The following is a 57,386-nucleotide window of genomic DNA, read 5'->3' on the forward strand; positions in this document are numbered from 1 at the left end:
TCCTCCCGGCGAAGGAGAAAACTGTCACCCATGCAATCAGTCCATTCTGTTACCTATCTATCCGGTTCGGACACCGGGCACTTCTCCCCGTATAGTGACGGGGAGAAGGGGCTGGCCGCACGCTCGGCGCTTTTTTTGCAGCGCTGGATATTGGCGAAATCCTTTGCGAAGGCGTCCTTCTCCCCGTCACTATACGGGGAGAAGATGGCGGCAGCCAGATGAGGGGCGGCGCCAACCTGCGCGATTGCCTCGACCCTATTCGGCCGCCAGGGGCAGTTGCGGCTGGTCATCGTTTTCCGCCAGTTTCGGCTCGACGGCCGGCGCCGCGTCCTCGACCTTCTTGCGCTCCCGGCCGAAGAACAAGGCATAGCCTGCCGGAAGGACGAGGATGGTCAGCACCGTGGCAACGAGGATGCCGCCCATCATGGCATAGGCGAGCGGACCCCAGAAGACGCCGCGCGAGATCGGGATCAGTGCCAGGACCGCCGTCAGCGCCGTCAGCATGATCGGCCGGAAACGGCGGACTGCCGAGCCGATGATGGCCTCCGAGCGTTCCATGCCGGCTGCGATGTCCTGGTCGATCTGATCGACCAGGATGATCGAGTTGCGCATGATGATGCCAAGCAGCGCGATGACGCCGAGAATGGCGACGAAACCGAACGGCGCGCCACTGATCAAAAGTGCCGCCGCAGCACCGATGATGCCGAGCGGACCGGTCGCCAGCACCAGCATCGCCTTGCCGAAATGCTGCAGCTGGATCATCAGCAGCACGACGATGACGGCCAGCATGATTGGAGCTTTCGCAGCAATCGAGGCCTGGCTTTCGGCCGAATCCTCGGCGCCGCCCTGGATCTCGATGTTGTAGCCAGGCGCCAGGCCGTCGCGCAGGCCCTGCATCTCGCTGTACATCTTCATGACGACATCGTTCGACTGCACGCCGTCCGGCAGCGTGGCGCGCACGCTGATGGTCGGCAGGCGGTCGCGCCGCCATTCGACACCTTGCTCCAGCACCGGGACGACCTTGGCGACCTGCGACAGCGGCACGAAGCCACCGAAATCCGTCGGGACAGAGATCGAGTCGACCGCCGACAGCAGGTGGCGGCTTGCCTCCGGCTCGCGAGCGACGATCGAAACCGTCTCCTCGCCATCACGGAAATCATCGAGCGGCGCTCCCGACATGGTCGCCTGCAGCATCTGGCGGATGCGCTGCGAGGTGACGCCGAGCGCACGGGCGCGATCCTGGTCGATCACCAGCTTCATCTCCGGCACCGGCTCCAGCCAGTCGTCGTGGACGGCGCCGAGCAGCGGATTTGCCTGAAACTTCGCCTTCACCTCGTCGGCGATGCGGCGCACCTCCTGGCGATCCGGGCCCATGACGCGCATCTGCACCGGCCAGCCGGTGGGCGGCCCAAGGAACAGGCGGTCGACCTTGGCGCGGACCGACGGGAAATCCTCGGCCAGAATGGTGCGCAGCTTGACGATCAGCCGCTCGCGGGCCGGTTCGTCATTGGCCATCACCAGAAGCTGGGCAAAGTTCGGATTGCGAAGCTGCTGGTCGAGCGGCAGGAAGAAGCGCGGCGCGCCCTCGCCGATATAGGTGGCGATGAAGCGCTTGTCCTTGTCGTCCATCATCCTGGTTTCGAGCGCCTTGGCCTGCGTCTCGACTTCCTTGATGCTGGTGCCTTCCGGCAGCCAGAGGTCGACAAGGATTTCCGGACGCGACGACTGCGGGAAGAAATTCTGCGGGATGAACTGGAACGCCCACAGGCTGGTGACGAAGGTCACCAGCGTCATGACCAGCACGATGATGCGGTGGCGCACGGACCAGCTGACGGTGGCGCGAAGCCGGCGATAAAAGCGCGTGTCGAAGACATCGTGATGGCTGCCGGCGTGTTTTCGCTGCTTGAGGATCATGTGACCAAGCGACGGCGTGAAATAGACCGCCACGAACCAGGAGACGACCAGCGCGATGCCGACAACGTAGAACAGCGTGCGCACATATTCGCCGGCCGTCGAAGCCGCGAAGCCGACCGGGATGAAGCCGGCGGTGGTGATCAGCGTGCCGGTCAGCATCGGGAAGGCCGTCGAGGTGTAAGCGAAGCTCGCCGCCTCGATCTTGACCATCCCTTCCTCGAGCTTGCGTTCCATCATTTCGACGACGATCATCGCATCGTCGACAAGCAGGCCGAGCGCGATGATCAGCGCGCCAAGCGAAATGCGCTGCAGATCGATGCCGATCTCGTACATGATGGCGAAGGTCGCGGCCAGAACGAGCGGAATGGTGATCGCGATCACCAGGCCCGAACGCCAGCCGATCGTCAGGAACGAAACGACAAGCACGATCAGCAGCGCCTCGCCGAGCGCCGTCATGAACTCGCCCACCGCGTCCCGCACGACTTCCGGCTGGTCGGCGATCTGATCGACCGAAACCCCGTAAGGCAAGGCCTCTTCGAAGCGGTGATAGGTCGCCTCGACCTCCTTGCCGACATCGGTGACGTTGAAGCCCTTGGCCATGACGACGCCGACCTGGACGCTGTCTTGGCCGTTGAATCGGTATTTGCGCTGATAGGGATCTTCGAGACCTGTGGTCACGGTTGCGATGTCGCCGAGGCGGGTCACCTGATTGCCGGCGCGCAGGCGAAGTTCGCGGATGTCGGCCGCCTCCGTCACGCTGCCCTCGACCGAGATGCGCACAGAGCGCTGGCCGGTGTCGACCGAGCCTGCCGGATCGACATTGTTCTGGCCCTTGATCGCGTTCTGCAGATCGGTGAGTGTCAGGCCGCGCTCGGCAAGCACCTTGGACGAAACGTCGATATAGAGTTTTTCCGGCTGGTCGCCGATGATCACGGCCTTCTCGACGCCGGGCGTGGTCAGCAGCATGTCACGCGCCTGGATGGCCAATTTCTTCAGCTCGGGATAGCTGTAGCCATCGCCGCTGATCGAATGCAGGGTGATGAAAGTGTCGCCGAATTCGTCGTTGAAGTAGGGCCCAAGCAGCCCCTGGGGCAGCTCATTGGCGATATCGCCGACCTTCTTGCGCACCTGGTAAAAGGCATCCGCGACCTCAGTCGGATTGGTGTCGCCTTCCACCTGCAAGGTGATGATGGCGCTGCCGGCGCGCGTGTAGGAACGGACGAAATCGAGATGCGGCGTTTCCTGCAGCTTGCGCTCGATCTTGTTGACGACCTGGTCCTCCATCTCCTGGATCGAGGCACCGGGCCAGACCGCCTGGACGACCATGATGCGGAAGGTGAAATCCGGATCTTCCTTCTGGCCCATGCGCATCAAGCCGAGCGCACCGGCAACGATGATCAGGCCGAACAGGAACCGCGCAATGCTCGGGTGCCCGATCGCCCAGCGCGAAAGATTGAAGGGCCGTTTTTCATTGGTGTCGGTGGTGTCGGTGGTCATAGCGCCAGTCCATCTGTCTGATCGTCAGCGCACGCACATGGCATGCCCACGGAGCTTCTAATGCTGGAGCCTGTTCCATCCTGATAGGATCGGGATGGGGCTCCATCTTTCCTGTTCGAGCATGATCTTTTCCGAAAACCGGCTTCCACTTTTCGGGATCATGCTCCAGGCTTCCGGGCGGCGAGGCTTTCCGAGCGGAGAGACACTCATCGCGGTGGGGCGCCAGGATCGATGTCGGGGGGGGAAACATCGACCTGACGTCTCGACAATCGGGCACCTGCCGCCCGGAAACCGTGAACCGCTTGACCTCGCGGCTTGCGCCGATGCGAGGAGAAGCCGTTTTGTGCCTGGCCGTCAGCGCACGTGCTTGACGGCATCGCCATCATCGTCCGCCGATGCGGACTGTTGCACCGCATCGCCGGTCAGCTTGACTTTTAGATTTTCGGCCATGAATTGCGTGCCCGCCGCAACGACGACATCGCCGGGCTTCAATCCTTCGGCAACATGCACGCCGTCGGCGGTGAACTCGGCGACCTTGATCGGACGCGCATGGACGGTCTCGCCGCCGCGGTCCACGGTCCAGACGATCTGCTGGCCGTCTTTTTGCGCCAGCGCGCTCAACGGGATCGATACGCTTTGCAGGCTGTTGTTGGCGGCCGAAGCCTCGATATTCGCGGTCATGCCGAGAAGCACGCGCGGATCGTTGGGCAGGCTGACGCGAACGGCAAAGGTACGCGACTGCTGATCGGCGCTGCCGGCGACTTCACGGACCTTGCCGTCGAGCGTCAGCGCTTCGTCGGACCAGAAGCTTGCTTTGACCTCCTTGCCCGGCTTGAACTGGGCGATATCGGTTTCCGGCACGGCGATCAGCACTTCCTTTTCGCCATCGACGGCAACGGTCACAACCGGCGTGCCGGAGCCGACCACCTGACCGACATCGGCGGTGACTGACGTGACGATGCCGTTCCTGTCCGCCTTGAGGTCGGTGTAGAGGACCTGGTTCTTCGCCTGGTCAAGCGCTGAGCGGGCGGAGTTCCGGGTGGCGACCGCCTGATCATAGCTGAGCGTCGCCTGTTCGAGCTGCGATTTCGAGGCGAACTTCTTGGCAAACAGCTGTTCGGCACGACGGCGGGCAAGGCCCGTCGTCTCGACCTGCCGCTCGGCGGCCTCGAGGCTGGCCTCGGCACTCTTGACCGAAAGGTCGTAGTCGGCGGGATCGATGCGGGCCAGAACGTCGCCCGGCTTGACGCGCTGGCCGATGTCGACCAAGCGCTCGGTGATCTTGCCGTTGATGCGGAACCCGAGATTCATCTCGGTGCGGGCGCGCACCGATCCGGAGTAGGAGAGCTCACGGGTATCGTTCGCCTTGGCGATCTCGACGACCTTGACCGGCCGGACGATGTCCTTGACTTCCACTTTTTCTTGCGAGCAACCGGCGAGCCCAAGCGCCGCGACGACGACCAGAGCCGGACCAATGGCCGGCAGCCTGTTCATGATGGATTTGGACAAAGACACTTGCGTACTCCCGAAATGGAGATGGATTGTCGACGCCCGGCGGACGCCGGCGGTCATTTCTTCAAAGCCCTGAGGGCAAACTCGATAAGCTCGTCCGGCATCGCCCGGTTGTTCTTGGCAAGGCACTGGGCGACCATCTGCGGGTGACAAAGGGTGATGATAGCGGCGCCGAAACACCGCGAAGCGACTTCCGGGTCCTGGTCGGCAAACTCGCCAGCCGCGATTCCCTCGCGGATCACCTCCTCGACCAAGCCGCGGATCCTGTCGATATGCTTCTCGATGACATGCCAATCGCGCTCGATGGCGACGACGACCATTTCGTGCACCTTCTCCTGGTCGAGCATGGTGTCGCGGGTCCACTGATAATGCGTTTGCACGTAGCGGCGAAGACGTTCGCTGGCCGTTCCGGAACTATGGCAGGCGTCGTAGGTCAGTTGGTAGCAAGTAGCGAGCATGCGGCCGCAAACGGCCTGGTGGATTTCGACCTTGGAGGCGAAGAAACGGTAGATGTTCGCCGTCGACATGCCGAGTTCACGGGCTATGTCGGCGACATTGGTCTTGCCGTAGCCGTAGTGGCGGAACAGTCGCTCTGCGCAATCGAGGATGCGCGCAACATTCTCCTGCCGGACCAGGTCAGCCGTCGTGTCGAGGGTGTCATGCATCATTTATCACTAGCTCATTACGAGTGACGAATTTTGAATTTCGTCACTCGTAATTCGAAATCGCCCGCCTGTCAACAGGTGGATGTTACCTGTCTGGGCGACCGGTGACACCTGTCGACACAACCTAGGCGTGAACAGCGTTAACGAAGCCTGCTGCGGGCCGTGCATGGGCATCCCGCCGGTCCTTCAAGACCATCGGCGGCACTCTGCGGCTCAGGTGATCGGCGCCTTATTTTGTTCGAGACGTGCTCCGCAGCGCGCAGCTATGCGTTACCATCCAAGCTGTGGAGATATGGCAAGCTGTGGAGGAGATATGGAATGACCGTGCTGCGCATCGTCTCGAATATCGCAACAGACAGCATTCCGGATGTTCGGAAGTTCTATACCGACTTGTTTGGGCTCGATGCCGTGATGGATCACGGGTGGCTCGTCACGCTGGCGTCCAGCGAAACCACCGTCCCCCAGATCAGCATCGCCAGCGAGGGCGGCTCAGGCACCCCGGTGCCAGATCTGTCGATCGAGGTCGACAATGTCGACGAGGTTTATCTTCGTGCAAACGAGATCGGTTGCAGCGTGGTCTATGATTTGACCGACGAACCGTGGGGCGTAAGACGCTTCTTCATTGCCGACCCGACCGGCAAGCTGCTCAACGTGCTCTCGCATCTTCGGTAGAAGGTGTCTGCAATAATGAACGGGCCCAATTGCGCGGAGGAAAACAATGAGCAGAACAATCCCATTTCATTTCGTCGATGTCTTCGCGGTAGAGCCGCTGACCGGCAATTCCCTTGCGGTGGTCGATTGCGGTGGCGAGTTGGCGCTCGAGCTGATGCAGAACATTGCCCGTGAGTTCAATCAGTCCGAGACCACTTTTGTCCTACCGGCGACCCGGGCGGACGCCGATTGGAAATTGCGCTCTTTCACGCCGAAAGGCGTGGAGGTTTTCGGCGCAGGCGGCCACAACACGCTAGGGGCCTGGTGGTGGCTCGCTGCCGCGGGGCGGCTCGAGTTGGGCGATGGCCCGACATGGTTTCACCAACAGATCGGCGACTTGGTATATCCATTGGCCATCTGGCAAAGCCAGGGAAAACTTGAAAAGATCATTATGCGGCAAGAAGCCCCAGTGGCCGGCCGGCAGATCTCAAATCCTGGCGCCCTTGCCGCGGCACTTGGCCTAAATACTGAAGAAATAACGGACGTCGTGCCTTGCCAGGTGGTCTCGACCGGTGCTGCCCATCTCCTGGTGCCAATCCGCGATCGCCAAGCCGTCGACCGGATTTCGCCTGACGCCAAACAGCTTTTCGACCTGCTCAACGAGGTCGGCGGGGAAGGCTGCTACGTCTTCTCACTTGATCCGCCACTGCGGGGAAGCACAGCGTATGCACGGTTTTTCAACCCGACTGTCGGCATTGCCGAGGATCCGGCAACCGGTACGGCGGCTGGTCCGCTCGCCGCACATCTGGTTGCACACGGTGTTGCGCAGCCCGGCGTAGTCAAGGTCGAGCAAGGCACGGCGCTCGGACGTACCAGCATCATCGAGGTGGATGTCGACGCCGGCTCGGTGAGCGTGTCTGGACGCGGCATCGTGGTGGCGAGCGGGGCGTTTTCGATCTAGTCGAAGGTGACTCAGATGGCGCGCAGGCACCGAACTTATGCCCGTCTCACAAGTTCGCAGCAGGTGGAGCCCCGCCTTTGGCGCGGGTAGGCGGGATGACGTGGTTCTGCCACTCGCTTCGACTTGGATCCGCTTAGGTGGCCGATTAGTTTAATCTGTTCAGGCTTTCGCCCAGTATGACAAGCGCGATGCCGAGCAGCGCAATGTCCTTGATCAGGAACTGGCCGGCGGGACCGAGCGCGGGAAAGCCCAGAGTTGGCTCCCAGATCGGCAGGGCAACCATGATCGAACAGGTGACCAGGAAAATCAGGGCGGCCAATGCCCCGCCGGCGACACCGGCGCGCGCCTACCAAGGGCAGGCAATCAGGAGAAGCCCGGTCGCGATCTCCACGACGCCAAGCAGATAAGAGGCACCGGCTTCACCAAATACCGGATACATCCAGGCGAGCCAAGGCGTGCCGCCGATCAGCGGCCTCAACGCCTCGATCTCAACGGCCGTGAATTTCATCCCGCCGATCATGAGAAGCGGCAATATGACCCCAGTCAGGGCGACGATCGACCCGGCTTTGCTGACCGCGGCGGCCTTTCGCGCCCATGGCCGAGAAAGGGTCTCGTCTTGACCTTCAGACTCTGATGGTCTGAGAATCGGCATGGGGTTCCCTCCTCATGTTCCGTGTCGTGCTTAAGCCTCAGGCGTCGGTTGGTGTCGCAGCTTTTGCTGGCTGCTGCCCAGCCTCAGACTGCCCCCGCACTTTTTGCAACAGGACCCCCGCAAGGATGGCCGCAGCCAGCGCCACCAACGCGCAGATGCCGGCAGTCATCTGGAATGCCTGAGTGAACGCCTCCCGCGCTTTGCCGAGCAGATCGGAACCGAGCGTCTCCGGTAAGGCAATTGCAACTGCGACGGCGCCTCCAAGCGTGTCCTTGGCAACGCTGATTTCCTGTTCGGACACCCCGTCCGCGACCAGCCCGGTCACTCCGCTGCGATAGATGGCGGTGACGATGCTGCCAAGGATCGCGATGCCGAGCGCGCCGCCCAACTCACTGCTGGTTTCCGCGAGGCCGGAGGCCGCACCGGCTTGCCCGGGTTCAACGGTTCCCACGATGAGGTCGGTGGCCAAAGTGAACACCGGTGCAAGGCCCAGGGAAAAGACGCTGTAGCCTGTGACGATGACCGCGAGATCGGCTCGACCGCCACTGCGGGTGAGAATAAGGAATCCCACTGCCGCGAGCGCAAGGCCGACAGCCATCACATAGCCCGGGCGAGCCTTACCGGCCGCGATTGGCGTCAGCATCGAACCGGCGATGAAAGCGACGGCGGAAGGCACCGTCCACAGGCCCGCTACAAAGGGTCCCATCCCGAGCACCAGTTGCAGATATTGCGCGATGAAGAGAAACGAGCCGAACGCCACGAAGAAGCCGAGAACGTTGACCGCCAATGAAGCGCTGAAGGCGCGCGAGCGAAAGAGCCGCAGATCGACCAGAGGATTTTTCAGCCGTGGTTGACGCAAGACGAAAACCGCGCCGACAGCCACGCCGAAGACAATGGCGAAGGCCGCCTCCAAGCCGAATCCATGTTCGGCGATTTCCTTGATGCCGTAGATCACCGAAAGCACCGCGACAAGTGACAGCGCGGCGCTCAAGATGTCGAGCCGACCCGCTTCTGGATCGCGATACTCGGACAGGACCATCGGACCGAACACCAGCAGCGCGACCATGACCGGTACGGCCACGAGGAACACGGAACCCCACCAGAAATAGCTCAGCAGGATGCCCCCGACCAGCGGGCCGATGGCAGCGCCCGCGGAGAAGCTGGCGATCCAGACGCCGATCGCAACCGTGCGCTCCCTCGGATCGAGGAACATGTTGCGGATCAACGAGAGGGTGGACGGCGCAAGCGTGGCCGCGGCAATCCCGAGCAGCGCACGCGAGACGATCAACATTTCGGCGCTTGTGGAGAACGCCGCGAAGACCGAAGCAATTGCAAATGTCACCGCGCCGATCAAAAGCAGTCTGCGGCGGCCGATGCGGTCGCCCAGCGTGCCCATCGTGATCAGGCATCCGGCAAGCAGAAAGCCATAAATGTCCACGATCCACAGAAGTTGCGAACTCGAAGGCCTCAAGTCTGCGCTCAACCGCGGCACAGCCAAATTCAAGACCGTCAGGTCCATGGAATAGAGCAGGCAAGGCAGCGCGATAACCGCGAGCCCCATCCATTCGCGCCGTGTAGCCCTGGGGCTCCGCTCCGCGTTTTCCATTAGAACGCTCCTCCTGCTAGATCTTCTTTCGTCGAGTCGGTTCTTTATCGAGGACGATCGCGAGGCGCTCGATCCGACACAGAGCGATCTTTTTGCTCCGTTCAGCCGATCCAGCTGCTGCAAGGCACGTTGTTGAGTGCGGCTCAGGCACCCCGGTGGCTGATCTGTCGATCGAGGTCGACAATGTCGACGCGGTTTATCTGCGCGCGAACGAGATCGGTTGCAGAGTGGTCTATGATTTGACCGACGAACCGTGGGGGTAAGACGCTTCTTCATTGCCGACCCGACCGGCAAGCTGCTCAACGTGCTCTCGCATCTTCGGTAAAAAAAATTGTTCGCAATACTGAACGGGCCCAATTGCCGGTTCCCGGCATGAGCGGCGGCTCAGGCTAAATTCTGATCTGTCGTGATCCTTCGCGCCCCCCTCTGTCCTGCCGGACATCTCCCCCCCACGAGGGGGGAGATTGGCGGTTTTAGCGCCCAGCTAGTCCTGCAATGTTGAAAGTTGGCGAAAGCGGCGATGACAGCCAATCTCCCCCCAAGTGGGGGAGATGTCCGGCAGGACAGAGGGGGGCGCTGTCCCGCTGCCATCAAACGCTCTGCACCGTCGTGACGCTAACGGCACCTACCCCTTGGCCATCTCCCTCAGCCGGAACTTCTGGATCTTGCCGGTCGAGGTCTTCGGGATTTCGGCGAAGATCACCGCTTTCGGCATTTTGAAGCGGGCGAGCAGCGCGCGGCAGTGATCGATGATCTCGGCCTCGGTCGCCGTCCTGCCCGGCTTCAGCTCGACATAGGCGATCGGCACCTCGCCCCATTTGTCGTCGGGCCTCGCGACGACGCCGCAGGAGGCGACGGCGGTATGCTTGTAGAGCGCCTCCTCGACTTCGATCGAGGAGATGTTCTCGCCGCCGGAAATGATGATGTCCTTGGAGCGGTCCTTGAGCTGGATGTAGCCGTCGGGATGCATGACGCCGAGGTCGCCCGAGTGGAACCAGCCGCCGGCGAAGGCCTCGTCGCTCGCCTTGCGGTTCTTCAGATAGCCCTTCATGACGATGTTGCCGCGGAACATGACCTCGCCGATCGTCTCGCCGTCGGCCGGCGTCTCCTCCATCGTCTCGGGGTCCATCACCGTCAGATCCTCGAGCGCGGCATAGCGCACACCTTGCCTGGCCTTCCTCGCCGCCTTCTGTCCCTTCTCCAGCCCATCCCACTCGCCCTGCCATTCGTTGACGACCGCCGGGCCATAGGTCTCGGTCAGGCCATAGAGGTGGGTGACGGCAAAACCCGCATCGGCCATGCCCGACAGCACCGCTTCCGGCGGCGGTGCCGCGGCGGTGTTGAAGGTGACCGTCTGCGGAAATTGCCGCTTGTCCTCGTCGCTGGCGTTGATCAGCACTGACATCACCACCGGCGCACCGCACAGATGGGTGACGCCGTGGTCGGCGATGGCGTCGTAGATCGGCTTCGGCCGCACCCAGCGCAGGCAGACATGGGTGCCGGCCTGCACGGCCAGCGTCCACGGAAAGCACCAGCCGTTGCAGTGGAACATCGGCAGCGTCCACAGATAGACAGCATGCTTGCCCATGCCGGCATGGATGGTGTTGGCATAGGCCATCAGCGCTGCACCGCGATGGTGATAGACGACGCCCTTGGGATTGCCTGTCGTGCCGGAGGTGTAGTTGAGCGAGATCGCGTCCCATTCGTCGTCCGGCATCGACCAGGCGAAATCCTCGTCGCCGCCCGCGACGAAGGTCTCGTAATCGAGCGAGCCGATCCGCTCGCCCTTGGGATAGGGGGCGTCAGTGGCGTATTCGGGATCGTCATAGTCGATGACCAGCGGTTTTACCCTGGCCAGCGCCAGCGCCTCGCTGACGACATTTGCAAATTCGCGATCGACGACCAGCACCTTGGTTTCGGCATGGTCGAGTTGGAAAGCGATGACGGCGGCATCGAGGCGGGTGTTGAGCGAATGCAGCACCGCCTTGGTCATCGGCACGCCGAAATGCGCTTCCAGCATCGGCGGCGTGTTGGACAACATGACGGTGACGGTGTCGCCCTTGCCGATGCCGCGCCTCTGCAGCGCCGAGGCAAGTTTCAGCGACCGCCGCCAGAAATCGCGATAGGTCGTGCGCTGGCGACCATGGATGATGGCGACATGGTCGGGAAAGGTCCTTGCCGCCCGCTCCAGATAGCTGAGCGGCGTCAGCGGCTGGTGGTTGGCTGGATTCCTGCCGAGATCCTGTTCGTAGGGATTGCCCATCCCGTCCTCCGCTAATGTCTGATCGAAACCTTCTACCCACAGGCTTCCGGCCCGTCACCATGCCACGATAGAGCGCATTTGGCACAAGGTATGATGTAGATTCAGCGGGCGAAAGGCATCGTTTGCGTTTGCCCAGTTTGACTTTTGTCGACAGCCGTGAATAATGTCAGCAAGGAGATGGCATGGCGATCCGACCGGCAGAACAGCTTATCCATAAGGCCGCCTGGCTCTACTATGCCCACGGCTTGCGCCAGGACCAGGTCGCCAGCCAGCTCAAGATTTCCCGAGCCTCGGTCGCCATGTATCTGCGCAAAGCGCGCGAGACCGGCATCGTCAACATCTCGACCTCGACCCAGCTTTTCACCGACGACGTCATGGCGCGCAAACTCGAAGACGCATTGAAGCTCGATGCCGTCTGGATAGCGCCGGAAAACGGCCATGTCGCCGATCCGTCGACCGACATCGCGGTGCTGGCGGCCAGCGTCTTTCTCGAGCTGATCAAGAAGGGCGATCGCATCGGCGTCGCCTGGGGAAGGACCATCTATACGATCGCCGACATCATGTCCTATGCCGATCTGCAGGATGTCACGGTGGTGCAGCTCTGCGGCAATCTGGGAGCCCCCTATTCCTACCGCCCCGACCAATGCACCATGGAAATCGCCCGCCGGCTCAATGCCAAGGGACTCAATTTCTATGCGCCGCTGGTGCTGACGACAGAGGAACTGGCGCGCGGCCTGCGCGACGAGCCGGTGATCCGCGAGCAGTTGTCGGGCATCAGTGCGTGCAATCTGGCGCTTTACTCAGTCGGCACCGTCGACGCCGACAGCCATGTCGTCAAATGCGGCGCGCTGACTGCCAGCGAAATGGAGGTGCTGCGTCGTGCCGGGGCTGCCGGCGTCATCGCCGGTCAGATCATCGACGCGCAAGGCAAGGCGCTCGACTGCAGCTACAACAGGCGGATCATTTCGGCGGAGCTGTCATCGCTGCGCAAGATTGAAAAGCGCCTCGTGGTGGTGCAGGAGGACAGCAAGTTCGGACCGCTGGTGGCGGCGATCGCGGGTGGGCTATGCACGCATCTGGTGGTCGCCGCCCGGATGGCGCGACGGCTGCTCGACCATGCCGGACCGGCAGCAGAAAAGGTCGCCTAGAGAACACAAGCCGCGGACGCATTGTCATCAAGGCGTCGCGGCATTCCTGTTTCACAACAAAACAACCGGACGAAGCGAACATGAAGAACCTGTGGAATGACGGCGACGCGGAGAAGCTGGTTGCCTACTATGCAACAAAGGGTGTGGCCCGCGACCTGGCGCTGCGCGTCTACACGACCAGGCTTCTGGGCGGCGAACCGCGGCTTGTCCTGCATGGCGGCGGCAACACATCGTGCAAGACAAAGGCCATCGATCTCGTCGGCGACGAATGGGACGTGCTCTGCGTCAAGGGCAGCGGCTGGGACATGGGCATCATCGAGCCGCAGGGCCTGCCGGCGGTCAAGCTCGGCGCGCTGCTCAAGGCGCGGTCGCTCAAAAAACTCTCCGACGAAGACATGGTGGCGCTGCAGCGGGTGAACCTGATCGATCCGTCTTCGCCCAACCCTTCAGTCGAGACACTGCTGCACGCCTTCCTGCCGCATAAATTCGTCGACCATACGCACTCGACCGCCATCCTCGCCATTGTCGACCAGGACGATAGCGAGGCGCTGAGCAAGAAGGTCTTCGGCAACAAGATGGGGTTCGTGCCCTACATCATGCCGGGCTTCGACCTGGCGAAGGCGGCTGCCGATGTCTTTGACGCCGACCCGACGGTCGAAGGCCTGATCCTCGACAAGCATGGCATTTTCACCTTCGGCGACGATGCCAAGCAGGCTTACGACCGGATGATCCATTATGTGAACCTCGCCGAGGATTTCATCGCCAGTCACGGCAAGCCGCGCAGCGAAAAAACCGCCTTGCCGGCCAGGCTGGCGAAGCCTGCGGAGATTGCGCCGATGCTGCGCGGCGCGGTGGCGGTGGCGCGCGGCGAAGGCCGCTTCGACCGTATGATCAGCGATTTCCGCACCTCGGACGCGATCGTCGATTTCATCAATTCGGCTGACATTGCCGACTATGCCGGGCGCGGTGTGTCGACGCCCGACCTGTCGATTCGCATCAAGACCGGACCGATGGCGTTGCCGGCGCCCGACGCGGACAAGATCGGCGACTACAAATCCGTCATTCGCCAGCATGTCGAAAAATTCGCCAGGGACTATCGCGCCTACTTCGAGACCAACGACGCGCTCGACGATGTGAAGCGCACTATGCTCGACCAGATGCCGCGCCTGACGCTGGTGCCGGGGCTCGGCATGTTCGGCCATGGCCGCACGCTGAAGGATGCGAAGATTGCATCCGACGTCGGTGAAATGTGGATCGAGGCGGTGCGCGGCGCCGAAGCAATCGGCGATTTCCATCCACTGTCCAAGGCCGACCTTTTTCCGCTCGAATACTGGTCGCTGGAACAGGCCAAGCTCGCCGCCAACAAGTCGAAGCCGCTGACCGGCCAAATTGTGCTGGTCACCGGCGGTGCCGGCGCGATCGGTGCCGCCACGGCAAAGCTGTTCGCCGACAATGGCGCTCATGCGGTCGTCGTCGATCTCGACGCGGCGAGGGCGACGGAGGCCGCAAAAAAAGCTGGCAACGGTTCGATCGGCGTCGGCGCCGACATCACCGACCCGGCGCAGATGCGCGCTGCCTTCGACAAGGCCATTGCCGTCTACGGTGGCCTCGACATCCTCGTCTCGAATGCCGGTGCGGCTTGGGAAGGCAGGATCGGCGAACTCGACGACGCCACTTTGCGCAAGAGCTTCGAACTCAATTTCTTCGCCCACCAGTCGGCGGCGCAGAACGCAGTGCGCATCATGCTCGAGCAGGGCACCGGCGGCGTGCTTTTGTTCAACACCTCCAAGCAGGCGATCAATCCGGGTCCGAAGTTCGGCGCCTATGGCATGCCAAAGGCGGCGACGCTTTTCCTGTCCAGGCAATATGCTGTCGACTACGGCGCCCACGGCATCCGCTCCAATGCCGTCAACGCCGACCGCATCCGTTCCGGGCTGTTGACCGACGCGATGATCGCCAGCCGTTCGAGCGCCCGCGGGGTCTCGGAAAAGGAATATATGGCGGGCAATCTGCTCGGGCAGGAAGTGACGGCCGAAGACGTCGCCCAGGCCTTCCTGCATCAGGCGCTGGCAGAGCGCACCACCGCCAATGTGACGACGGTGGACGGCGGCAACATCGCGGCGGCGCTGCGGTAATGCATGTCGCTCAAACGCCGCACATTTTCGAACGGTACGAACTGGACCGGACGGCTTGCGAATTCGGTCTTTCGTAGCTACATTGTAGCTCTCTTCAAGGAGCAGTAATATGGCAACGGAAACTGTGGTCCGCGCTCGGATCGATGCGGCGACAAAGGCACAGGCGACGGAAGCCTTGGCGGCAATGGGATTGTCCGTTTCCGACGCCATTCGCCTGCTGCTGGTCCGCGTCGCCGCCGACAAGGAGTTCCCCTTTCCGGTGAAGGTGCCGAACGCAACCACTCGAAAGGCCATGTTCGAATTGGAGCAGGGCAAGGGCAAGCGTTTCGCCTCGGCCGACGAGTTGTTCAAGGACTTGGAAATCTGATGTGCTGGCGCCTGTTCGATCCGGACAATTCCGCCGTGATGTGAAACGTGCCGAGAAGCGTGGCAAAGATCTTGGCAAGCTGCGCGAGCTGTTGGGCCTCCTGCTCGCCGGCGATGAACTCCCAGCGAGTTATAAGGATCATCCACTGAAGGGCGACTGGAAAGGCTATCGTGACGCTCACATCGAACCGGACTGGCTCTTGATCTATCGTGTCGCCGGCGATGAGCTACAGCTTGCTCGCACCGGGTCCCATTCCGATCTGTTCAATGAGTAGCCGAGGCGGGCACGCAACTTAGGATTTTTTGCGCTGCGGGCTGGAAACTTGCCATCCTCACCGCGGGACTATTGGACTGCAGGCTAAGCATGAAAACCCAACCCATGCGCACCCTTACCATATCCCTCACCCCGCAGCAGGCTGCCCGCCTGCAAAGCGCTGTCGAAGGCGGGGGATATGCCTCTAACAGCGAGATTGTCCGCGACGCCCTGCGCCTGTGAGAACAGCGCGAGGAATTGCGCGCATTGGAGTTGGAACATTTGAAACGAGCCTATGCCGACGGCATGACCAGCGGCAAGCCGGTGAACGTCGAACCCGCCGAGTTCATACGCGGTTTGAAGGCAGAATGCCGCGCCCGTGGCTAGATATCGGCTCACGCCGACGAAGCAGGCATTCAGACCTGGAAAAGAGCGGCCCGAAAGCCGCTCGTCCCTTACGCCTGCGGAACGCTATTTCGCGTTGGGGTTCGGCATCCAGGCCGGCATCGCGACATCGGCATGGGCGAACTGCGGCAGCTTGGCCGAGAGGTCTTCCATGTTCTTGATGTCCTTGTCGATCAGGTCCTTCTGGGTGATCAGCGTCGGCGGCACGATGACGTTTTGGGCGGGGTCTTCGCCGGCCAAAAGCTGAGCCAGCGCGCGCACCGAAACCTGGCCGACGACGGCCGGGTTGGTGGCAGCGGTTGCCGCCCAGGCGCTGTCGGGCTCGCGCATCGCGGCGATGTCGGAGGTCGAGATGTCGGCCGAATAGATCTTGATGTCCTGCGACAGGCCGGCCTCGTCGACGGCGATCTTCACGCCCTTGGCGAATTCGTCATAGGGCGCGAACATCACCTTGATGTCGGGATTGGCCGACAGCACCGAACGGGCCTGGTTGGCGACGGAATTGGCGATCGGATTGTCGAGCGTGCCGAACATCGCCGCCTCGTTGATGCCCGGATATTTCTTCTTGAACTCGACCCAGGTCTCGTTGCGGCGGTCGAGCGGCGCAATGCCGGCGACATAGACGTAGCCGGCCTTCCAGCTCTCGCCATTGTCCTTGATTGCCTGCTCGAGCGCGAGGCGTGCAAGGTCGCGGTCGGACTGCTCGATCTGCGGTATCTTGGGGTTTTCGACATTGACGTCGAAGGCGACGACCTTGATGCCGGCGTCGACCGCGCGCTGGGCGGCGTCCTTCATCGATTCCGTCAAGCCATGCTGGATGATGATGCCCTGGACGCCAAGCGCGATGGCCTGGTCGACCATGTCCGCCTGAAGGGCGGCGTCCTGGCGGCTGTCGAGGACGCGCAGATCAACGCCAAGCGCCTTGGCCTGCGCTTCGACGCCGGACAGATAGGCCTGGAAGAAGTCGCCGGTCGAGAGATAGCGGACCAGCGCGATCTTGACCGCGCCGGGCTTGTCGAACGGCGCCGGCCTGTCCTGCGCCATTGCCGGGACCTGCATCAGCAGCGCAGCACCGGCAAGCCCGAGTGCTGCCTTCGCCAAAAGTCTTCTTGTGATCTTCATGGTGTCTCCTCCTCTTGTTGAATTCAAATTTCAGCCGGTCGAAAATCCTATCCGTCGAAATCCTACCTGTTGCCCCTGCCGGAAAGGGCGAAGGTGAAGACCAGGGCAACCACGAGAACCACGCCCTTGATGAAATCCTGCGTGTAATAGGGCGCGTTCATCATCGTCAGGCCCTGCAGCAGCACGCCGACAAACACCGCGCCGACAGCCGTGCCGAAGGCGTTCGGCTTGGCGGCGCCAAGAACCGCGTAGCCGATGAGCGCCGCAGCCACTGCGTCGAGCAGGAGATTATTACCCGAGGCGATATCGCCACGTCCAAGCCGGGCAGCGAGCAAAATGCCGCCGATCGAGGCAAAAACCCCCGAAATAACGTAGGCCCAGATCTTGTATGCCTTGACAGGCGCGCCGGCGAGCTCGGCAGCCCGTTGGTTGCTGCCGACCGCATACATCATGCGGCCGAAACGGGTGTATTCGAGAAAGAACCAGATCAGCACCGCAAGCACGAGCAGGACGACGACCGAAACCGGGATGAGGTTGGGGATGAAGAAATCGAAGCGGTGGCGGCCGAGCGCCAGGAAGGCGCGGCCGAACGTGCCGTTGGCGACCGAGCCGTCGGGCATCGTCATGCCGGTGGCGATCGAGCGGCCCTCGGTCGGGATGCGCTGCAAGCCGACGAGCAGGAACATCATGCCGAGCGTCGCCAGCAGATCCGGCACGCGCATATAGACGATCAGCCAGCCATTGATGAGGCCGACGACGACGCCGATCAGGAGACAGGCGACGACCGCAACGATGGCGTTCTGCTCCAGCACCACCATGACATAGGCGGCTGCCATCATGGCGCTGGTAGCGACCGAGCCGATCGACAGGTCGAAGCCGCCGACGACCAGGGTGGCGGTGACGCCGAGCGCCAGCACGCCGGTGATGGCGACCGACTGGAAGATGAAGACGGCGCTCTGCGGCGAGACGAAGCCATCGGCGGCGATGGCGAAATAGGCGATCAACCCGAACAGCAGAACGATGAAGCCATAGCGGATGGCATGGTCGCGCGCGGCTGCCATCCTTACCCAACCCGAACTCATGCCCTCTCCATTCCACGTCCCATTACTGCCCGCCTCACGCTGCACTGTGCAGCGGCCCGCCCGCCACTTCGGCCAGCAGCCGCTCGAGGTCGATGTCGGCATTGCGATGTTCGCCGACGATTGTCTGCTCCGACATCACCAGGATGCGGTCGGCGGTCTCCAGCGCCTCATCGAGCTCGGTGACGAACAGCAGCGTCGCACGGCCGTTGGCGCTCGCCCGCAGCTTGGCCGCGATATCGCGCCTGGCTGAAATGTCGACGCCCTGAAACGGCTCGTCCAGGATGAACAGTCTTGCCGCCTGCGACATCCAGCGGGCGACCATCACCTTCTGCTGGTTGCCGCCCGAAAGCGCCGACATTTCGTCCTTCTCCGAGCGGCAGACGATGCCCAATTCCTGGATTTGCCGGCGGGCGATGGCGCGCTCGACGCGGCGCTTGAGGACGCCCAAACGCGACATCCGCCTGTGGAACGGCAGGCTGATATTTTCCTGGATGTTGAAGTCGCCGACGATCCCGTTTTCGCTCCGGTCCTTGGCGACGAGAAAGACGCCGGCGGCGATCGCCTCGCCTGTCGACCCCGGTGCATAGGCTTTGCCGTTCAGCACCATGGTGCCGGACAGCGGTTTGCGGACGCCAAACAGCGTCTCGGCGAGCGCTGTCTTGCCGACGCCGACGAGGCCGGTGATGGCAACGACCTCGCCGTCGCCGAGCGTCAGCGAGATCGGCCTGGAACCTTCGGCAATCCGCAACCCGTCGATCGTCAGGACAGGCCTGGCCGAATTCCTAGCGACGATCCGGTCGAGCTGGATCTTGCGGCCGAGCATGGCGTTGACCGCGCCTTCATAATCGAGCGGCTTGCGGTCGAAGACGCCTGAGACGACGCCGTCGCGCATCGAGACGATCCGGTCGGCAAGCCGCCTGATGTCGGACATGCGGTGCGAGATGTAGAGGATGGCGACGCCGTGCTCGCGCAGCCTGTCGAGCAGCGCGAAAAGCCGATCTGCCTCGGCGCTGGACAAGGACGAGGTCGGCTCGTCGAGGATCAGCACCTTCGGCTGATGCGCCATGGCGCGGGCAATCGCCACCATCTGGCGATCGGCCAGCGACAGATCGCTGATCCGGGCTTTCAGGTCGATCGCCAGCCCCATGCGGTCGGCAACCGCCTTTGCCTCGCGGCGCACCCGGCCCGGATTGAACAGGGTCGGCGCGCCGCTGCCGCTCAGCCTGTCGAGCGTCAAATTGGTGGCGACGTCGAGGTCGGCGACAACACCGTCATTGATGTTCTGATGAACGGTGACGACGCCGGCGCGGATCGCCTCCGCCGGCGTTTTCGGCGCGAAGTTTTGGTCGGCGAGGCTCATCGTGCCGCTGCCGCGCTCATAAACGCCGCTGATGATCTTGACCAGGGTGGATTTGCCGGCGCCGTTGGCGCCCATCAGCACGGTCACTTCACCGGCATGCAAATCGAGCGAGACGCCGCCAAGCACCTCGATAGGGCCGAAGGATTTCCTCAGGCCGTCGACGCGGAACACGGCATCATTGCCCATTCGTTCCTCCCTGGCGACGACGCTATGGGCTGTTCCGGCAATTGTCAACACGATTGACAATTGCCAGAGGGCTTCCTAGCTTGGACCAACCGTGATGGCTCCACTAAGATGAGAGCACGTAAACGGGAGGTGAGGATGACTGGGAAATTGCCGTTCGAAGCACTGTCGGTCGAAACACTGGCGGCACGCCTCGGCGCCAACGCGGCGCTGTGCTCGCATATCGGCAAGGACACGAGCCGCTGGAAGGTTCGCGAGGTCGGCGACGGCAATCTGAACCTGGTGTTCATCGTCGAGGGTGCGCAGGGTGCGGCCGTCGTCAAGCAGGCCCTGCCCTATGTCCGCCTGGTCGGCGACAGCTGGCCGCTGCCGCTAAAACGTTCCTTCTTCGAATATCACGCGCTGACACGGCAGCATTCGAGAGCGCCCGGTTCGGTGCCGGCGATCCATCACTTCGACGAAGGCCAGGCGCTGATCATCATGGAGTATCTGTCGCCGCACATCATCCTGCGGCGCGCGCTGATCGAGGGCCGGCAACTGCCCAACATCGCCAGAGACATCGGCCTGTTCATGGCCCGCACCCTGTTTCGCGGCTCCGACCTGCATATGGCGACCAGGGATCGCAAGGCCGATCTGGCGCTGTTCGCGGACAATGTCGCGCTTTGCGACATCACCGAGAACCTGGTGTTCTCGGACCCGTATTTCGATGCCAAGATGAACCGGCATACGAGCCCGCAGCTCGACAGCATCGTTGCAGAATTGCGCGCCGACCGCGACCTCAAGGTCGAGGCGCAGCGGCTGAAGCACATTTTTGCGGCCAATGCAGAGACGCTGCTGCACGGCGACCTGCATTCCGGCTCGATCATGGTCACCGAGACAGAAACGCGGATGATCGATCCCGAATTCGCCTTCTACGGCCCGATCGCCTTCGACGTCGGCATGCTGCTCGCCAATTTCTGGATGGCGTTCTTCTCGCAGCGTGGCCACGAGCAGAACGGGAAGCGCGACACCATGCGCGCCTATCTGCTCGACGTCACGGTCGAGACATGGTCGGTGTTCCGCAGCGAGTTCTCGCATCTGTGGCGAACCGAGCGCACCGGCATGCTCTACCAGAAGAGCCTGTTCGAGGATCAGGGCGACAGGCTTGGCGCCGAACAGGCGCTCGACCACATGCTGCACCAGGTGTGGACCGACATGCTGGGCTTTGCCGGCGTCGAGGTGCACAGGCGCATTCTGGGCCTCGCGCACAACGCCGATTTCGAGACCATTGCCGACGCCGATCTGCGCGCCACATGTGAGGCAAAGGCGCTGAAATTCGGCCGTCACATCGCCGTCAACCGGCGCCAGATCCACAGCATCGACGAGGTCAACAAATTGGCCGCACTGATCGAACGGGAGAACAGGATTTGAACGTCGGCGACCGCCACTACCGCACCATCTGGCTGAGCGACGACGGGCGTTCGGTGGAGATTATCGACCAGCGCTGGCTGCCGCATGATTTCCGCGTCGAAAAAGTCGACACCGTTGCCGGCATCGCCACGGCGATCCGCGACATGTGGGTGCGCGGCGCGCCGCTGATCGGCGTCACCGCCGCCTATGGCGTCGCCATGCAGATGGCCGACGACCCTTCGGATGCGGCACTCGACGGCGTCTGGGAGGTCTTGCACGAAACCCGCCCGACCGCGATCAATCTGCGCTGGGCGCTCGATGAGATGCGCAATTTCTTGCGGCCGCTTCCATCTGGACAGCGCGCCGAGGCGGCTTACCGGCGCGCCGGCGAAATCGCCGACGAGGATGTCGGCCTCAACCGCGCCATCGGCGTCAACGGGCTTGAAATCATCAGGGAAATCGCAGCACGCAAAAAACCGGGCGAGCCGGTCAACATCCTGACCCACTGCAATGCCGGCTGGCTGGCCACCGTCGACTACGGCACCGCCACGGCGCCGATCTATCTGGCAACGGAAGCCGGCATTCCCGTTCATGTCTATGTCGATGAAACCCGCCCGCGCAACCAGGGCGCCCAGTTGACCGCATGGGAGATGGCCGGCCACGGCGTGCCGCATACGCTGATCGTCGACAATGCCGGCGGCCATCTGATGCAGCGCGGCCAGATCGACATGGTCATCGTCGGCACCGACCGCACCACCGCCGACGGCGATGTCTGCAACAAGATCGGCACCTATCTGAAGGCGCTGGCCGCCGCCGACAACGACGTGCCGTTCTATGTCGCGCTGCCGTCGCCAACCATCGACTGGACGGGGGGTGACGGGCTGGCCGAAATCCCGATCGAACAGCGTTCCAGCGACGAGGTCTCACTGGTCTGGGGCAAGACCGCGAGTGGCGAGATTGCGCAGGTCCGCATCTCGCCGGAGACGACGCCCGCGGCAAACCCGGCCTTCGACGTGACGCCGGCGCGGCTGGTCACCGGATTGATCACCGAACGCGGCGTCGCCAGGGCGTCGCGGGAGGGCTTGAAGGCGATGTTTCCCGGACGGGGATAATCCTGCTCCCGAATACTGCTGAAACGGTTGGCAGCGGACCCTAAACATCAAGACTGACGGCTCGCCGGGCCGCCACCAGCTAGCGCAGCCGACGGCGCGGGACTACGGAATTGGCTCTCGTGAACGCGTTCGTCCCAAACGGGTTGCCAATCCATGGTAGTGTGATTATACCAGTTACTAAGGTGACGATCGGCAGGGCCATCGTTGGAGATCAGGAGCACGGCTGGATGACAACGATTGCGCTGTTTGGTGCCGGCGGCAAAATGGGTTACCGCCTGTCGACCAATTTTCGCGGCTCTCCTTACATCCTACGCCATGTCGAGGTCAGCGACGCCGGCCGCGAGCGGCTAAAGACCGGGCTGGGCATCGACGCGGTCAGCGCCGATGAAGCCCTGAACGGCGCCGAGGTGGTTATCCTGGCGGTTCCCGACACCCATATCGGCAAGGTCGCGGCCAGCATCGAGGGCAAGCTTGCGTCCGGCACCATGGTGGTCGTGCTCGACGCCGCAGCGCCTTTCGCCGGTCATTTGCCGAAGCGGCCGGACCTGACCTATTTCGTCACCCATCCCTGCCATCCGCCTATCTTCAACGACGAGACCGACATGGCGGCCAAGAAGGACTATTTCGGCGGCGTCAAGGCCAAGCAGCATATGGTCAGCGCGCTGATGCAGGGACCGGAGGCGGATTTCGCCAAGGGCGAAGCGATCGCCAAGATCATCTGGGCACCGGTGATGCGGTCGCATCGCGTCACGGTCGACCAGATGGCGCTGCTCGAGCCGGGCCTTTCGGAGACCGTCTGCGCTTCGCTGCTGGTGGTCATGAAGGAAGCGGTCGACGAGGTCGTCGCGCGCGGAGTCGACCAGCAGGCCGCGCTCGACTTCCTGCTTGGCCACATGAATGTGCTCGGCGCCGTCATCTTCGGCGAGACCAAGGGCGTGTTCTCCGACGCCTGCAACAAGGCCATCGAGTTCGGCAAGCCGGTGCTGATGCGCGAGGACTGGAAGCGGGTCTTCGAGCCGGAAGAGATTGCAGCGAGCATCCAGCGCATCACCTGAAGGCGGAAGCCGCCTTTCCTTCTCCTCTCGTAGGAGAAGGTACAGGCGCGTCCTATGTCACTGCGGTGACTCTACCCGCCGCATCGAGGCGACAGCCGACTCGCGCCTGCCGAACCTCGACGCCGCCTTGTCTTGCATAGTGTATGCGCACCTCGATCGGCGCCGTGAGCGCGCCCCGACGTTGCTGCAACGGGCCCGCGCTTACCGCGTGAACAAGCACGGCGCCAAGCGGCGTGGCGGCCGACCCGATCGCCGTGCGGCAGGCGCGCACCACAGCTGGTGGGATACCGGGTTTGGCTTTCAGTGGCGCCATAAACGGATAGCCATAGGTGATCCGCGCCGACGTGTTGCGATCAGTTCCGGAAGGCCTGAGCTTGCGCGGCAGGATGGCGAATTGACTCGCAGCCTTGGCCTTGGTGGTGGCTGGCGTGATGCCGGCATTGCTGCTTGCGGCTTGCCCAGCGCCCAGCGCCGGGTTGCCTGGCTTACCTCCTGGAGCGGTGCCCGATGCGGACGAACGGTCGCCCACCCCGACACCTGTCGACAGGCCGCCGCTTGCGCCGCCGAGGTTGCCGCTGACGCCAAGTCCGGCACCGAGCGACCCCTTGCCCGCGCCGAGCGATCCGCCAAGGCTCGCTCCCCCTACTCCGTCGACGCTCGAGCCGCCCGCCACCGAGGCGCCTTTCGGGCCGGCGCTAAGGCCAGCACCGACCCCGACACCGCCAAGTTTGCCGCCAAGCCCCGCCTCAAGAGCCGAGGCAGGGCAAATTGCGATCGCGACGGTCAATGCGGCTGCGACGTATTTGTTCATCACCATATTCCTCCTGCGGCATGGATTCGGCCCACGGAAATGCCCTTCACGATCACCCCTCGCTAGGGAGCGCCGAGCTTCGGCGGTCGCGTCGGGAGCAACGCGTCGGGAAGCGCGATGGTCGCCACCAGAACAGGTCGCGATGGTTTTTTGGCCTTCACTTTGTGGTTTTCACGCAACCCCGATTGACGGGCTGGTCGCGAGCGCACGGACACATCTGCACGCGAAGCTGCGACGGCACGCGCTTTCGGAACGCGGTTGATACGCTCGCTGCGACGCTCATCTCGGGCCTTTTCAACGTCGATCGCCTTTCGAGCGGCGCTGAGCTCGCGGGCCAGGCCGACGGCCTTGTTGCGCTCTTGCTCCAACGCCACGCTCAGCTCCATCGAGACGCGGCTCGCTTCCTGCCTTGCCGCGTCGCGTTCCCGCCGGGCGCTGTCGCGATCACGAGCAGCTGAATCTGCCCGTTCGCGCTCCAGTTCGAGTGCGTCGCCAGCTCGCTTCAAAGCCGCCTCGGCCACCTGTCGTTCCCTGATGGCGTCGGTGCGCGCAGCCGCAGCCAGATCCGCGCTTGTCTTAAGCGCGTCGATGGTCTGGCGCGCCGCGGTGAGTTCGCGTCCGAAGCGCTCAGCCTTGTGCCGCTCCTCATCCAGCGCTCGCTGCGCCTCTGCCACAGAGGCCGCCATGGAGTGACGCGCTTCAAGCATGGCGGCCTTCTCGTGATCGGCGAGAGTGGCTTTGGCCTTCAAGCTTTTGACTTGGCGTTGCGCCACTTCCAGATCGAGCGCGAGCTCTTCGGCCCGTCGCCGCTGCTGTTTTAGCGCTTGTGCTTGTTCAGCCATCATGTCGGCTACCGCACGCGCCTGCGCACTGGCATCGCGGGCGCCGCGCTGCATCACGGCCAGTTCGGCTCGCGCCGCCGCCAAATCGCGGCCGTCATGGTCAGCGCGAGCTGGGTCACCGCGAGCCGGCTGCACGCTCTTCCTGAGCGCGTCGACTTCCCTCAGCGCCGCAAAGAGCTTTTGTTCCAGCGTACCGCGGTCAGTCCGCATCGCATCGAGTTCCCGCACCAAGGCGTCAGCCCGTTGACGCGCCGTCGCAAGGTTCTGATTGTGTCGCGCGGCATCGTTGCGAGCAGTCTGGCGAGCCGCAAGTGCTTCCGCGCGCGCTGCCGCAATTTCCATGCGAGCGGCGGCTAGCTCATTCAGCAATGCCCCTTGCAGAGTTTGCTGCTGCTCCGCAGCAGGCTGCCGAGGTGTGTGGGAACCGCGCACGCCCGGTTGCGCCTCGGCCTGGCCGTTCTCTACACTGGCGCGTTGCGAAGCCACGGCCGAAGAGCCGTCGCTGGCTGCGTCAGCCGGCGGTTCGGGCGCTTCTTGTTTGACCTCCACCGAAGCTGTGAGGTCCGAAGGCGAACTTTGTATCAGTTTGACGGTTATGTCAGCCCGTTCCTGACGGCCGCTCCTGGCTTGCAAGCGATCGGAAATCAGCTTTGCCAGCTCCTCCTCACGCAGACCTGCGGCGGCAATGCTGCCGATCAAGGGAAGGTCAAGCGTGCCGGTCGAGTCGATGGTGAAACTATGGTTGAGCTGCAACGCTTCCAGAACGCCGTCGCGCAAGGCAGTCCACTGCCAAACGTGCAGTTCGATCGTGTCTCGCGGAGCAAGTCTGTCGTCAGCCTTCGGCCGACCGTGTGCCGCAGATCCCAGCAGCAGGATGATACACAACGAAATGAGGCACAGCATGGCGCTGCAGCTCCTGCCGCGCATGCCACGCAATGAAGCCGAATGCCGTCGGTCAGCAAAGTTTGGCGCGGGGCTGCAGGATGGCGGCCTGAAACTCTGCACAAAAGTCATAGCTGAACCTCACCGGCAACGCGACCCTTGCCGCGAACGAATTTCATTAGAAAAACCGCGGGCAGGCTGGGGTCGGGGAGAAATTCCACAACCACGAGGCGACACTAGCAAAGCCTGCGCGTACCGCTGAGCACCGAATAAGGCTTAGGAGTATCTACTCCTTGCTTAATTACTGCGCCCTCACCCGTGTATCGTACCCCTTAAGGTGGTGATCGCAGACCTGGCCAACTGCAGGCGTGTCGCAGGGAACGAAGCGTCGCTCTTGGTGGGATGACTCCCCGGTGGCGCTTTCTGCTCATCAGATACATATCATCTGAATTTGTGGTTGACTCATTATACCAGTTGGCTTAGCTGTTGGAATGGCTTTGGCCAGCCGAGGCCAGGCTGAAAATTGGGCAGGCGGAAGGTGGAGGGGCAGGCTGAAGACGGAACCGAGCCGGATGATCCGCCCGGTGAGCCGGCAAATGACCCGATCCGCGACACCGGACGCGATCCGCCTGACAAACTGGAATGCATTTCAGCCTGGGCCGCGGAAGCACAGGCTTTTTCAAATGGGAGGAAATCATGAAACTCACTCGCAGAATGACATTTGCGGCTTTTGCCGGCATGCTGGCGCTGGGCACCGCGGCACCCGCCTATGCGGCGGATCTCATTGCCATCATCACGCCCTCGCACGACAACCCATTCTTCAAGGCGGAAGCCGTCGGCGCGGAATCCAAGGCCAAGGAACTCGGCTATGAAACGCTGGTTCTGGTTCATGACGACGACGCCAACAAGCAGTCCGAGCTGATCGACACGGCGATCGGCCGCGGCGCCAAGGCGATCATCCTCGACAATGCCGGCGCCGACGCCTCGGTCGCCGCCGTGCAGAAGGCCAAGGACGCGGGCGTTCCGTCGTTCCTGATCGATCGCGAGATCAACGCCACCGGCGTCGCCGTCGCGCAGATCGTCTCCAACAACTACCAGGGCGCCCAGCTCGGCGCGCAGGAGTTCGTCAAGCTGATGGGCGAGAAGGGCAATTACGTCGAGCTGGTCGGCAAGGAATCCGACACCAATGCCGGCATCCGCTCCAAGGGCTACCACGACGTCATCGACGATTATCCGGACCTCAAGATGGTGGCGCAGCAGTCGGCCAACTGGAGCCAGACCGAGGCCTATTCCAAGATGGAATCGATCCTCCAGGCCAATCCGGACATCAAGGGCGTGATCTCCGGCAACGATACGATGGCGATGGGCGCCCATGCAGCACTTGCCGCTGCCGGCCGCAAGGACGTCATCGTCGTCGGCTTCGACGGATCGAACGACGTGCGCGACTCGATCGCCTCTGGCGGCATCAAGGCCACGGTCCTGCAGCCGGCCTATGCGCAGGCTCAGATGGCAGTCGAGCAGGCTAACGACTTCATCAAGAACAAGAAGTCTCCGGCCGAGGAAAAGCAGCTGATGGACTGCGTCCTGATCAATGGCGACAATGCCGCCAAGCTGGAAACCTTCGCGCTGACCAACTGAGCCGGTGTGACATCAATCGCAAGGGACGAGCTTCCGGCTCGTCCCTTGCTTCCATTTCCCGGGTGCCCTGACCGCCATGCCGAACAAGCCGACATGTTGAACAAGCTGACTTGGCCAACCCTCGCTTGGCCGACCCTTGCCGCGATATTTGGCATCAGCCTGACCGCCTGCAAGATCCTGCCGACACCGTCCGCGGAAGATGGCGGCAATGCACCGGCCTTCAATGCGGACAAGATGGTCGGCGATATCTGGGCTGCCAAAATGGTGCCCTATCTCCAGCAGAAGGCCGGATCGTTTCCCGAGGTTCACGCCCTGGCGAAAGCCGATCCTGCCGCTGCCGGCGCCAAATTTGGCAATCCGAAGAAGCAGGCGAATTCGCCGTGGACCTTCGCGGTTAGCCTCGAAGGCAAGATTGTTGCGGCGAACACACAGTCACGCGCGGCAACCATGGACGTCGATGCCGACGGTGACGGCAAGGCGGATGCGCGGGTGCAGATCGGACCCGCGATGCGCGGCACCGCGCTGCGCGACAGCCTCGACTTCATCCAGTTCAACGATTTCACCAATCAGATCGACTTCGCCCAGTTCGGCAAGGCGTTCAACATCCATGCCGACAAGACGGTGCTTTCCAAGCTGCCGCGCGAAGCGCTGGAGGGCCGCAGCGTCAGGGTTGTCGGGGCTTATGTCATGGGCAGCGGCCAGGACTTGCCGCTGGTGACCCCGGCGGAGGCAGAGGTAGGGGCGAAGCCATGACTGCCGCCGGCGATCATGATGTCATCCTGAAGCTGGAAGACATCTCGAAGGTCTATTCGGGCACCGTCGCGGTCAAGCGCGCGAATTTCGAAGTGCGTAAGGCTGCGGTCAATGTGCTGGTCGGCGAAAACGGCGCCGGCAAATCGACGCTGATGAAGATCATCGCCGGGGTCGAGCAGCCGACGCTCGGCCGCATCCTCCTGGAGGGCGAAGAGGTTTCCTTCTCCTCATCCGGCGACGCGGTGAACCGCGGCATCGGCATGGTGTTCCAGGAGCTGAACCTGTTCGGTAATTTGAGCGTCGCCGAAAACATTTTTGCCACCCGCGAGATCACCAACCGGTTCCGCAAGATCGACAGCCGGGAACAGGAGCGCCGCGCGGCCGAATTTCTCGAGCGCCTGCAAGCCGGCATCCGGCCCGACATGCTGGTCGAGGATCTGCGCATCGGCCAGCAGCAATTGGTCGAGATCGCCAAGGCGGTTTCGCTCGATGCGCGCATCCTGATCATGGACGAACCGACCTCGGCACTGAGTGCGGCGGAAGTCGAGATCCTGTTCAAGGTGATCGCCGACCTCAAGGCGCGCGGCGTGGCGATCGTCTACATCTCGCACCGGCTCGAGGAGCTGATCCGCATCGGCGATTACATCACCGTGCTGCGCGACGGCCGCATCACCGGCCAGGAGAAGATGAAAAACGTCGACACGCAATGGATCGTGCAGCAGATGATCGGCTCCGACGCCAAGGACTTCGCCAAGGCCGACGGCCATGTTCCGGGCGAAGAGATCTTCCGCGCCGAGGATATCTGCCTGCCGCGCGTGACCGGCGGGCTGGCGGTCGATCATGTCTCGCTGTCGCTGCGTGCCGGCGAGATCCTCGGCATATACGGGCTGATGGGCGCCGGACGCAGCGAGCTGTTCGACTGCATCATGGGGCGCCACGGCCATGCCACCGGGGCGATCTTCATTGCCGGCAAGAAGGTCAGGGAACGCGACACCACGCGGCGGATCCGGCGCGGGCTGGCGCTGATCCCCGAGGACCGCCAGCGCGAGGGGCTGGTGTCGATCCTCTCGGTTGCCAGCAATCTGACGCTGGCCAGCCTGTCGCGGTTTGTCCGCCTGTTCCATATCAGCGGCGCCAAAGAAAACCAGGCGGTGACGCAGATGCTGCGGGAGCTGGCGATCAAGGTCGCCGACCCGGCGCAGGAGGTCTCGTCGCTGTCGGGCGGCAACCAGCAGAAGGTGGTGATCGGCAAGGCGCTGCTCACCGGACCGAAGGTGCTGCTGATGGACGAGCCGAGCCGCGGCATCGATGTCGGCGCCAAGGCCGACGTCTTCCGCACCATGCGCAAACTGTCCCGCGACGGGCTGGGCATTCTGTTCGCCACCTCCGATCTCGACGAGGTGATGGCGCTGTCCGACCGGATCGCGGTGATGAGCAATGGAAAACTGACCGGCATGTTCGATCGCGCCGAGGCGACGGAGGCGGCACTTGTCGCCGCATCGGCGCTTGGCCACGGGCCGGTCCCGCACACGGAGAGCCACGCCAATGACTGACATCCCGGCCAAGGCGTCAGTTGCCTCCGCCTCGAGCGGATCCGTGCTGCTGACGCTGATGAAGGCGAGGACGTTCATTGCGTTGATCGCTGTCCTGATCTTCTTCTCGATCGCAGCACCCAATTTCCTGTCGGCCGCCAACCTGATCCTGATGTCGAAGCACGTGGCGCTGAACGCCTTCCTCGCCATGGGCATGACCTTCGTCATCATCACCGGAGGCATCGACCTCTCGGTCGGCTCGATCGTCGGCCTGTGCGGCATGGTCGCCGGCTATCTCGTGCTCAACGGCATCGACCTGCAGGTCGGCTATACGATCTATTTCAACGTCTTCGAGATCGCACTGATCACGCTGGCGGTCGGCATATTGATCGGCGCCGTCAACGGATTGCTGATCACCAGGCTGAATGTCGCGCCGTTCATCGCCACGCTCGGCGTGCTCTATGTCGCGCGCGGCCTGGCGCTGCTGTCGTCGGATGGCCGCACCTTTCCGAACCTCGTCGGCAAGCCCGATCTGGGCACGACCGGGTTCGGCTTCCTCGGCGCCGGCCGGCTGCTCGGCCTGCCGGTCTCGATATGGATTCTTGTCGTCGTAGCAGTTGGGGCGGCCTATCTGGCCAAATACACCCCGCTCGGCCGCCACATCTTCGCCGTCGGCGGCAACGAACGGGCGGCGCGGATTTCGGGCGTCAGGGTCAATATGGTGAAGATGTTCGTCTACATGTTCTCCGGCTTCTGCGCGGCGGTCGTCGGGCTGATCATCTCCTCCGAACTGATGGCCTCGCATCCGGCGACCGGCGAAAGCTTCGAGCTCAACGCCATCGCCGCGGCGGTGCTCGGCGGCACCTCGATGTCGGGTGGCCGCGGCACGATCGGCGGCACCATCGTCGGCGCCTTCGTCATCGGCATCCTTTCCGACGGGCTGGTGATGATGGGGGTGAGCTCGTTCTGGCAGATGGTGATCAAGGGCCTCGTCATCATCGTCGCCGTCGTCGTCGACCAGGCGCAGCGCCGGCTGCAGAGCCGGGTGACGCTGATGCAGATGGCAAAGGCGGGCTGACCCGTGGCGGAACTGCGAGGAGCGCTGATCGGCTGCGGCTTCTTCGCCGTCAACCAGATGCATGCCTGGCGCGACATCGAAGGCGCCTCGATCGTCGCCATCTGCGACCGCGACCCGGAACGGCTCAAGGTGGTCGGCGACCAGTTCGGCATCGTGCGGCGCTACGTCGACGCGGCGGCACTGTTTGCCGGCGAAAGCCTGGATTTCGTCGATATCGCCACCACCGCGCCGAGCCATCGTTCGCTTGTCGAGATGACGGCACAGAACCGCGTTCCGGCGATCTGCCAAAAACCATTCGCGCCGTCGCTTGCCGACGCCAAGGCCATGGTCAGGGCATGCGCCGATGCCGGCGTGGCGTTGATGGTGCATGAAAATTTTCGCTGGCAGTCGCCGATCCAGGCGGTGCGCGCCGTTCTCGACAGCGGCGACATCGGCACGCCCTTCTTCGGCCGGATCTCGTTCCGCTCGGCCTATGACGTGTTTTCCGGGCAACCCTATCTGGCGACGGGAAAGCGCTTCATCATCGAAGACCTCGGCATCCACAGTCTCGACATAGCCCGCTTCCTGCTGGGCGACGTTTCGACGATCACGACCCGAACCGCTCGCATCAACCCCAACATTGCCGGCGAGGACGTCGCTACCATGCTGATGGACCACAAGAGCGGCGCAACGTCCGTGGTCGACTGCAGCTATGCGACCAAGCTCGCGACCGAGCCGTTTCCGCAGACGCTGGTCGAGATCGACGGCAGCGACGGCACGATCCGGCTCGAGCAGGATTACCGGCTCACCGTCACCGGCAGGAACGGAACGGCGGTCAGCGACGTCTCGCCGCCGCTGCTGCCCTGGGCATCGCGGCCGTGGCACAACATCCAGGAAAGCGTCGTCGCCATCCAAAAGCACTGGGTCGCCTGCTTGGCGTGCAAAACCGAGCCGGCAACCTCGGGCGCCGACAATCTCAAGACCTTGGCGCTGGTCGAGGCCGCCTATGCGAGTGCTGCGAGCCGTGAGCCGGTGCAGATCGACACGCTGCTGAGATGACCGCCGACGCCTTCCTCCTCTATGGCACGCGCGCGGTCCAGGCCGAGCCGGTCAGGCTGCGCGCCGGCGCACTCAGCGCCGACTTCGTCAACGGCAATCTGCGCATCATCCGCCATGGCGGCATCGAAGTGCTGCGCGCCATAGCCTATATCGTCAGGGATCGCGACTGGGGCACTTACGAGCCGACGCTTGCGGACCTGACTATCGACCAAGATGCCGACACTTTCTTCGTCAGCTATTCGGCAAGCTGTGTCGGGCCGGGAGGAAGCCGGCTCAACTTTCGCGCGACGATCAAAGGTTCCGCCGACGGCCAGCTGGTTTTCGACGTGAGCGCGCTTCCCGAAAACGCTTTCGAGACCAATCGCTGCGGCTTCTGCATCCTGCATCCAATCGCCGGCCTGGCCGGCAGCCCGGTCACTGTCGAGCACACCGACGGCAGCGTCGTCGCAACGAAACTTCCTGAGCTGATCGACCCCTGGCAGCCTTTCAAGGATCTGCGGGCGATCACGCATGAGGTCCGGCCCGGCGTCACCGCGGAATGCCGGATGGAAGGCGATGCGTTCGAGATGGAGGACCAGCGCAATTGGTCGGACGCGTCCTACAAGACCTACGTCCGGCCGCTGGCGCTGCCTTGGCCCTACATGCTGCCCGCCGGCCAGACTGTGCGCCAGACGGTCAGTCTGCGTGTGACCGGCGACGGCAGGGCGCCGGCTGCCGCAGCAGCAGCCGAGCCGGTCCGAGTCGAACTCGGCGAAACCGGACCGCTGCTGCCGGATATCGGCGTGATCATCTATCCGGACGAGGTCGAGACGGCGCTGGCAAACCTGCCGACACTGTCCGCGCTCGGCCCGCAGCAGCTGATGTTCCATTACGATCCAACGCGGGGCCATGGCCTCGACGCCTTGCAGTCCTTTGCCCGGCTCGCCGCAGCCTACCCGGTCGAGACCACGCTCGAATGCGTCGTTTCCTGCGTTGGCGATCTCGATGCCGAGCTCTCAGGCGTCGCCGGCATGGTGCGTCAGGCCGGGCTGAAGCTCTCGGCTATTGCCGTCTCGCCTTCGGTCGACCGGCAGTCGACGCCGCCGGGCAGCGCATGGCCTGAATGTCCGCCGCTTGAAGATGTCTATGCCGCGGCGTGCCGCGCCTTTCCCGACATCCGCCTCGGCGGCGGCATGTTCAGCTATTTCACCGAACTCAACCGCAAGCGGGTTCCCGCCGATCTGCTCGATTTCGTCAGCCACTGCACCTGCCCGATCGTGCACGCCGCCGACGATCTCAGCGTCATGCAATCGCTGGAGGCACTGCCTTTCATCACCCAATCGGCGCGGGCGATCTTCGGAGCAAAACCCTACCGGATCGGCCCATCGACCATCGCCATGCGGCAGAACCCCTATGGCGGCGCGACCAAGGCCAATCCGCACAATCAGCGCATCGCCATGGCCGACCGGGATCCGCGCCATGCCGGGCTGTTCGCGGCAGCATGGACGATCGGCTATGGCGCGCGGGTCGCGCCGGCCGGGCTGGAGATGCTCACGCTGTCCAGCTTCAGCGGACCGTTCGGCGTGCTGGCGGCATCCGGGGAACCTGTCGGCGAAGGTGAACCCCGGCCGATCTTCCAGGCCGTGCAGGGGCTTTGCGAACTGGCCGGCTTCAGACAAGTGGCGGCGAGGACGAGCGATGAGACGCGGGTGCTCACGCTGGCCGGCCGTTCTGCCGCGGGCCAGACCATCATGTGGCTGGCGAACCTGACGGCGAGCGAAGTGACGGTTGATATTTTCGGGTTCGAACGAGGCCGCCTTGTGATGACGCCTTACGCGATCACCCGGATCGGGTGAATCAGCTGCCGGAATTCATCACATAGAGCGCGCGCGAGCGCTCGAGGTGCTTGATCATCGCCTTCTCGGCGCCGTCCGCATCCTTCTGCTCGATGCGGCCGATGATCTCTTCGTGCTCGGTCAGCGTAAAATTTTCCTTGCCGGTCCAGATCAGCATCTCGGTGTGATACTCCTTCAGCCAGCCAAGCATCGCTTCGCTGACTGCGACATAGATCGGGTTGCCGGATATCGCCGCGATCTGGGTATGAAACTTCATATCGGCGGATATGAAGGCTTCGGAATCGCCGCGAAAACTCCGCTGTTCGGCAACGGTTGCCCGCAACCGCTGCACGTCCTCGGCGGTGGCCTTTTCGGCGGCTTCCCTGACCATGCCGCGTTCGAAGAAGATGCGCGCATTCTTGAGGTGCTCCAGCGTGTCCTTCGACGACGACAGGATGATCTTGGCGGCGCCGTCGACCTGCTTGATGATCGACTTGGCGGTCAGCTGAAGCACCTTCGCCCGCTCGCCATGCGAGATCGCGACAAGGCCCATATTGCTCAACGCCTGCATCGCCTCGCGGATCGCCGGCCTGCCGACCGCGAAGCGCTCCATCAGCTCGCGCTCCGACGGCATGTCGTCGCCCGGCTGCAATTCGCCGCTGGTGATCAAGCGCTTCAGTCGCAAAAACACTTCGTCGGAAAGTTTGCGCCGGACGATCGGCTCCGAACGGTTCATCGTCGCGAATCACTCCCTTGAACAGTTCTGTTTAGCATCGTCATCACGAATCTCGGAATGCTCGGCCGATCAGGATATCGCTTGCAATACTTATGTACTCATTATACCAGATTCTCGAAGATCAGGGAACTTTTTTCGGACTATGATCACCCTCACCTATCGCATCGAAACCCCAGGCAGCATCGAGGCGCTGGCGGCCAAGATCGCCAGCGACCAGTCGACCGGAACCTTCGTCGCGCTGGCCGGCGAGACCGAGGAGCTCAAGGCCCGGGTGGCGGCGCGCGTATTGGCGATACGGCCTCTGCCGGACGCCGATCGCCCGTCCCTTCCCGAAGCCGGCGACGGGCCCTTCAAGCGGGCGGATGTCGACATCGCATTTCCGCTTGATGCCATCGGCACCGATCTTTCGGCATTGATGACCATCGCCATTGGCGGCGCCTTTTCGATCAAGGGCCTGTCCGGCATTCGCGTCGTCGATATGAAGCTGCCGGAGGAATACCGGGGTGCGCATCCGGGTCCGCAATTCGGTGTCGCCGGCAGTCGCAGGCTGACCGGCGTCAGGGATCGCCCAATCATCGGAACGATCGTCAAGCCGGCGCTTGGGCTGCGCCCGCACGAGACGGCCGAAATGGTCGGTGAGCTGATCGACGCCGGCGTCGATTTCATCAAGGACGACGAGAAGTTGATGAGCCCGGCCTATTCGCCGCTGTCGGAACGGGTGAAGGCAATCATGCCGCTCGTCCTCGACCATGAGCAGAAGACCGGCAAAAAGGTGATGTATGCCTTTGGCATCTCGCACGCCGACCCGGACGAGATGATGCGCAACCATGATCTGGTGGCGAAGGCCGGCGGCAATTGCGCCGTGCTCAACATCAATTCCGTCGGCTTCGGCGGCATGGCTTACCTGAGAAAGCGCTCCAGCCTGGTGCTCCATGCCCACCGCAACGGCTGGGATATCCTCACCCGCCACCCCGGTCTGGGCATGGACTTCAAGGTCTGGCAGCAGTTCTGGCGGCTGCTCGGCGTCGACCAGTTCCAGATCAACGGCATCGCCTCGAAATACTGGGAGCCGGACTGGTCCTTCATCAGTTCCTTCGAGGCGGTGACCACGCCGATCTTTTCGCCGGAGGATTGCGCGCTGCCGGTCGCCGGCTCCGGCCAATGGGGTGGACAAGCCCCCGAAACCTACCGGCGAACCGGCCGAACGGTCGATCTTCTCTATCTCTGCGGCGGCGGCATCGTCAGCCATCCTGACGGACCGGGCGCCGGCGTACGCGCCGTGCAGCAAGCCTGGCAGGCGGCCGTCGATGGCATACCGTTAGCGGACTTCGCCCTGAGCCACCCGGAACTGGCGCGGTCGATCGAGAAATTCGGCGACGGCAAAGCGGCCTGACGCCATGCAAAGCCTGCTTCTGAGCTATTATGGCGATGATCTCACCGGCTCGACCGACGTCATGGAGGCGCTTGAGCTCGGCGGCGTGGCGACCGTGCTGTTCATGCGTCAGCCGGACGAGGCCATGCTTTCGCAGTTCGGGCATTGCCGTGCCATCGGCCTGGCCGGCACCAGCCGAAGCGAGACGCCGCAGTGGATGGACATGCACCTCAACCGCGCCTTCGCCTGGCTGAAGACCCTGAATGCCGAGATCTGCCACTACAAGGTCTGCTCGACCTTCGATTCCAGCCCGGCGATCGGCAGCATCGGCCGGGCTATCGAGATCGGCCGCTCGGTTTTTAGCCAGGACAGCGTGCCGCTGGTGGTCGGCGCGCCGCAGCTCAAGCGCTACACCGCCTTCGGCCATCTGTTTGCTGCCTACCGCGAACAATATTTCCGTATCGACCGCCACCCGGTGATGAGCCGACACCCGACCACGCCAATGGATGAATCCGACCTGCTGATCCATCTGTCGCGCCAGACGGACCTCACCTCGGGGCTGGTCGACTTGGCGACGCTGCAGTCGGCATCGCGCTCGGAAGCGTTCGATCGCTTGCTCGCCGATGGCACCAACATCGTGCTTTTGGATGTCGCCAGCCTGGAAAGTCAGGCGCTTGCCGGCAAGGAGATATGGCGCGTTCGCCGGCCGGGCGCATTCGTCGTCGGCTCTTCGGGCATCGAATATGCGCTGCTGGCCGAATGGGCCGCCAACCGGACCGTCCGTGCCGAGCCCAGCTTTTCGCCGCCGGGTGCGGCTTACCGGATCGCAGTGGTCTCGGGCAGCTGCTCGCCGACGACGGAACGACAGATCCGACATGCTTTGACGGACGGTTTCGACGGGGTCGAGGTGGACCCTGTCGAACTGATTTCCGAAGACTCCAGCGATGCGATTGCGCGCGCGGCAGCAAGCGGGCGTGCCAGCCTCGAAGCCGGTCGCAGCGTCGTCCTCTACACCGCCCTCGGCCCCACAGCCGATCGGGGCGCCGAGATCGATCGGCAGGAAGGCGCCCGCCACAAGCTTGGCCGCGGCCTCGGCGAACTTCTTCGCGAGCTGACGATCGAACAAAAATTGCAGCGCGTGGTCATTGCCGGCGGCGATACGTCGAGCCATGCGCTCGGCCAGATGGGCGTCGATGCGCTGACGGTCAGGATGCCACTGCCCGCCTCGCCGGGCTCGCCGCTTTGCGTCGCCCACTCGCGCGTCAAGGCGATCGACGGACTGGAGATTGCGCTCAAGGGCGGGCAAGTCGGTACCGATCGCTATTTCTGCGCCATCCGCGATGGGCTCGGCGGGTGACAGCAGGCGCGCTGGATTTGCCTGATCTCACGGCTTCTTGAACACGGCGCGGTTACCAACACACGATAGCTGCCCCACATAAGGCGCCGTACGCGCAGCGGCGGGGCGGCGTAAACGCTCAAGCGGGGCTGGATTACGGCTCCGCGAATGAACCAGCGGGATGCCGCGATGTCATTCAGACCATTGCTTGGTGACGGACGGGTTCGGAGCCAGGAGGAGAAGTCGGAGCCCCTGCAAACCGCGTCATGGGCCAGCTCTTCGATCGTTTTCGACAACCGGCGGTGGGCGTGCCGCGAGGCGGAACTGCGCTGGACAGCCCCTCATCATCTGATCGTGCTGACCGAAGAAGGCGGAACTTCCCATACATCTATCCGGCACGAGGCAAAATCGCTGTACGACGGAATGGACCGTCCCGGAGCCCTCACCTTCGTCCCCGCAGGCGCCGAGCGGCACGGCTTCTATCGCGATGTAGACCTCTCCTACTCAGCCCTGTGGATCGATCCCGATATCAGGCTTCCTGGCTGCGAACGCCTGAGAGAGCTGCCGATCCTGGTGAACAGGAAAGACGTGGTGATCGCCACGCTGCTGAGTTCGCTTCGCGACGAGATGGCACTCGGCCACCAGCCGGACACTGCCTATATCGAGCATCTGGTCGCCCTGGTCAGCCTCCGCATGGCCGCCCTGAACCGGGAGCAACACCCGTCGGTGCGCCACGGCTGTCTCAGCCGTCGCGCGCTTGGTCGAGTTCGGGGTTACATCGATGCCCATATGAATGCAGACATTTCGCTAAGCGAGTTGGCAGCCGTCGCGGGCATGGCCGTCGACAGTTTTGCACGCCGATTCAAGGCGACGACCGGGCTTGCACCCTATGCCTATGTGATCGAGGAACGCGTCCGGCGAGCCGAGATACTGCTGCGCGAAACGGGCTTGTCGATCGGCAGCATTGCCTTTCGGCTCGGCTTTTCAAGCCAGAGCCACTTCACCACGACATTCCGGCGTCTCAGGGGCATGACGCCTCGGGCCTATCGGGTGAATTCTTCTCCGGAATCCTGATATTTCCGCCGGTTTCTTGAAAGAAAGCCGCCGCGCGCCTCCCCACCTCAAGGTCGATGAGTGACAGAACTGGGACTGGGAGATCATGCATGGCTAAAACAGACCCAAGGACCGGGCCGACTCGTCGAACGGTTCTGGAGGGCGGCGTGGCGACCGGCGTGCTCCTGGCTACCGGTATACCGGTATACGCGGAGCCGGCCGGCGCCGTTGCGGCGGCCGCATCGCCGACGCCGGCGCCGACGATGCCGATATCCCTGCGGATCAACGCGAAGGATTTTGCCGTCGAGCTCGACCCGCGGACGACGCTGCTCGACGCGCTGCGCAATCATCTCGGCCTCACCGGCTCGAAGAAAGGCTGCGACCACGGCCAGTGCGGCGCATGCACGGTGCTGGTCGATGGGCGCCGGATCAATTCCTGCCTGACGCTTGCGGCAATGCATGAAGGCGACGAGATCACCACGGTCGAGGGTCTGGCCGAGGGCGACCGGCTGCATCCGGTGCAGGCCGCCTTCGTCGCCCGCGACGGCTTCCAGTGCGGCTACTGCACGCCGGGCCAGATCTGCTCGGCGGTCGCTATGCTTGGCGAGGCCAGGGCCGGCTGGCCGAGCCATGCGAGCGCCGACGTGGCTGCGGCATCCGTCACTCTAACCGATGCCGAGATCCGCGAGCGGATGAGCGGCAACATCTGCCGTTGTGCCGCTTATCCGAACATCGTCGCTGCAATCCGCGACGCGGCAGAGGGGGCGTGAGCAATGCAGTCCTTCACTTATGAACGTGCGGCAAGTGCCGAGCAGGCAGCCGCCGCGGTCGCGGCGCGGCCGGGCGCCAAGTTCATCAGCGGCGGCACCAACCTGCTCGACCTGATGAAGCTCGAGATCGAGCGCCCTGCGCATCTCGTCGACATCAGCCGGCTGCCGCTCGATCGGATCGAGGAGACGGCGGCAGGCGGGCTTCGGGTCGGCGCCCAGGTCCGCAACAGCGATCTTGCCGCCGATCCGCGGGTGAGATCGCGCTATCCGATGCTCACGCAAGCGCTGCTGGCGGGAGCGTCCGGCCAGATACGCAACAAGGCCTCGACCAGCGGCAATCTCCTGCAGCGCACGCGCTGCCCCTATTTCCACGACCGCAACATGCCTTGCAACAAGCGCGAGCCGGGTTCGGGCTGCGCGGCGCTGCAGGGCTTCAATCGCATGCACGCCGTGCTCGGCACCAGCCAGGCCTGCATCGCGGTCCATCCCTCCGACATGGCGATCGCCATGGCCGGGCTCGACGCCAGGATCGAGACCATATCGCCCGGCGGCGGGACCCGCACGATGCCGATTGGCGATCTCCATCGATTGCCTGAGGCGACGCCGCATGTGGAAACCGTGCTCGACCACGGCGAGATGATCGCCGCCGTCACCCTGCCGCCGCCACCGCCCGGCCGGCAGGTTTACCGCAAGGTGCGCGACCGTGCCTCCTACGCCTTCGCGCTGGTATCGGTGGCGGCAGTCGTCGAGAAAAGCGGCGATCGTATCCAAAGCGCTCGGATCGCCATGGGCGGCGTGGCCGCCAAGCCCTGGCGCGCGACGGAGGCAGAGCGCACCCTCGCTGGAGCGGCGGCGTCCGACGGCGCCTTTACCGACGCGGCCGAAGCCGCGCTCGCCGGAGCCGTCGGATATGGCGGCAATGATTTCAAGATCCCGCTGGCGAAACGGACGATGCGCCACACGCTCGCTGCTGCCGCCGAGAGTGCATGAGGTGACATGATGACAGAGACGAAGACCTCAAACCGTCCTCGCGAAACACGCAGCGGCATCATCGGGCGTCCATTCGATCGCATCGATGGTCCGCTCAAGGTGAGAGGCGATGCCACCTACGCCTACGAGAATACGCTGGAGGGTACAGCCTTTGGCTATATTCTCGGCGCTGCCGTCGCCAAGGGGCGCATTGCCGAGATCGACACGGCCGAAGCCGAACGGGCGCCGGCAGTGCTGCTCGTCACGACGCACCGGAATGCGCCGGCCCAGCCGGATTTCGGCCCGGCGGTCACGCCGACGGTGCCGGAGGTCTTCACGCGCGCCCGGCCCGCGCTCAACAGCGAGCGGGTGCGCTATTACGACGAGCCCGTCGCGCTGGTCGTTGCGGAGACGTTCGAGGCGGCACGTGCTGCCGCCGGCCTCATCAAAGTGCGCTACGACGAGGAGCCGGGCCTCTACGATCTGTCGGGACATGTGGCCGACGCCTACGCACCAAAGCGGACCAATGCCGGCTTCGAGACCGACAGCGTGATCGGCGACTTCGAGAGCGCCTTTGCCGCGGCTCCGGTCAAGGTCGATGCCACTTACCGGACGCCCTTCGAACATCACAATCCGATGGAGCCCCATGCGACGCTCGCCGCCTGGTCAGGCAACGAGCTGACGATCCATACATCGGCGCAGACCCTGGCGAATTTCCGGGCAGGGGTCGCCAGCACCCTTCGCATCCCGCCCGAGCGTGTGCGCATCATCAGCCCGTTCATCGGCGGCGGCTTCGGCTCCAAGCTGATTGCCCATGCCGATACGATCCTGGCCGCGCTTGCTGCAAAGGTCCTGCAGCGTCCCGTCAAGATCGCGCTGACGCGACAACAGATGTTCGCCAATGCCGGTCATCGCGCAGAGATGATCCAACAGGTACGTCTCAGCACGGGCACCGACGGGCGGCTCACCGGGATCGCGCACGACGTCTGGTCGGCAACGTCCAGCTTCGAGGAGTACTGCGAGCAAACGGCAGTTTTTGCCCGCTCGCTCTATGCGGCGCCGAACCGTGTCACCCGCCATCGCCTGGTCCCGCTGGATATCAACCGCGGCGAATGGATGCGCTCGCCCGGCGAAGCCCCCGGCATGCTGGCCTTCGAATGCGCCATGGATGAACTCGCCGAGCGGCTCGGACTGGACCCGATCGAACTCAGGATCCGCAATGAACCGGCCCAGGATCCCGAGCGCGGCGTGCCGTTCTCCACCCGCAACCTCGTCGCCTGCATGGAGGAAGGCGCCCGCCGTTTCGGTTGGCAGCGAAGAAACCCGACGCCGGGCCGCGCCCGAGAGGGCCGCAAGCTCATCGGCTACGGCATGGCGGCGGCGATCCGTCCGAACTACATCGGCGCGGCGACGGCGCGGGTTGCGATCGACCGCGACGGTCGGGTGACGGCGCGGCTCGACATGACCGATATCGGGACCGGCACCTATACGATCCTGACCCAGATCGCCGCGGACAGCCTCGGCGTGCCGATCTCGTCCGTGAAAGTGGAGCTTGGCGACAGCCGCTTCCCGCGTACCGCCGGCTCCGGCGGGTCCTGGGGCGCGGCAAGTGCAGGGTCGGCGCTGCACAACGCCTGCAACGCCCTTAGGGAACGGATATTGCAGGCGGCGCGGTCGAGCGAAGCCTCGCCGTTGCGCGGCGCTGGCGCCACCGAAGCGAGCTTTGCCGACGGCGAGGTCAGGCTCGGCCAGCGTTCGGCAAGCCTGGCCGATCTTGTCCGAGGGATCGCTCCCGACGGGTTCGAGGCCGAGGGTTCCGTGGCCGCCGGCGCTGCCACCCCGTCATACAAGGCTTACTCGCAGCATTCCTATGGCGCGCATTTCGCCGAGGTCGCCGTCGATTGCGATACCGGTGAGATCCGCATGCGCCGGATGCTGGCGGTGATGGGCGCTGGCCGTATCCTCAACCCCAAGACCGCGCGCTCGCAAATCATCGGCGGCATGACCTGGGGAATCGGTGCGGCGCTGATGGAGCAGACGGTGCTCGACCGGCGCTACGGCCACTTCGTCAATCACGATCTTGCCGAGTATCACGTCCCGATCAACGGCGACGTCCCGGAGATGGAGGTCGTCTTCCTCGAGGAACATGACGACAAGGCCAATCCATTCGGCGCGAAGGGGATCGGCGAACTCGGCGTCTGCGGTGCGGGGGCAGCTGTTGCCAACGCCATCTATAACGCGACCGGCGTGCGGGTGCGTGACTTTCCCATCACCCTGGACAAGCTGCTGCCTGCCTTGCCGGTGATCGCCATTTGACGCGGCAAGTCTTGTTCGGGCATTTCAAGCTCAAGGACAAAGCGGCTACCAATCCCTGCGTGCAGGTACTGGCCGCGCCGGAACATATTGCCGCGTGAAATCTCCCTCCCCGGGTGGAAATTCCGGTAACACGCTGTACTATCTGCGAAATTGCCGAAATCGGGAGGCTTCCGGTGCAGACCAAGAAGATTATCAACGACGGCAACCGCACTGTCGACGAGATGCTGGAAGGCATTCTGGCCGCGCATCCCCGCCATCTCAAAAGCATGGAGGGCAGCCCACGCTCGATCATCGCCCGCGATGGACCTCGCCAGGGCAAGGTCGGCCTCGTCATCGGCGGCGGCTCCGGCCACGAGCCGACCTTCCTCGGTTTCGTCGGCAAGGGGCTGGCCGACGCGGCGGCGATCGGCAATGTCTTTGCCTCGCCGCCGCCGGACCCGATCCTTGAATGCGCCAAGGCGGCCAGCGGCGGCGCCGGCGTGCTGTTCATGTATGGCAACTATGCCGGCGACGTGATGAACTTCGACATGGCCGCAGAGATGGCGGCGATGGATGACATTGAAGTGCGCACCGTGCTGACCACCGACGACGTGGCATCGGCGCCGCGCGACCAGAGGCAAAAGCGCCGTGGTGTCGCCGGCAATTTCTTCATCTTCAAGGCCGCCGGTGCCGCCTGCGAGCGGATGCTGTCATTCGACGAATGCGAGCGTATCGCCAGGAAGGCCAATGATCACACCTTCACCATGGGCGTGGCGCTGTCGCCCTGTTCGCTGCCGCAGACCCGCCGGCCGAATTTTGAGATCGGACCGGATGAGATGGAGATCGGCATGGGCATCCATGGCGAGCCGGGCATCGCCCGCGGAAAATTGAAAACCGCCGACGAGATCACCGACGAGATGCTGGACAAGATCGTCGACGAGATGGCGCCGGCACGCGGCGACAAGGTCGCCGTGCTCATCAATTCGCTCGGCTCGACGCCGCTGATGGAGCTCTACATCATGAACCGGCGCGTCAAACAGCGGCTCGATGACATCGGCGTGTCAGTTCACGCGACCTGGGTCGGCAATTATTGCACCTCGCTCGAAATGGCCGGCGCCTCGGTGACGCTGATGCATCTCGACGCCGAATTGCAGACGATGCTCGACCATCCTTGCGACTGCGCCATGTTCCGCGCCGGCTGAAAGGGTGCATCCATGACATCCATCGATGCAGCCGATCTGAAAAGAATGTTCGATGCGATCGCGGTGGCGATCGAAGCCGACAAGGACAGGCTCTGTCAGCTCGACGGGGTCATCGGCGACGCCGATCATGGCATCGCCATGGCGCTCGGCTTTGGGGCGGTGCGCGATGCGCTGGCGCCGCTGGAGCTCACGGCAACCGAGCCGACTGTTCTCCTCAACACTGCGGCGAAGTCGTTCCTCAACGCCGTCGGCGCCTCGTCGGGCCCGCTCTACGCGACGGCCTTCATGCGTGGTGCGGCTGCCGTCAAGGGCAAGGCGACCTTGGCGGGCGCCGATGTCGTCGCCCTGTTCCAGGCGATGGCGCAAGGCATCCAGGATCGCGGCAAGGCGGAGATCGGCGAGAAGACGATGGTCGACGCCTGGCTGCCGGCGGCGCAAGCCGCGGCCGCTGCCCATGTCGCCGGCAAGACCCTGTCCGAAAGCCTGGCAGCCGCCCTCGAAGCAGCCGGACGGGGCGCCGAGGCGACCAAGGATATGATCGCCGCGAAGGGCCGCTCGTCGCGGCTCGGCGAGCGGTCGCTCGGACACATCGACCCCGGCGCGGCGTCGGCGGTCACCGTTATCGGCGCGATGCGAAAAAGCCTGGCTTAAGCGCATCGCATCAATGCGACGCGCTTAAGCTCCTGTTTTATACATGTCGTTATCCCAAAACCGCTGCGCACCCTCGGTTCACGCCCGAGGGCATGCTTTTGGGCGACATGCATTAGCCTAGCTTCGCCGCGTCGAGCCTGTCGATCGCCTGGACATTGCCGGCCGATGGCCCGTTTTCGTCGAACTCCGATGCGAGCCAGGCATCGACGATCGCCTTGGCCAGTTCCGGGCCGATAACGCGGGCGCCCATGGTGATGATCTGGGCATTGTTGGATTTCGCCGCGCGCTCCGCCGAATAGGTGTCATGGGTGAGTGCGGCGCGAATGCCGGGCACCTTGTTGGCCGAGATGGAAACGCCGATGCCGGTGCCGCAAAACAAGATGCCGCGATCGTTTTCGCCGTCGAGGATGGTCTGGGCGAGCTTCTGCGACAGGTCGGCATAGTAGCCGGCCTGGCTGACGTCGCTGACGGAGAGGCCGGGCTTGGTGGCCAGGTGAGCGGCAATGACGTCGAGCAGCGGCTTGCCGGCGCTGTCGGCCCCAATGGCTATTTTCATTTTTTCTGTCCTTTCCTGTTCGATTGCTCTGGAGCCTGTTCCATCCCGATGGCATCGGGATGGGGCTCTAACTTTTGTTGGGCATGATCTTTTTCCGAAAACCGGATTCCACTTTTCGGGATCATGCTATCTTTTGTTTGAGCATGATCTTTTCCGAAAAACCGGATTCCACTTTTCGGGATCATGCTATCTTTTGTCTGAGCATGATCTTTTCCGAAAAACCGGATTCCACTTTTCGGGATCATGCTCTAGATCGCCGCCGAGGCGCGTTCGAGGATGTCGATATAGCCTTCCGCCTGCCAGGCGGAGCGGCCGATGAACAGCCCGTCGATATGCGGCTGGCCGATCAGCTCGGCGGCATTTTGCGGATTGACGCTGCCGCCATAAAGCACCGGCGGCATGGCCGGCAGAAGATCGCCGGCGATCTTCTTGATCAGCGCCTGCTGCCTGTCGGCGTAGTCGGCACTTGCCGGAATGCCCTTGTCGCCGATCGCCCAGACCGGTTCGTAAGCAAACAGGATCGTCGCCGCCTTGGCCTGGCCTTCGAGGTATTGCAGCGCGCCGTGCACCTGCAAGGCCAGCACCGCATCGGCCTGGCCGCTGTTGCGTTGCGCCAATGTCTCGCCGACGCAAATGAGCGGCACCAACCCGTGCTTCACCGCCGCTGCGGTCTTGAGACCAACCGTATTGTCGGTCTCGCCGAAATGCTCGCGCCGTTCGCTATGGCCGAGCTCGACGAGATCGAGCCCGCAGTCCGTCAACATCACCGGCGAGATCTCGCCGGTCCAGGCGCCGGCGTCGGCCCAGTGCATGTTCTGGGCACCGACCTTGATCCGCGTCGATGCCAGCGCTTTCTTGACCTCGCGGACCGCCGTGAAGGGCGGGATGACGAAGGGCTGGATACGGTCGTTGAAACCGGGGACGAACCCCGCCAGCGCCCTGGCAAAGTCAGTCGCTTCTGCAAGCGTCTTGTTCATTTTCCAGCTTGTGCCGACCCAGTAAGCCACGCGTCCTCCTTCTAGAGCCTGTTCCATCCCGCGAGGCGGGATGGGGCTCTATCTTCTTCTTTGACCATGATCTTTTCCGAAAACCGGTTCCCACTTTTCGGGATCATGGCTCTATCTTCTTCTTTGACCATGATCTTTTCCGAAAACCGGTTCCCACTTTTCGGGATCATGGTCTAGTCCTTCTCGACCAGTGTCAGCGAAACGCCGGCGCCATCCAGCGCCTCGCGCATCTGCGGTCCCAGTTCTCGACCGGTGAAGACGGCGTCGAACGCCTTGAGATCGGTCAGGAAATGCAGGGCGGTGCGGCCGAACTTGCCGTGATCGACCAGCAGATATTTGCGGGCGGCCGCGGCCATCATCAACCGCTTGGTATGGACCACTTCCTGGTCCTGGTGGAAGGCGGAAACGCCGTGGATGGCGGACGACGACAGGAAGGCGACATCGGCGCGCAACGATCTCAGCGTGTCCTCGGCAAGCAGGCCGAAGAAACCGTGGAATTTCTTGCTGTACTGGCCGCCGAGCGCGATCAGGGTGATACCGGCAACGCCGGCCAGATCCTGTATCACGGCCAGATTGTTGGAGATCACGGTCAGCGGGCGCAGATCCGCAAGGTGGCGCGCAATGCCGCCCGCCGTCGAGCCGTCGTCGATGATCACCGTCTGGCCCGGTTCGATGACAGCCACGGCGGCAACCGCCAGGCGCTGCTTCTCCTCGGCGGCCTGCTTCTGACGGTAGCGGAAATCACTTTCGAACAGGCCGCTCGGCTGAATCGAGGCGCCGCCGCGTATCTTGCGCAGGAAGCCGCTTTCCTCGAGCTCGTCGAGGTCGCGATGGACGGTCATCTTCGACACGCCGAAGCGCGAGGCAAGGTCATCGACACTGGCCGTGCCGGTGTCCATCAGAAAATCCATGATGCCTTGCCGCCGGCCGTCGCTCTTCATCGTCCAGCCTGTTTCCTTTAATCCGCGTCGCCGCGTCCGCCGTAGCAGAACGGCGGGTTAGAGCTATTATAACAGATAAAATCGCATGCATGCCAAATTTTTTGTGATGGTGTTATGTTTCCTTGGGATATTCCTTGCTTCTGATCGCTGCCTTGTAACAAGAATTGCTCTCGGCGGCATGGCCAAAGGTTGCGGTTCTCCGGAAATCCGGCCAGAAGCATCAATGGGCTGAACGACGAACGGACAGCTCGCAAACCATAGGCTTGAAACCAAATACGGGAGACCATTGGGTGGCTCGCATCACACTGAGACAATTGCTCGACCATGCCGCCGAACACGGCTATGGCGTGCCTGCCTTCAACATGAACAATATGGAACAGGGCCTTGCCATCATGGAGGCGGCCGAGGAGACCAAATCGCCTGTCATCCTGCAGGCGAGCCGCGGCGCCCGCGCCTATGCGAACGACGTCGTGCTGGCCAAGCTGATCGACGCGCTGGTCGAGATCCATCCCGATATCCCGGTTTGCATGCATCTCGACCATGGCAACAACGAAGCCACCTGCGTGACCGCGATCCAGCACGGCTTCACCTCGGTGATGATGGACGGATCGCTGAAGGAGGACGGCAAGACGCCGGCCGATTACGACCATAATTCCGGCATCACGCGGCGCGTCGTCGACATGGCGCATTGGGGCGGCGTGTCGGTGGAAGGCGAGATCGGCGTTCTCGGATCCCTGGAGATGGGCGGCGGCGAACAGGAAGACGGCCACGGCGTCGAGGGCGCCGTCAGCCATGACCAGTTGCTGACCGATCCGGAGCAGGCGGTGCAGTTCGTCAAGGACACGCATGTCGATGCGCTGGCCGTTGCCATGGGCACCAGCCACGGCGCCTACAAGTTCTCGCGCAAGCCGGACGGCGCGGTGCTCGCCATGAACGTGATCGAGGAGATCCACCGCCGCCTGCCGAACATGCACCTGGTCATGCACGGCTCGTCCTCGGTGCCGGAAGAGCTGCAGGAGATCATCAACAAATATGGCGGCCAGATGAAGCCGACATGGGGTGTGCCGGTCGAGGAGATCCAGCGCGGCATCAAGCACGGCGTGCGCAAGATCAACATCGACACCGACAACCGCATGGCGCTGACCGGCGCGATCCGCAAGGTGCTGACCGAGAACCCGAGCGAGTTCGATCCGCGCAAATATCTGACGCCGGCAATGGCCGCCATGAGGAAGCTGTGCAAGGAGCGCTTCGAGCAGTTCGGCACTGCCGGCAACGCCCCCAAGATCAAGCCGCTGCCGGTCTCGGAAATGGCCAAGCGCTACAAGTCGGGCAGTCTCGACCCGAAGTTCGGCTGACGTGTTGAGGCAGGCATGAGCACAGTGTAATCGTTTCGGCTTCTAACCCGTGCTTGAGACGACCAATTGTCGGAGTCGGCGCTGCCCCTCATTGCCCTGCCGGGCATTTCTCCCCGAAAACGGGGAGAAAGGGGCTGGCCGCGACGTTGGCGCCCTTCCTGCAACGCTGGCGATTGGCGAAACCGGCGACGACAGCTCCCCTCTCCTCGGCAGGCAGTGAGGGGCAGCGCGAACGTGGATAATCCAGTCGAGGACGGCTTCAAACCTGAAGCGATCCTGCTCGCGGCAAAATCGCCGTCCTGCCGGTCTCGATAAACGGCGCCCAATAATCGACCGACTCGCGGATCATCGCGACGACCTGGTGGTCGACCGGCTCGCGTTCGCGGAACGACAGTTCGAGGCAGATCTCGTTGTCGACGCCGCCGCCGCGGCGAACCGTCTCCAACAATTTTTCCGGTGTGATGCGGCCGCCCTTGTTGTAGGCGGCGATGAACGGCCAATGGCCGCCCTTGTTCATCGACGACTGCTTGATGTGGATGATCGGCGAGACCGTGGGAAAGGCTTCGGCCCAGGCATAGGGGTCGATGTCGTCCGGATTGCTCGAGGTGACGTCGCCATGGTCGATATCGACCATCATCTTCAGCGGGATGGCCATGCCGGCCGCTTCGATCTCGTTGTGCAGGGACCGGCAGCACTCGATCGTATGGCCGAATTCGCGGCCGACCGACATCGGCTCCCAGAACAGATAGGTCAATCCGGCCGCCCTGGCGTGCTCGGCGACCTCGCGCCAGCATTCCAGCGCGATCTCGAAAAGCCGCGCGCGACGCTCGGGATCGTCAAAATCCCGGTGCGTGAAGATCGCGAACTGCGTGCCCATGCCGCTGGCGCCGAGCTCGGCCGAAATGTCGGCAAAGGTCTTGAACCAATCGACGTAGTAGCGGCGCACGTCGGCGTCGGGATGGCCGAAATGGTTGAGCCGCCCGTAAGGGCCGGTCATCCCGGACGTCACGCGCACGCCGGTGCGGTCGAGCGCCGTGCGGAACAGGCGGACGAATTTCGAGATCGTCGCCGCCGGCCAGCCGGGATTGACGAATTCATGCGTGAGCTGCACGTCCCGGATGCCGATGTCGTAGGCGATCGCGTCGATCAGATCGTCCGGTTCGGCAAAACGGTTGACCAGCGGATTGGTGTTGAGGGAAAGCGTAAAAGTCATCAGCCTGCCCTCACCAGTCGGCCAACGCACCAGTCCTCGAAGGCGGCTCTTTCTGCGGCGGACAGATGCAGGCCGTGCTTGGTGCGCCGTTCGAGAATATCGGCAGCGGTCAGCGCCCATTCATGCTCGAACAAATAACTGGCTTCGCGTTCGAAAAAATCCTTGCCGAAGCACCGGCCCAGTTCGGTGAGCGACCTGGACGCACCGACCACAACGCGCGTCCTAGTGCCGTAGAGCCGGCCATAGTGTTTGACCAGCGATGCCGGCATCCAGGGAAATTCACGGCCGAGATCGCCGAGAAACTGCTCGAAATCGGCGTTGGCGATATCACCACCCGGCAGGTAGCCTTTCGACGTCCACGGCTTGCCCATTTTCGGAAAGAAAGGTGCGATCCGGTCCAGCGCATGCTCGGCCAGCTTGCGGGAGGTGGTGATCTTGCCGCCGAAGACGGAGAGCAGCGGCGCCTGCCCGGATGATGCGTCGAGTTCGAAAATATAGTCGCGCGTCACCGCGCTCGGATTGTCGGAGTTGTCGTCATAGAGCGGCCTGACGCCCGAGAACGAGTAGATGACATCGTCGCGGGCAAGTTCGCGCTTGAAGTAGCGGTTGACCACCTTGATCAGGTAGTCGACCTCGCTGGCATCCGCCGCCACGTCTTCCGGCCGCCCCTCATAGGGAATATCGGTGGTGCCGATCAGGGCCAGATCGTTCTGGTAGGGATTGATGAAGATCACGCGCTTGTCGCTGTTCTGGACCAGATAGGCCTGCCGCCCTTCCCAGAATTTCGGCACGACGATGTGGCTGCCCTTGACCAGCCGGACATTCCGCTTGGAGTTCTGGCCAGCCACGCGGTTGATGATGTCGTTGACCCAGGGACCGGCGGCGTTTATCAGCGCACGCGCCCGAACCGTGGTCCTGACGCCGGTTCGGCTGTCGCGCATCTCGACCGACCACAGGCCGTTTTCACGGCGGGCGGCGGTGCAGGCGGTCCGGGTGAAGATCCTGGCTCCCCGTTCCGCAGCGTCGAGCGCATTGATGACGACGAGACGGGCGTCGTCGACCCAGCAATCGGAATATTCGAAACCGCGCTTGAACGCATCCTTGATCGGTGCGCCTTCGGGCGCGGTGCGCAGGTTGAGCGTGCGGGTGCCCGGCAGCCGTTTGCGGCCGCCAAGATGATCGTAGAGGAACAGACCGAGCCGGACCAGCCAGGCCGGCCGGTCGTCCGGGCTGTGCGGCAGCACGAAGCGCATCGGCCAGATGATATGCGGCGCCGATTCAAGCAGCACTTCGCGTTCGATCAGCGCCTCGCGCACCAGCCGGAATTCGTAGTATTCGAGATAGCGCAGGCCGCCATGGACGAGCTTTCCCGATCGCGAACTGGTGCCTTCGGCGAGATCGTCTTTTTCGCACAGGATGACGGAAAGCCCGCGGCCGACTGCGTCGCGCGCGATGCCGGCGCCATTGACGCCACCGCCGATGACGAACAGATCGACGATTTCAGTGGCGCCGCTCATCTCGCCGGATCCTCTATGCCTGGATTGCGTTTCATGGCTGCCGCGACCTTCAGCACGGGTTGACCGGCGGGAGCCCGACGATGAAGCGGCGCACCTCTTCGGCCGCTTGCTCGGCCGCATAGGTCACCGTGCGCACGGAAGCGCCGGCGATATGCGGCGTTAAGGTGACATTCGGAAGCTGCAGCAGCGGCCAGTCGGCAGGCACCGGCTCGACCGCGAACGTCTCCAGCATGGCGCTGCCGATATGGCCTGAGACCAGCGCATCGTAAAGCGCGTCGTAATCGACCAGTGGCCCGCGCGCGGTGTTGACGAAGATCACCCCCGGCTTCATCCGAGCGATGATGTCCTTGTTGATGAGGCCGCGGGTTTCCTCGGTCACCCGGGGATGAAGCGTGACCACATCGGAGCGGGACAGGAGATCGTCGAGCGCGACCAGTTCGACGCCGTCATTGCGGTCTTCGGCGCTCAGTTGCACATAGGGATCGGTGACCAGGATGCGGCAGCCGAAGGCGCGCAGCAGGCGGACAACCTTGGTGCCGATATTGCCGTAGCCGATGACGCCGACGCTCATTTCGTTGAGCTCGCGGCCGGTACGGTCGGCCCGGTAGAGATCGCCGCGCCATTCCCCTTTGCGCAAGGCCTCGTGCCCGACCCGGATCAGCCGCGTCTCGGCAAGGATCGCACCGATGGTGAATTCGGCCACAGCACTTGCATTGCGGCCGGGCACATTGACGACGGTGATGCCGTGGGCCCTGGCGGCAACCATGTCGATGTTGATCGGGCCGCCGCGCGAGACCGCAACCAGCTTCAGCGCAGGCAGACGCTGCATCATGGTCTCGGACAGCGGCGCAAGCTGGGTGACGAATATCTCGGCGTCGCCAATGAAATCGACCACCTCGTCCGGATCGCCAAAATACTCCTTCACCTTGTCGAGGCCGAGCGCCGCATTGCCGAATTCCATCGGCTCGTCGGGCCAGGCCGCCTCAAGGGTGCGGATGTCGAGATTGTCGCCGCAGGCCTTCTCGATTTTCTCGCGAAAGACCTCGGGAAGCATGAAGCGGTCGCCAATGATTGCAATCTTCTTATGCATGCTCGACTTCTCAGTTTGCCCTGGACGCGGCCATCGACCGCCAGACCGGCCGCAGCGCCTCATGCGCCAATGTGTAGGACGGAACCGCCCGCTCATAGATCGCGGCAAGTTTTCGGTCGCTCGGTTCCGTCGCGCCCAGCAGCGGCGTGACCCATTCGCCGACGCATTCGTCCATCGAACTGTATTGGCCGACGCAGACCGCAGCGATCATCGCGGCGCCCGCCGCACCGGTTTCCTCGCGTTGGCTGGTGCGAATGTCGGCGCCGACGACAGCGCCGAGGATCTTGCGCAGAGCCGGGCTTCTGGCGGCGCCGCCGGTCAGCCGGATTTCGCTCGGCAGCGGCCCCATGGCGGCGTAGCAATCGCGCGACGCGAATGCCAGCCCCTCAAAAACAGCGCGAACCATATCGGCATAACCGTGCCGCGACGAAATGCCGACGAAACCGGCCCTGGCATTGGCATCGACGAACGGCCCGCGCTCGCCGGCCTCCGACACATAGGGCTGATAGAGCAGCGAGGCCGGCTCCGATGACGATATCCATTCGTCGACCAGCGCGATCATCTCGCCATTGCTGCGGGTGATGCCTTGCGAGGCGAGTATGCCGGAGGCGAGGCTAAGGATCCAATCGATGTTGAGCGTCGCTGCCATGTTCGACTGCATCTGCGCAAAGACGCCGGGCGCCGGCATCGTCATCGTGTAGCCGGTCCTGGCCTCGTTGAGCAGCACCTCGTCCGGCGTCTGAGCAAGCCGCATATGCATGCCGGTGGAGCCGATGATCGAGCAGCCAGGCTTGCGCTCGCGGTCGAGCAGGCCGGCGCCGAGCGCGGTGCAGGCCACGTCGACATAGGCCAGTACCACCGGCGTACCGGAAAGCAGCCCGGTCGCTTTGGCAGCCGCCGCCGACAGGCCGGCGTTATGCCTGGTGCCGTCGACGATCGGCGGCAGCAGATGCCTGAGGTCGGCGACGCCGAGCACCTCAAGCACCTCGTCGCAATAGCCGCGGGTGCGAAAGTCGCCAAAGGTGAAGGTGCCCTCGGAAGGATCGGTGGCGCGTTCGCCGGTCAGGTTGAAATAGAGCCAGTCCTTGCAATGGAACGCTGTCGCGGCGCCGGCAAGCCTGTCAGGCGCGTTGTGCTTCATGAAGGCAAGCTGCGGCCCCTGCTGGCAGGCCGCGAGCCCGCTGCCGGTCTTTTCGAAACGAAGCCGGTCATCGGGGCGCGCGCGGATCTCCTCGACGATGGCGGCAGCGCGCGCGTCGAGCCACAGCCAGCCCTTGGCGACCGGCTCACCGTCCTTGTCGATCAGCCAGGTGCCGTCGCCCTGCCCGGTCACCGCGATCGCAATGATGCGGCTTGCGAGGTCCGGCACCTTGTCGGCAAGCTGTCGCAATGTGGTCGCCGTATCGGTCCAGGTGCGTGCCAGATCCTGCTCGGCGCCGCCGCCCGGCAAGGTCTCGTACCGGTTCGGTACCGCCGCGGCCGCGAGCTGCCGGCCCGCCGTGTCGAAGGCGACGGATTTGATGACAGACGTGCCGGCGTCGATGCCGATCAGCACATCCCGCATCAGGCAAGCTCCATGCCGTGCGAAATGGCCATGCCGCTGGACTGATCGAAGACGTGCAGATTTTTCGGATCGATGCTGATGTTGATCGGCGCGCCAAGCTCCAGCCGGGTCCGGTCATGTTCGACCAGGACCAGCGAGCCGCCGGCGAAATCCGCCGCGATATGGGTCTGGTCGCCGAGCCATTGGTTGGCCGAAACCGTCGCCGGCACGCCGTCCTTCGAGCGGCGAACCGCATAGGGCCTGACACCGATGACGACCCGCTGCCGTTTGAGCAATTCGTCGCGAACCGAGCCGCTGAACGCGTCCTTGTCATAGTCGAGTGAAAGCCCGTCGGGCAGCCGCAGATTGATCTTGTCGGCGGCCGTGCCGACATAGGCCTCGAAGACATTCATCGGCGGCTCGCCGACGAACGTGCCGGTGAACAGGTTGGCCGGCCGCTGCTTGAGCATATTGGGCGTATCGAACTGCTGCAGCACGCCGCCTTCCATCACCGCGATCCGGTCGGCCAATGCATTGGCCTCGGTCTGGTCGTGAGTGACCAGGATCGCGGTCAAGCCGCGCTCCTTGATGAAGTGCTTGATGCGGCCGCGCAGCACCGCGCGAAGCTGCGGCTCGAGCTGGCCCATCGGTTCGTCCAGCAGATGCAGGTCGGCCTCGCGGATCAGTGCCCGGCCGAGGCTGGCGCGCTGCTGCTGGCCGCCGGAGATGGAACTCGGATAGCGCTCAAGAATGTCCTCGATCTCGAGCAGCTTGGCGATGCTGGCAACTTTCGCGTCGACCTGACTTTTCGGCAGCCTGGCCGCCTTCAGCGCAAACGCCATGTTCTCGCGCACGGTCAGCGGCGGATACAGCGAATAGCCCTCGAACGCCATCGCCACATTGCGCTTGACCGGCGGCAGCGTGTGCACCTTGCGGCCGGCAACCGAAATGCTGCCGCGCGAGACCTCTTCGAAGCCGGCGATCATGCGCAATGTCGAAGTCTTGCCGCAGCCGGACGAGCCGAGCAGTGCGACGATCTCGCCCTTGTCGATTTCCATCGTCAGATTCTGAACGGCGTGCACACCTCGGTCGATCGGGCCGTAGAATTTGTCGACGCCCGAAATGGTGAGTGCGCTCTGGCTCATGCCGCTTCTCCGCTGCGCAAATTGACGACGTTTTTCGAGCCGATACGGTCGCCACTGGCACGATCGAACAGCAGGGCGCTTTTGCCGTCGACGGCGATATGGGCCCTGCCCTCGGTTTGACCCGCTGTTCCGGCCGGCCGGGAGACCAGGATTTCGCGACCGCGCACGGTGCGCACCAGCGTGACGATCTTTTCGTTGAGCGGCGTCTCCGCCTCGACGGTCACCGGAATGGCCGCGGGTGTTCCTTCGTCGACGAAGCGCAGCGCTTCGGGCCGCAAGCCGATCACGCAATCGCGGCCGACCATGGCGTCATAGGCGCCGGTCAGATGGACCTGGACATTCGACAGACCGACATAGATGCCCTTGGCATCGCGCGACGGCTTGACGTCGAGCAGGTTGATTGTCGGATCGCCGAACAGCCGCGCGATCTCGATGTTGGCCGGCTCGCGATAGATCTGTTCGGGCGTGCCGAGCTGCTTGATGACACCTTGCGACATCACCGCGATGCGATCGCCGAGCGCCATGGCCTCCTTGTAGTCCTGGGTGACGTAGACGACGGTCGCACCGCGATCTGCCAGCAGCCTTGGCAGTTCGAGCCGCATTTCGAAGCGCAGTTTGGCATCGACGTTGCGCAGCGGGTCGTCGAGCAGCAGCACCGGCGGCGAGCCGACCAGAGCGCGGGCGAGCGCGGTGCGCTGCTTCTGGCCGTTGGACAGCGCCCGTGGCTTGTGGCTGAGCACGTGGCCGATCTTCAGCAGCTTGGCGACGCTCTCGACACCCGCCTTCATCGCGCTTTGCGACGATCGCTTGGCCTGAAGCGGCGTGGCGATGTTGTCGAAGGCGGTCATGTGCGGAAACAGCGCGAAATTCTGGAATGCCATGCCGACGCCGCGGAACTCGGCGTCAAGATCGGTCATGTCCTCGCCGCCGATGAAGATTTTTCCCTCATCAGGGTCGATGACGCCGGCGACGAGCCGCAGCAGCACCGTCTTGCCGGCGCCGGACGGTCCGAACAGGACCAGGGTTTCGCCGTCGGCGACGCTCAACGACAGATTGTCGAGCACAGTCTGGCTCTTGTAGCGCTTGACGACATTTCGCAATTCGAGGCTGGCCATCGAAGCTATCCTTTCACCGCGCCGAGCGACAGGCCTTCGACGAGATAGCGCTGCGCGTAAAGGGCGAGCGCCAGCGTCGGCGTGATCGACAGCACGATCGCTGCCGAGATCTGGCCGTACTGGATGCCGGAGGAGGTGATGAAGGCGAGCGCGCCGACCGTCACCGGCTGCTTGTCGGCCGAAGCGAGCACGAGCGCGAAGATGAAATTGTTCCAGGCGAAGATGAAGGCGAGCAGGCCGGCAGCCGCGATGCCGGGGCCGGCGAGCGGCAGCGCGATCTTGCGGAAGGTGGCGAACCAGGAATGGCCAGCGATGCGATAGGCATATTCGATATCGGCCGGGATGTCCTCAAAATAGCCGCGCACGATCCACAGGATCAGCGGCAGGCAGATCAGCTGATAGACCCAGATCAGCCCGATATAGGTGTTGGCCAGTCCAAGCTTCTGGAAATAGAGGGTGAGCGGCAGCAGCACCAGCAGCGCCGGCGCGAACCGGAACGACAGCAGCGTGAAGGCGATGTCCTCCGAGCCGCGGAATTTGTGCCGGGCAAAGGCGTAAGCGGCGGGGACGCCGAGCAGCAGCGCGACGGCGACCGAGGTGACCGACAGGAACACCGAATTCCACAGGTTGCGCATGAAGGCGATGTCGAGCGTGCCGGCCGCCGTGGTCAGCTTGCCGGTGATCAGCGCGGTGTAGTTGGCCAGCGTCGGCTTGAAGACAAGCTGCGGCGGAATCCGCAGGATGGTCTCGTTGGTCTGGAAGGACATCATGAGGATCCAGACGATCGGGAACATGAAGAAGATCACGACCAGCGTCAGCGCTATGCCACGCAGGATGCGTTCGAGAAGCGAGGTGTGTTCCATCCCGGCCTCCTATGCCAGGCCGCGGGCGCGTTCGCGCAGCCGCAGCCAGTTCTTGATGAAGATGTTGGAGAGGAAATAGGTGATCGCCCACAGGATGATCATCAGCGCCGCCGAGCGGCCGACATTGGTCGACTGGAAGAAATTGAGATAGGCCTCGACCTGGAAGACGGTCAGCGTGTCGCCCGGACCGCCCTGGGTCATGGCATAGATGATGTCGAACTGCTGGATGGAATCCAGCAGGCGAAACAGCGTCGCCGTCAGGATGTAGGGCGTCAGCATCGGCAAGGTGATGCGGAAGAACACAAAACTCCGCGGCACGCCGTCAAGTGCCGCCGCCTCGAAGGGCTGCGTCGGCAGGCTGCGCAGGCCGGCAAGCAGCAGGATCATGATGAAGGGCGTGTAGACCCAGATATCGACAAGCACCACCGTGAAAAGCGCGGTCGACGGCGACGAAGCCCAGCGGAAATCCTGCAATCCGATCAGGCTGGCGAGGTAGCTCAGCACGCCAAAGCCGGGATTGGTCATCAGCTTCCACATCAGCGCGGCAAGCGCCGGCGCCGTCATCAGCGGCATCAACAGCATGATCGAGATGAAGTTGTTCAGCGTCGAGCGCTTCTGCAGCAGCATGGCGATGCCGAGACCGAGAAGCAGTTCAAGCAGCACGGTGATGCCGGCATAGAGCAGCGATATCTCCAGCGTGTTCCAGAACCTCGGGTCGGTGAAAAACGAGATGTAGTTGTCGCCCCAGTTGAACTGCCGCGCCCAGGGCTGGCTCAGCCGGTAGCGCTGGAACGAGTAGACGACCGACGTGAAGAACGGGATCAGGATGCCGATGCAGACGAGCAAGGCCGGCAGGCTGAGCACATAGGGCAGCACTTTCTTGCTGATCCTGAAGCCGGAAGGCCTGTTTCTTTGCATTGTCGCCGTAGTCATCGTGG

The 57,386-nt window shown here is 63.3% G+C and carries 48 protein-coding genes and 3 pseudogenes; 27 read left to right on the forward strand and 24 right to left on the reverse strand.

Features of this window, described 5'->3' with window-relative positions; all coding sequences use genetic code 11:
* Nucleotides 1-222 (forward strand): hypothetical protein (locus AC0L28_RS15990; protein WP_473478623.1); only part of this gene is annotated, 222 nt, incomplete at its 5' end.
* A 33-nt stretch (nt 223-255) separates the two neighbouring features.
* On the opposite strand, the gene AC0L28_RS15995 is transcribed toward AC0L28_RS15990, so the two are convergent.
* The 3 genes from AC0L28_RS15995 to AC0L28_RS16005 all read right to left on the reverse strand — a co-directional run bounded on the left by AC0L28_RS15995 (nt 256) and on the right by AC0L28_RS16005 (nt 5,588).
* Complete coding sequence (locus AC0L28_RS15995) at nt 256-3,411, reverse strand: efflux RND transporter permease subunit (protein ID WP_473478626.1); 3,156 nt, start codon at nt 3,409-3,411, stop codon at nt 256-258.
* A gap of 354 nt (nt 3,412-3,765) precedes the next feature.
* A complete protein-coding gene (locus tag AC0L28_RS16000; protein ID WP_287179832.1) occupies nt 3,766-4,905 on the reverse strand; it encodes an efflux RND transporter periplasmic adaptor subunit in 1,140 nt (379 codons plus the stop codon).
* Nucleotides 4,906-4,979: 74 nt separating this feature from the next.
* Nucleotides 4,980-5,588 carry a TetR/AcrR family transcriptional regulator gene (locus AC0L28_RS16005; RefSeq protein WP_128172253.1) on the reverse strand — a complete coding sequence of 203 codons (609 nt, stop codon included), beginning with the start codon at nt 5,586-5,588 and terminating at the stop codon, nt 4,980-4,982.
* A 318-nt stretch (nt 5,589-5,906) separates the two neighbouring features.
* On the opposite strand from AC0L28_RS16005, the gene AC0L28_RS16010 reads away from it, so the two are divergent.
* Together AC0L28_RS16010 and AC0L28_RS16015 are read left to right on the forward strand one after the other, a co-directional pair.
* On the forward strand, nt 5,907-6,260 hold the full coding sequence (locus AC0L28_RS16010; RefSeq protein WP_473478628.1) for a VOC family protein: 354 nt from the start codon (nt 5,907-5,909) through the stop codon (nt 6,258-6,260).
* Nucleotides 6,261-6,306: 46 nt separating this feature from the next.
* The gene (locus AC0L28_RS16015) at nt 6,307-7,200 is read left to right on the forward strand and encodes a PhzF family phenazine biosynthesis protein (protein WP_473478630.1); all 894 of its coding nucleotides are present in this window, start codon (nt 6,307-6,309) and stop codon (nt 7,198-7,200) included.
* A gap of 145 nt (nt 7,201-7,345) precedes the next feature.
* On the opposite strand, the pseudogene AC0L28_RS16020 reads toward AC0L28_RS16015, so the two are convergent.
* Nucleotides 7,346-7,852: pseudogene (locus AC0L28_RS16020) on the reverse strand (DUF417 family protein).
* Nucleotides 7,853-7,889: 37 nt separating this feature from the next.
* A complete protein-coding gene (locus tag AC0L28_RS16025; RefSeq protein ID WP_473478632.1) occupies nt 7,890-9,458 on the reverse strand; it encodes an MFS transporter in 1,569 nt (522 codons plus the stop codon).
* 134 nt (nt 9,459-9,592) lie between these two features.
* Here AC0L28_RS16025 and AC0L28_RS16030 point away from each other — a divergent pair.
* A pseudogene (locus tag AC0L28_RS16030) lies at nt 9,593-9,783 on the forward strand (VOC family protein); the annotation flags it as partial.
* A 300-nt stretch (nt 9,784-10,083) separates the two neighbouring features.
* Here the strand turns inward: AC0L28_RS16030 and AC0L28_RS16035 are convergent.
* Nucleotides 10,084-11,721 carry an acyl-CoA synthetase gene (locus tag AC0L28_RS16035; protein ID WP_473478634.1) on the reverse strand — a complete coding sequence of 546 codons (1,638 nt, stop codon included), beginning with the start codon at nt 11,719-11,721 and terminating at the stop codon, nt 10,084-10,086.
* 182 nt (nt 11,722-11,903) lie between these two features.
* Here AC0L28_RS16035 and AC0L28_RS16040 point away from each other — a divergent pair, with 182 nt between their 5' ends.
* The 5 genes and pseudogenes from AC0L28_RS16040 to AC0L28_RS16060 all read left to right on the forward strand — a co-directional run bounded on the left by AC0L28_RS16040 (nt 11,904) and on the right by AC0L28_RS16060 (nt 16,010).
* Nucleotides 11,904-12,869, forward strand: coding sequence for a sugar-binding transcriptional regulator (locus AC0L28_RS16040; protein WP_128167466.1), 966 nt, complete (start codon nt 11,904-11,906; stop codon nt 12,867-12,869).
* An 80-nt stretch (nt 12,870-12,949) separates the two neighbouring features.
* The gene (locus tag AC0L28_RS16045) at nt 12,950-15,004 is read left to right on the forward strand and encodes a bifunctional aldolase/short-chain dehydrogenase (protein WP_473478636.1); all 2,055 of its coding nucleotides are present in this window, start codon (nt 12,950-12,952) and stop codon (nt 15,002-15,004) included.
* Between the two features lie 109 nt (nt 15,005-15,113).
* Nucleotides 15,114-15,371 carry a type II toxin-antitoxin system RelB/DinJ family antitoxin gene (locus AC0L28_RS16050; protein ID WP_023800222.1) on the forward strand — a complete coding sequence of 86 codons (258 nt, stop codon included), beginning with the start codon at nt 15,114-15,116 and terminating at the stop codon, nt 15,369-15,371.
* A 1-nt stretch (nt 15,372) separates the two neighbouring features.
* On the forward strand, nt 15,373-15,645 hold the full coding sequence (locus AC0L28_RS16055) for a type II toxin-antitoxin system RelE/ParE family toxin (protein WP_023800221.1): 273 nt from the start codon (nt 15,373-15,375) through the stop codon (nt 15,643-15,645).
* 104 nt (nt 15,646-15,749) lie between these two features.
* Nucleotides 15,750-16,010, forward strand: a pseudogene (locus tag AC0L28_RS16060) (type II toxin-antitoxin system ParD family antitoxin).
* An 84-nt stretch (nt 16,011-16,094) separates the two neighbouring features.
* Here the strand turns inward: AC0L28_RS16060 and AC0L28_RS16065 are convergent.
* The 3 genes from AC0L28_RS16065 to AC0L28_RS16075 form a co-directional block, all read right to left on the reverse strand.
* Nucleotides 16,095-17,150, reverse strand: a complete 1,056-nt coding sequence (locus AC0L28_RS16065; RefSeq protein WP_473478639.1) for a substrate-binding domain-containing protein — start codon at nt 17,148-17,150, stop codon at nt 16,095-16,097.
* Between the two features lie 62 nt (nt 17,151-17,212).
* On the reverse strand, nt 17,213-18,232 hold the full coding sequence (locus AC0L28_RS16070) for an ABC transporter permease (protein WP_287171745.1): 1,020 nt from the start codon (nt 18,230-18,232) through the stop codon (nt 17,213-17,215).
* Between the two features lie 34 nt (nt 18,233-18,266).
* On the reverse strand, nt 18,267-19,778 hold the full coding sequence (locus tag AC0L28_RS16075) for a sugar ABC transporter ATP-binding protein (RefSeq protein ID WP_023800217.1): 1,512 nt from the start codon (nt 19,776-19,778) through the stop codon (nt 18,267-18,269).
* A 135-nt stretch (nt 19,779-19,913) separates the two neighbouring features.
* On the opposite strand from AC0L28_RS16075, the gene mtnK reads away from it, so the two are divergent.
* The 3 genes from mtnK to AC0L28_RS16090 all read left to right on the forward strand — a co-directional run bounded on the left by mtnK (nt 19,914) and on the right by AC0L28_RS16090 (nt 23,331).
* Nucleotides 19,914-21,185 carry an S-methyl-5-thioribose kinase gene (gene mtnK / locus AC0L28_RS16080; protein ID WP_473478641.1) on the forward strand — a complete coding sequence of 424 codons (1,272 nt, stop codon included), beginning with the start codon at nt 19,914-19,916 and terminating at the stop codon, nt 21,183-21,185.
* Complete coding sequence (mtnA, locus tag AC0L28_RS16085) at nt 21,182-22,276, forward strand: S-methyl-5-thioribose-1-phosphate isomerase (protein WP_473478643.1); 1,095 nt, start codon at nt 21,182-21,184, stop codon at nt 22,274-22,276. Before mtnK ends, mtnA begins: the two co-directional genes overlap by 4 nt.
* A 227-nt stretch (nt 22,277-22,503) precedes the next feature.
* Entirely contained in the window at nt 22,504-23,331 is an 828-nt protein-coding gene (locus tag AC0L28_RS16090; RefSeq protein WP_023800214.1) for a phosphogluconate dehydrogenase C-terminal domain-containing protein, read from the forward strand.
* A 52-nt stretch (nt 23,332-23,383) separates the two neighbouring features.
* Here the strand turns inward: AC0L28_RS16090 and AC0L28_RS16095 are convergent, their stop codons facing one another.
* The gene (locus tag AC0L28_RS16095; RefSeq protein ID WP_287245322.1) at nt 23,384-24,142 is read right to left on the reverse strand and encodes a hypothetical protein; all 759 of its coding nucleotides are present in this window, start codon (nt 24,140-24,142) and stop codon (nt 23,384-23,386) included.
* A gap of 62 nt (nt 24,143-24,204) precedes the next feature.
* Nucleotides 24,205-25,998: a polysaccharide biosynthesis/export family protein gene (locus AC0L28_RS16100; protein ID WP_473478646.1), complete on the reverse strand. Its 1,794-nt coding sequence runs from the start codon at nt 25,996-25,998 to the stop codon at nt 24,205-24,207.
* A gap of 564 nt (nt 25,999-26,562) precedes the next feature.
* Here AC0L28_RS16100 and AC0L28_RS16105 point away from each other — a divergent pair.
* The 6 genes from AC0L28_RS16105 (at nt 26,563) to apnL (ending at nt 33,740) form a co-directional block, all read left to right on the forward strand.
* Nucleotides 26,563-27,504 (forward strand): substrate-binding domain-containing protein, encoded by a 942-nt coding sequence (locus AC0L28_RS16105; RefSeq protein ID WP_473478647.1) that lies wholly within the window; start codon nt 26,563-26,565, stop codon nt 27,502-27,504.
* Nucleotides 27,505-27,597: 93 nt separating this feature from the next.
* Nucleotides 27,598-28,257, forward strand: a complete 660-nt coding sequence (locus AC0L28_RS16110; protein ID WP_473478650.1) for a DUF2291 family protein — start codon at nt 27,598-27,600, stop codon at nt 28,255-28,257.
* Nucleotides 28,254-29,810, forward strand: a complete 1,557-nt coding sequence (locus AC0L28_RS16115) for a sugar ABC transporter ATP-binding protein (protein ID WP_473478652.1) — start codon at nt 28,254-28,256, stop codon at nt 29,808-29,810. The genes AC0L28_RS16110 and AC0L28_RS16115 overlap by 4 nt, the downstream gene beginning before the upstream one ends.
* The gene (locus tag AC0L28_RS16120; protein WP_023800208.1) at nt 29,803-30,867 is read left to right on the forward strand and encodes an ABC transporter permease; all 1,065 of its coding nucleotides are present in this window, start codon (nt 29,803-29,805) and stop codon (nt 30,865-30,867) included. The genes AC0L28_RS16115 and AC0L28_RS16120 overlap by 8 nt, the downstream gene beginning before the upstream one ends.
* Nucleotides 30,868-30,870: 3 nt before the next feature.
* The gene (locus AC0L28_RS16125; protein WP_473478655.1) at nt 30,871-31,905 is read left to right on the forward strand and encodes a Gfo/Idh/MocA family protein; all 1,035 of its coding nucleotides are present in this window, start codon (nt 30,871-30,873) and stop codon (nt 31,903-31,905) included.
* Nucleotides 31,902-33,740, forward strand: a complete 1,839-nt coding sequence (gene apnL, locus AC0L28_RS16130; RefSeq protein WP_473478658.1) for a D-apionate lactonase — start codon at nt 31,902-31,904, stop codon at nt 33,738-33,740. The genes AC0L28_RS16125 and apnL overlap by 4 nt, the downstream gene beginning before the upstream one ends.
* Nucleotide 33,741: 1 nt before the next feature.
* Here the strand turns inward: apnL and AC0L28_RS16135 are convergent, their stop codons facing one another.
* Nucleotides 33,742-34,455: a transcriptional regulator NanR gene (locus AC0L28_RS16135; protein ID WP_419696137.1), complete on the reverse strand. Its 714-nt coding sequence runs from the start codon at nt 34,453-34,455 to the stop codon at nt 33,742-33,744.
* Nucleotides 34,456-34,597: 142 nt separating this feature from the next.
* Here AC0L28_RS16135 and oiaX point away from each other — a divergent pair, with 142 nt between their 5' ends.
* From oiaX to dhaL, 8 genes are all read left to right on the forward strand, one after another.
* Nucleotides 34,598-35,848: a 3-oxo-isoapionate-4-phosphate decarboxylase OiaX gene (oiaX, locus tag AC0L28_RS16140; RefSeq protein ID WP_473478661.1), complete on the forward strand. Its 1,251-nt coding sequence runs from the start codon at nt 34,598-34,600 to the stop codon at nt 35,846-35,848.
* Nucleotides 35,849-35,852: 4 nt separating this feature from the next.
* Nucleotides 35,853-37,184 carry a four-carbon acid sugar kinase family protein gene (locus tag AC0L28_RS16145; protein ID WP_473478664.1) on the forward strand — a complete coding sequence of 444 codons (1,332 nt, stop codon included), beginning with the start codon at nt 35,853-35,855 and terminating at the stop codon, nt 37,182-37,184.
* A 168-nt stretch (nt 37,185-37,352) separates the two neighbouring features.
* On the forward strand, nt 37,353-38,237 hold the full coding sequence (locus AC0L28_RS16150) for a helix-turn-helix domain-containing protein (RefSeq protein WP_473478666.1): 885 nt from the start codon (nt 37,353-37,355) through the stop codon (nt 38,235-38,237).
* Nucleotides 38,238-38,326: 89 nt separating this feature from the next.
* Complete coding sequence (locus AC0L28_RS16155; protein WP_473478669.1) at nt 38,327-38,986, forward strand: 2Fe-2S iron-sulfur cluster-binding protein; 660 nt, start codon at nt 38,327-38,329, stop codon at nt 38,984-38,986.
* 3 nt (nt 38,987-38,989) lie between these two features.
* A complete protein-coding gene (locus AC0L28_RS16160) occupies nt 38,990-39,976 on the forward strand; it encodes an FAD binding domain-containing protein (RefSeq protein ID WP_473478671.1) in 987 nt (328 codons plus the stop codon).
* Between the two features lie 9 nt (nt 39,977-39,985).
* The gene (locus tag AC0L28_RS16165; RefSeq protein WP_473478900.1) at nt 39,986-42,271 is read left to right on the forward strand and encodes a xanthine dehydrogenase family protein molybdopterin-binding subunit; all 2,286 of its coding nucleotides are present in this window, start codon (nt 39,986-39,988) and stop codon (nt 42,269-42,271) included.
* Between the two features lie 173 nt (nt 42,272-42,444).
* The gene (locus AC0L28_RS16170) at nt 42,445-43,452 is read left to right on the forward strand and encodes a dihydroxyacetone kinase subunit DhaK (RefSeq protein WP_091599882.1); all 1,008 of its coding nucleotides are present in this window, start codon (nt 42,445-42,447) and stop codon (nt 43,450-43,452) included.
* 12 nt (nt 43,453-43,464) lie between these two features.
* A complete protein-coding gene (gene dhaL / locus AC0L28_RS16175) occupies nt 43,465-44,103 on the forward strand; it encodes a dihydroxyacetone kinase subunit DhaL (protein WP_473478674.1) in 639 nt (212 codons plus the stop codon).
* A 112-nt stretch (nt 44,104-44,215) separates the two neighbouring features.
* Here dhaL and derI read toward each other — a convergent pair whose 3' ends face one another.
* From derI to AC0L28_RS16195, 4 genes are all read right to left on the reverse strand, one after another.
* Nucleotides 44,216-44,659, reverse strand: a complete 444-nt coding sequence (gene derI, locus AC0L28_RS16180) for a D-erythrulose-4-phosphate isomerase (protein WP_287298689.1) — start codon at nt 44,657-44,659, stop codon at nt 44,216-44,218.
* The gene (locus tag AC0L28_RS16185) at nt 44,656-44,904 is read right to left on the reverse strand and encodes a hypothetical protein (RefSeq protein ID WP_473478677.1); all 249 of its coding nucleotides are present in this window, start codon (nt 44,902-44,904) and stop codon (nt 44,656-44,658) included. Before AC0L28_RS16185 ends, derI begins: the two co-directional genes overlap by 4 nt.
* A gap of 3 nt (nt 44,905-44,907) precedes the next feature.
* A complete protein-coding gene (locus tag AC0L28_RS16190; protein ID WP_473478680.1) occupies nt 44,908-45,693 on the reverse strand; it encodes a triose-phosphate isomerase in 786 nt (261 codons plus the stop codon).
* A gap of 146 nt (nt 45,694-45,839) precedes the next feature.
* Nucleotides 45,840-46,607 carry a DeoR/GlpR family DNA-binding transcription regulator gene (locus tag AC0L28_RS16195; protein WP_023800192.1) on the reverse strand — a complete coding sequence of 256 codons (768 nt, stop codon included), beginning with the start codon at nt 46,605-46,607 and terminating at the stop codon, nt 45,840-45,842.
* A gap of 290 nt (nt 46,608-46,897) precedes the next feature.
* Between AC0L28_RS16195 and fba the strand changes: the two genes are divergently transcribed.
* Nucleotides 46,898-47,962 carry a class II fructose-bisphosphate aldolase gene (gene fba, locus AC0L28_RS16200; protein WP_287281579.1) on the forward strand — a complete coding sequence of 355 codons (1,065 nt, stop codon included), beginning with the start codon at nt 46,898-46,900 and terminating at the stop codon, nt 47,960-47,962.
* 259 nt (nt 47,963-48,221) lie between these two features.
* Here the strand turns inward: fba and AC0L28_RS16205 are convergent, their stop codons facing one another.
* Genes AC0L28_RS16205 through AC0L28_RS16240 form a run of 8 tightly spaced genes read right to left on the reverse strand, consistent with a single transcriptional unit; the run spans nt 48,222 to nt 57,381 of the window.
* Nucleotides 48,222-49,175, reverse strand: a complete 954-nt coding sequence (locus AC0L28_RS16205; RefSeq protein WP_473478683.1) for a sugar phosphate isomerase/epimerase family protein — start codon at nt 49,173-49,175, stop codon at nt 48,222-48,224.
* Nucleotides 49,175-50,692 (reverse strand): glycerol-3-phosphate dehydrogenase, encoded by a 1,518-nt coding sequence (locus tag AC0L28_RS16210; protein WP_473478685.1) that lies wholly within the window; start codon nt 50,690-50,692, stop codon nt 49,175-49,177. Before AC0L28_RS16210 ends, AC0L28_RS16205 begins: the two co-directional genes overlap by 1 nt.
* 49 nt (nt 50,693-50,741) lie before the next feature.
* Nucleotides 50,742-51,782: a 2-hydroxyacid dehydrogenase gene (locus AC0L28_RS16215; protein WP_128167492.1), complete on the reverse strand. Its 1,041-nt coding sequence runs from the start codon at nt 51,780-51,782 to the stop codon at nt 50,742-50,744.
* Between the two features lie 10 nt (nt 51,783-51,792).
* The gene (locus AC0L28_RS16220; RefSeq protein WP_473478688.1) at nt 51,793-53,346 is read right to left on the reverse strand and encodes an FGGY family carbohydrate kinase; all 1,554 of its coding nucleotides are present in this window, start codon (nt 53,344-53,346) and stop codon (nt 51,793-51,795) included.
* Nucleotides 53,346-54,470: an ABC transporter ATP-binding protein gene (locus AC0L28_RS16225; protein ID WP_023800186.1), complete on the reverse strand. Its 1,125-nt coding sequence runs from the start codon at nt 54,468-54,470 to the stop codon at nt 53,346-53,348. Before AC0L28_RS16225 ends, AC0L28_RS16220 begins: the two co-directional genes overlap by 1 nt.
* Nucleotides 54,467-55,585: an ABC transporter ATP-binding protein gene (locus AC0L28_RS16230; RefSeq protein ID WP_023800185.1), complete on the reverse strand. Its 1,119-nt coding sequence runs from the start codon at nt 55,583-55,585 to the stop codon at nt 54,467-54,469. Before AC0L28_RS16230 ends, AC0L28_RS16225 begins: the two co-directional genes overlap by 4 nt.
* Before the next feature lie 5 nt (nt 55,586-55,590).
* Nucleotides 55,591-56,448, reverse strand: coding sequence for a carbohydrate ABC transporter permease (locus tag AC0L28_RS16235; protein ID WP_023800184.1), 858 nt, complete (start codon nt 56,446-56,448; stop codon nt 55,591-55,593).
* Nucleotides 56,449-56,457: 9 nt separating this feature from the next.
* The gene (locus tag AC0L28_RS16240; protein ID WP_091599904.1) at nt 56,458-57,381 is read right to left on the reverse strand and encodes a carbohydrate ABC transporter permease; all 924 of its coding nucleotides are present in this window, start codon (nt 57,379-57,381) and stop codon (nt 56,458-56,460) included.
* Between the last annotated feature and the right edge of the window lie 5 nt (nt 57,382-57,386).

The organism is Mesorhizobium sp. WSM4847, from assembly GCF_055811335.1.

What these genes read in the sequence shown, in the direction of transcription:
- AC0L28_RS16045 (WP_473478636.1), top strand. Translation starts at nt 12,950, where the DNA reads ATGAAGAACCTGTGGAATGACGGCGACGCGGAGAAGCTGGTTGCCTAC.
- AC0L28_RS16195 (WP_023800192.1), bottom strand. Translation starts at nt 46,607, where the DNA reads ATGAAGAGCGACGGCCGGCGGCAAGGCATCATGGATTTTCTGATGGAC.
- AC0L28_RS16110 (WP_473478650.1), top strand. Translation starts at nt 27,598, where the DNA reads ATGTTGAACAAGCTGACTTGGCCAACCCTCGCTTGGCCGACCCTTGCC.
- AC0L28_RS16050 (WP_023800222.1), top strand. Translation starts at nt 15,114, where the DNA reads ATGGCAACGGAAACTGTGGTCCGCGCTCGGATCGATGCGGCGACAAAG.
- AC0L28_RS16210 (WP_473478685.1), bottom strand. Translation starts at nt 50,692, where the DNA reads ATGAGCGGCGCCACTGAAATCGTCGATCTGTTCGTCATCGGCGGTGGC.
- AC0L28_RS16095 (WP_287245322.1), bottom strand. Translation starts at nt 24,142, where the DNA reads ATGAACAAATACGTCGCAGCCGCATTGACCGTCGCGATCGCAATTTGC.
- derI (WP_287298689.1), bottom strand. Translation starts at nt 44,659, where the DNA reads ATGAAAATAGCCATTGGGGCCGACAGCGCCGGCAAGCCGCTGCTCGAC.
- AC0L28_RS16010 (WP_473478628.1), top strand. Translation starts at nt 5,907, where the DNA reads ATGACCGTGCTGCGCATCGTCTCGAATATCGCAACAGACAGCATTCCG.
- AC0L28_RS16190 (WP_473478680.1), bottom strand. Translation starts at nt 45,693, where the DNA reads ATGGAACAGGCTCTAGAAGGAGGACGCGTGGCTTACTGGGTCGGCACA.
- AC0L28_RS16115 (WP_473478652.1), top strand. Translation starts at nt 28,254, where the DNA reads ATGACTGCCGCCGGCGATCATGATGTCATCCTGAAGCTGGAAGACATC.
- AC0L28_RS16005 (WP_128172253.1), bottom strand. Translation starts at nt 5,588, where the DNA reads ATGCATGACACCCTCGACACGACGGCTGACCTGGTCCGGCAGGAGAAT.
- AC0L28_RS16235 (WP_023800184.1), bottom strand. Translation starts at nt 56,448, where the DNA reads ATGGAACACACCTCGCTTCTCGAACGCATCCTGCGTGGCATAGCGCTG.
- AC0L28_RS16025 (WP_473478632.1), bottom strand. Translation starts at nt 9,458, where the DNA reads ATGGAAAACGCGGAGCGGAGCCCCAGGGCTACACGGCGCGAATGGATG.
- AC0L28_RS16065 (WP_473478639.1), bottom strand. Translation starts at nt 17,150, where the DNA reads ATGAAGATCACAAGAAGACTTTTGGCGAAGGCAGCACTCGGGCTTGCC.
- AC0L28_RS16120 (WP_023800208.1), top strand. Translation starts at nt 29,803, where the DNA reads ATGACTGACATCCCGGCCAAGGCGTCAGTTGCCTCCGCCTCGAGCGGA.
- AC0L28_RS16075 (WP_023800217.1), bottom strand. Translation starts at nt 19,778, where the DNA reads ATGGGCAATGATGCCGTGTTCCGCGTCGACGGCCTGAGGAAATCCTTC.
- AC0L28_RS16105 (WP_473478647.1), top strand. Translation starts at nt 26,563, where the DNA reads ATGAAACTCACTCGCAGAATGACATTTGCGGCTTTTGCCGGCATGCTG.
- AC0L28_RS16240 (WP_091599904.1), bottom strand. Translation starts at nt 57,381, where the DNA reads ATGACTACGGCGACAATGCAAAGAAACAGGCCTTCCGGCTTCAGGATC.
- AC0L28_RS16135 (WP_419696137.1), bottom strand. Translation starts at nt 34,455, where the DNA reads ATGAACCGTTCGGAGCCGATCGTCCGGCGCAAACTTTCCGACGAAGTG.
- AC0L28_RS16165 (WP_473478900.1), top strand. Translation starts at nt 39,986, where the DNA reads ATGACAGAGACGAAGACCTCAAACCGTCCTCGCGAAACACGCAGCGGC.
- AC0L28_RS16000 (WP_287179832.1), bottom strand. Translation starts at nt 4,905, where the DNA reads ATGAACAGGCTGCCGGCCATTGGTCCGGCTCTGGTCGTCGTCGCGGCG.
- AC0L28_RS16100 (WP_473478646.1), bottom strand. Translation starts at nt 25,998, where the DNA reads ATGACTTTTGTGCAGAGTTTCAGGCCGCCATCCTGCAGCCCCGCGCCA.
- apnL (WP_473478658.1), top strand. Translation starts at nt 31,902, where the DNA reads ATGACCGCCGACGCCTTCCTCCTCTATGGCACGCGCGCGGTCCAGGCC.
- dhaL (WP_473478674.1), top strand. Translation starts at nt 43,465, where the DNA reads ATGACATCCATCGATGCAGCCGATCTGAAAAGAATGTTCGATGCGATC.
- AC0L28_RS16155 (WP_473478669.1), top strand. Translation starts at nt 38,327, where the DNA reads ATGGCTAAAACAGACCCAAGGACCGGGCCGACTCGTCGAACGGTTCTG.
- AC0L28_RS16215 (WP_128167492.1), bottom strand. Translation starts at nt 51,782, where the DNA reads ATGCATAAGAAGATTGCAATCATTGGCGACCGCTTCATGCTTCCCGAG.
- AC0L28_RS16090 (WP_023800214.1), top strand. Translation starts at nt 22,504, where the DNA reads ATGACAACGATTGCGCTGTTTGGTGCCGGCGGCAAAATGGGTTACCGC.
- AC0L28_RS16160 (WP_473478671.1), top strand. Translation starts at nt 38,990, where the DNA reads ATGCAGTCCTTCACTTATGAACGTGCGGCAAGTGCCGAGCAGGCAGCC.
- AC0L28_RS16230 (WP_023800185.1), bottom strand. Translation starts at nt 55,585, where the DNA reads ATGGCCAGCCTCGAATTGCGAAATGTCGTCAAGCGCTACAAGAGCCAG.
- AC0L28_RS16220 (WP_473478688.1), bottom strand. Translation starts at nt 53,346, where the DNA reads ATGCGGGATGTGCTGATCGGCATCGACGCCGGCACGTCTGTCATCAAA.
- AC0L28_RS16015 (WP_473478630.1), top strand. Translation starts at nt 6,307, where the DNA reads ATGAGCAGAACAATCCCATTTCATTTCGTCGATGTCTTCGCGGTAGAG.
- AC0L28_RS16225 (WP_023800186.1), bottom strand. Translation starts at nt 54,470, where the DNA reads ATGAGCCAGAGCGCACTCACCATTTCGGGCGTCGACAAATTCTACGGC.
- AC0L28_RS15995 (WP_473478626.1), bottom strand. Translation starts at nt 3,411, where the DNA reads ATGACCACCGACACCACCGACACCAATGAAAAACGGCCCTTCAATCTT.
- AC0L28_RS16035 (WP_473478634.1), bottom strand. Translation starts at nt 11,721, where the DNA reads ATGGGCAATCCCTACGAACAGGATCTCGGCAGGAATCCAGCCAACCAC.
- AC0L28_RS16150 (WP_473478666.1), top strand. Translation starts at nt 37,353, where the DNA reads ATGTCATTCAGACCATTGCTTGGTGACGGACGGGTTCGGAGCCAGGAG.
- mtnK (WP_473478641.1), top strand. Translation starts at nt 19,914, where the DNA reads ATGACTGGGAAATTGCCGTTCGAAGCACTGTCGGTCGAAACACTGGCG.
- AC0L28_RS16070 (WP_287171745.1), bottom strand. Translation starts at nt 18,232, where the DNA reads ATGAGTTCGGGTTGGGTAAGGATGGCAGCCGCGCGCGACCATGCCATC.
- AC0L28_RS16185 (WP_473478677.1), bottom strand. Translation starts at nt 44,904, where the DNA reads ATGATCCCGAAAAGTGGAATCCGGTTTTTCGGAAAAGATCATGCTCAG.
- AC0L28_RS16205 (WP_473478683.1), bottom strand. Translation starts at nt 49,175, where the DNA reads ATGACTTTTACGCTTTCCCTCAACACCAATCCGCTGGTCAACCGTTTT.
- oiaX (WP_473478661.1), top strand. Translation starts at nt 34,598, where the DNA reads ATGATCACCCTCACCTATCGCATCGAAACCCCAGGCAGCATCGAGGCG.
- AC0L28_RS16145 (WP_473478664.1), top strand. Translation starts at nt 35,853, where the DNA reads ATGCAAAGCCTGCTTCTGAGCTATTATGGCGATGATCTCACCGGCTCG.
- AC0L28_RS16040 (WP_128167466.1), top strand. Translation starts at nt 11,904, where the DNA reads ATGGCGATCCGACCGGCAGAACAGCTTATCCATAAGGCCGCCTGGCTC.